Annotated in this window: 48 protein-coding genes and 2 tRNA genes (1 of these 50 only partly in view); 34 read left to right on the plus strand and 16 right to left on the minus strand. The window is 40.2% G+C overall.

The window, feature by feature from the left end; all coding sequences use genetic code 11:
- A protein-coding gene (locus tag ACTJLE_RS00520) for a CCA tRNA nucleotidyltransferase (RefSeq protein ID WP_481266969.1) crosses the window boundary here: on the minus strand, nt 1–20 show its 5' portion. The gene continues 1,453 nt to the left of window position 1, outside the view; the window shows 20 of its 1,473 coding nt (coding positions 1–20); the start codon lies at nt 18–20; its stop codon lies off the left edge, out of view.
- A 42-nt stretch (nt 21–62) separates the two neighbouring features.
- On the opposite strand from ACTJLE_RS00520, the gene ACTJLE_RS00525 reads away from it, so the two are divergent.
- The 6 genes from ACTJLE_RS00525 (at nt 63) to ACTJLE_RS00550 (ending at nt 8,935) form a co-directional block, all read left to right on the plus strand.
- Nucleotides 63–827, plus strand: a complete 765-nt coding sequence (locus tag ACTJLE_RS00525; RefSeq protein ID WP_481267099.1) for an NUDIX hydrolase — start codon at nt 63–65, stop codon at nt 825–827.
- 64 nt (nt 828–891) lie between these two features.
- Nucleotides 892–3,258 (plus strand): DUF6049 family protein, encoded by a 2,367-nt coding sequence (locus tag ACTJLE_RS00530; RefSeq protein ID WP_481266970.1) that lies wholly within the window; start codon nt 892–894, stop codon nt 3,256–3,258.
- Nucleotides 3,255–5,060, plus strand: coding sequence for a murein biosynthesis integral membrane protein MurJ (gene murJ, locus ACTJLE_RS00535; RefSeq protein WP_481266971.1), 1,806 nt, complete (start codon nt 3,255–3,257; stop codon nt 5,058–5,060). The genes ACTJLE_RS00530 and murJ overlap by 4 nt, the downstream gene beginning before the upstream one ends.
- 232 nt (nt 5,061–5,292) lie before the next feature.
- Complete coding sequence (locus tag ACTJLE_RS00540; RefSeq protein ID WP_481266972.1) at nt 5,293–7,527, plus strand: protein kinase family protein; 2,235 nt, start codon at nt 5,293–5,295, stop codon at nt 7,525–7,527.
- Between the two features lie 45 nt (nt 7,528–7,572).
- A complete protein-coding gene (trxB, locus tag ACTJLE_RS00545) occupies nt 7,573–8,514 on the plus strand; it encodes a thioredoxin-disulfide reductase (RefSeq protein ID WP_481266973.1) in 942 nt (313 codons plus the stop codon).
- 124 nt (nt 8,515–8,638) lie between these two features.
- The gene (locus ACTJLE_RS00550; protein WP_481266974.1) at nt 8,639–8,935 is read left to right on the plus strand and encodes a YggT family protein; all 297 of its coding nucleotides are present in this window, start codon (nt 8,639–8,641) and stop codon (nt 8,933–8,935) included.
- 3 nt (nt 8,936–8,938) lie between these two features.
- Here the strand turns inward: ACTJLE_RS00550 and ACTJLE_RS00555 are convergent, their stop codons facing one another.
- The 8 genes from ACTJLE_RS00555 to rpmH form a co-directional block, all read right to left on the minus strand.
- Nucleotides 8,939–10,282: a ParB/RepB/Spo0J family partition protein gene (locus ACTJLE_RS00555; protein ID WP_481266975.1), complete on the minus strand. Its 1,344-nt coding sequence runs from the start codon at nt 10,280–10,282 to the stop codon at nt 8,939–8,941.
- Entirely contained in the window at nt 10,282–11,253 is a 972-nt protein-coding gene (locus ACTJLE_RS00560) for a ParA family protein (RefSeq protein WP_481266976.1), read from the minus strand. The genes ACTJLE_RS00555 and ACTJLE_RS00560 overlap by 1 nt, the downstream gene beginning before the upstream one ends.
- A gap of 637 nt (nt 11,254–11,890) precedes the next feature.
- Complete coding sequence (gene rsmG, locus ACTJLE_RS00565) at nt 11,891–12,598, minus strand: 16S rRNA (guanine(527)-N(7))-methyltransferase RsmG (RefSeq protein ID WP_481266977.1); 708 nt, start codon at nt 12,596–12,598, stop codon at nt 11,891–11,893.
- A gap of 185 nt (nt 12,599–12,783) precedes the next feature.
- Entirely contained in the window at nt 12,784–13,341 is a 558-nt protein-coding gene (locus ACTJLE_RS00570) for a Jag family protein (RefSeq protein ID WP_119487611.1), read from the minus strand.
- A gap of 131 nt (nt 13,342–13,472) precedes the next feature.
- Complete coding sequence (gene yidC, locus ACTJLE_RS00575; protein ID WP_481266978.1) at nt 13,473–14,486, minus strand: membrane protein insertase YidC; 1,014 nt, start codon at nt 14,484–14,486, stop codon at nt 13,473–13,475.
- Nucleotides 14,486–14,806: a membrane protein insertion efficiency factor YidD gene (yidD, locus tag ACTJLE_RS00580; RefSeq protein WP_481267100.1), complete on the minus strand. Its 321-nt coding sequence runs from the start codon at nt 14,804–14,806 to the stop codon at nt 14,486–14,488. The genes yidC and yidD overlap by 1 nt, the downstream gene beginning before the upstream one ends.
- 36 nt (nt 14,807–14,842) lie before the next feature.
- Complete coding sequence (rnpA, locus tag ACTJLE_RS00585) at nt 14,843–15,331, minus strand: ribonuclease P protein component (protein ID WP_481266979.1); 489 nt, start codon at nt 15,329–15,331, stop codon at nt 14,843–14,845.
- 21 nt (nt 15,332–15,352) lie between these two features.
- Nucleotides 15,353–15,487, minus strand: coding sequence for a 50S ribosomal protein L34 (rpmH, locus tag ACTJLE_RS00590; RefSeq protein ID WP_004106067.1), 135 nt, complete (start codon nt 15,485–15,487; stop codon nt 15,353–15,355).
- Nucleotides 15,488–15,875: 388 nt separating this feature from the next.
- Here rpmH and dnaA point away from each other — a divergent pair, with 388 nt between their 5' ends.
- From dnaA to ACTJLE_RS00625, 7 genes are all read left to right on the plus strand, one after another.
- Complete coding sequence (gene dnaA, locus ACTJLE_RS00595; protein WP_481266980.1) at nt 15,876–17,522, plus strand: chromosomal replication initiator protein DnaA; 1,647 nt, start codon at nt 15,876–15,878, stop codon at nt 17,520–17,522.
- Nucleotides 17,523–17,949: 427 nt separating this feature from the next.
- The gene (dnaN, locus tag ACTJLE_RS00600) at nt 17,950–19,074 is read left to right on the plus strand and encodes a DNA polymerase III subunit beta (RefSeq protein WP_481266981.1); all 1,125 of its coding nucleotides are present in this window, start codon (nt 17,950–17,952) and stop codon (nt 19,072–19,074) included.
- A gap of 105 nt (nt 19,075–19,179) precedes the next feature.
- Complete coding sequence (gene recF, locus ACTJLE_RS00605; protein WP_481266982.1) at nt 19,180–20,487, plus strand: DNA replication/repair protein RecF; 1,308 nt, start codon at nt 19,180–19,182, stop codon at nt 20,485–20,487.
- A gap of 2 nt (nt 20,488–20,489) precedes the next feature.
- On the plus strand, nt 20,490–20,951 hold the full coding sequence (locus tag ACTJLE_RS00610; protein ID WP_481266983.1) for a DciA family protein: 462 nt from the start codon (nt 20,490–20,492) through the stop codon (nt 20,949–20,951).
- Between the two features lie 201 nt (nt 20,952–21,152).
- Nucleotides 21,153–23,228, plus strand: coding sequence for a DNA topoisomerase (ATP-hydrolyzing) subunit B (gene gyrB / locus ACTJLE_RS00615; protein WP_481266984.1), 2,076 nt, complete (start codon nt 21,153–21,155; stop codon nt 23,226–23,228).
- Nucleotides 23,229–23,299: 71 nt separating this feature from the next.
- Nucleotides 23,300–25,951 (plus strand): DNA gyrase subunit A, encoded by a 2,652-nt coding sequence (gene gyrA / locus ACTJLE_RS00620; protein WP_481266985.1) that lies wholly within the window; start codon nt 23,300–23,302, stop codon nt 25,949–25,951.
- Nucleotides 25,952–26,283: 332 nt separating this feature from the next.
- On the plus strand, nt 26,284–26,778 hold the full coding sequence (locus ACTJLE_RS00625; RefSeq protein ID WP_481267101.1) for a DUF3566 domain-containing protein: 495 nt from the start codon (nt 26,284–26,286) through the stop codon (nt 26,776–26,778).
- A 90-nt stretch (nt 26,779–26,868) separates the two neighbouring features.
- Here the strand turns inward: ACTJLE_RS00625 and mscL are convergent, their stop codons facing one another.
- Together mscL and ACTJLE_RS00635 are read right to left on the minus strand one after the other, a co-directional pair.
- On the minus strand, nt 26,869–27,279 hold the full coding sequence (mscL, locus tag ACTJLE_RS00630) for a large conductance mechanosensitive channel protein MscL (protein WP_481266986.1): 411 nt from the start codon (nt 27,277–27,279) through the stop codon (nt 26,869–26,871).
- On the minus strand, nt 27,263–28,015 hold the full coding sequence (locus ACTJLE_RS00635; protein WP_481266987.1) for a phosphatase PAP2 family protein: 753 nt from the start codon (nt 28,013–28,015) through the stop codon (nt 27,263–27,265). Before ACTJLE_RS00635 ends, mscL begins: the two co-directional genes overlap by 17 nt.
- Nucleotides 28,016–28,168: 153 nt before the next feature.
- Between ACTJLE_RS00635 and ACTJLE_RS00640 the strand changes: the two genes are divergently transcribed.
- From ACTJLE_RS00640 to ACTJLE_RS00675, 8 genes are all read left to right on the plus strand, one after another.
- A complete protein-coding gene (locus tag ACTJLE_RS00640) occupies nt 28,169–28,870 on the plus strand; it encodes an FhaA domain-containing protein (protein ID WP_119487417.1) in 702 nt (233 codons plus the stop codon).
- Between the two features lie 33 nt (nt 28,871–28,903).
- Nucleotides 28,904–29,437, plus strand: coding sequence for an FHA domain-containing protein FhaB/FipA (locus ACTJLE_RS00645; protein WP_481266988.1), 534 nt, complete (start codon nt 28,904–28,906; stop codon nt 29,435–29,437).
- Nucleotides 29,438–29,576: 139 nt separating this feature from the next.
- The gene (locus tag ACTJLE_RS00650; protein WP_481267102.1) at nt 29,577–31,106 is read left to right on the plus strand and encodes a PP2C family protein-serine/threonine phosphatase; all 1,530 of its coding nucleotides are present in this window, start codon (nt 29,577–29,579) and stop codon (nt 31,104–31,106) included.
- Nucleotides 31,103–32,602 carry an FtsW/RodA/SpoVE family cell cycle protein gene (locus ACTJLE_RS00655; protein ID WP_481266989.1) on the plus strand — a complete coding sequence of 500 codons (1,500 nt, stop codon included), beginning with the start codon at nt 31,103–31,105 and terminating at the stop codon, nt 32,600–32,602. Before ACTJLE_RS00650 ends, ACTJLE_RS00655 begins: the two co-directional genes overlap by 4 nt.
- Entirely contained in the window at nt 32,595–34,061 is a 1,467-nt protein-coding gene (locus ACTJLE_RS00660; protein WP_119487421.1) for a peptidoglycan D,D-transpeptidase FtsI family protein, read from the plus strand. Before ACTJLE_RS00655 ends, ACTJLE_RS00660 begins: the two co-directional genes overlap by 8 nt.
- The gene (locus tag ACTJLE_RS00665; protein ID WP_119487422.1) at nt 34,058–35,020 is read left to right on the plus strand and encodes a serine/threonine-protein kinase; all 963 of its coding nucleotides are present in this window, start codon (nt 34,058–34,060) and stop codon (nt 35,018–35,020) included. Before ACTJLE_RS00660 ends, ACTJLE_RS00665 begins: the two co-directional genes overlap by 4 nt.
- Complete coding sequence (pknB, locus tag ACTJLE_RS00670) at nt 35,017–37,047, plus strand: Stk1 family PASTA domain-containing Ser/Thr kinase (RefSeq protein WP_481266990.1); 2,031 nt, start codon at nt 35,017–35,019, stop codon at nt 37,045–37,047. Before ACTJLE_RS00665 ends, pknB begins: the two co-directional genes overlap by 4 nt.
- 127 nt (nt 37,048–37,174) lie before the next feature.
- Nucleotides 37,175–38,482, plus strand: a complete 1,308-nt coding sequence (locus ACTJLE_RS00675) for a THUMP-like domain-containing protein (RefSeq protein ID WP_481266991.1) — start codon at nt 37,175–37,177, stop codon at nt 38,480–38,482.
- Between the two features lie 153 nt (nt 38,483–38,635).
- Here ACTJLE_RS00675 and crgA read toward each other — a convergent pair whose 3' ends face one another.
- Entirely contained in the window at nt 38,636–39,028 is a 393-nt protein-coding gene (gene crgA / locus ACTJLE_RS00680; RefSeq protein WP_481266992.1) for a cell division protein CrgA, read from the minus strand.
- Nucleotides 39,029–39,105: 77 nt separating this feature from the next.
- On the opposite strand from crgA, the gene ACTJLE_RS00685 reads away from it, so the two are divergent.
- Both ACTJLE_RS00685 and ACTJLE_RS00690 read left to right on the plus strand, forming a co-directional pair.
- Nucleotides 39,106–39,864 carry a DUF881 domain-containing protein gene (locus tag ACTJLE_RS00685; protein WP_481266993.1) on the plus strand — a complete coding sequence of 253 codons (759 nt, stop codon included), beginning with the start codon at nt 39,106–39,108 and terminating at the stop codon, nt 39,862–39,864.
- 41 nt (nt 39,865–39,905) lie between these two features.
- The gene (locus tag ACTJLE_RS00690; RefSeq protein WP_481266994.1) at nt 39,906–41,012 is read left to right on the plus strand and encodes a class E sortase; all 1,107 of its coding nucleotides are present in this window, start codon (nt 39,906–39,908) and stop codon (nt 41,010–41,012) included.
- A 156-nt stretch (nt 41,013–41,168) separates the two neighbouring features.
- Here the strand turns inward: ACTJLE_RS00690 and ACTJLE_RS00695 are convergent, their stop codons facing one another.
- Nucleotides 41,169–41,381 carry a hypothetical protein gene (locus ACTJLE_RS00695; protein ID WP_481266995.1) on the minus strand — a complete coding sequence of 71 codons (213 nt, stop codon included), beginning with the start codon at nt 41,379–41,381 and terminating at the stop codon, nt 41,169–41,171.
- 159 nt (nt 41,382–41,540) lie between these two features.
- Between ACTJLE_RS00695 and ACTJLE_RS00700 the strand changes: the two genes are divergently transcribed.
- A complete protein-coding gene (locus tag ACTJLE_RS00700; protein WP_119487429.1) occupies nt 41,541–42,254 on the plus strand; it encodes a rhomboid family intramembrane serine protease in 714 nt (237 codons plus the stop codon).
- 567 nt (nt 42,255–42,821) lie between these two features.
- On the opposite strand, the gene ACTJLE_RS00705 is transcribed toward ACTJLE_RS00700, so the two are convergent.
- Nucleotides 42,822–45,311: a glycogen/starch/alpha-glucan phosphorylase gene (locus ACTJLE_RS00705; RefSeq protein WP_481266996.1), complete on the minus strand. Its 2,490-nt coding sequence runs from the start codon at nt 45,309–45,311 to the stop codon at nt 42,822–42,824.
- Between the two features lie 242 nt (nt 45,312–45,553).
- On the opposite strand from ACTJLE_RS00705, the gene ACTJLE_RS00710 reads away from it, so the two are divergent.
- Nucleotides 45,554–45,970, plus strand: coding sequence for a sterol carrier family protein (locus ACTJLE_RS00710; RefSeq protein ID WP_481267103.1), 417 nt, complete (start codon nt 45,554–45,556; stop codon nt 45,968–45,970).
- 120 nt (nt 45,971–46,090) lie between these two features.
- Here ACTJLE_RS00710 and ACTJLE_RS00715 read toward each other — a convergent pair whose 3' ends face one another.
- Nucleotides 46,091–46,471 carry a DUF3073 domain-containing protein gene (locus ACTJLE_RS00715; protein WP_119487431.1) on the minus strand — a complete coding sequence of 127 codons (381 nt, stop codon included), beginning with the start codon at nt 46,469–46,471 and terminating at the stop codon, nt 46,091–46,093.
- A 148-nt stretch (nt 46,472–46,619) separates the two neighbouring features.
- On the opposite strand from ACTJLE_RS00715, the gene trpS reads away from it, so the two are divergent.
- Nucleotides 46,620–47,711: a tryptophan--tRNA ligase gene (gene trpS, locus ACTJLE_RS00720; protein ID WP_481266997.1), complete on the plus strand. Its 1,092-nt coding sequence runs from the start codon at nt 46,620–46,622 to the stop codon at nt 47,709–47,711.
- Between the two features lie 116 nt (nt 47,712–47,827).
- On the opposite strand, the gene ACTJLE_RS00725 is transcribed toward trpS, so the two are convergent.
- Entirely contained in the window at nt 47,828–49,573 is a 1,746-nt protein-coding gene (locus ACTJLE_RS00725; protein ID WP_481266998.1) for a threonine/serine exporter family protein, read from the minus strand.
- Between the two features lie 204 nt (nt 49,574–49,777).
- Between ACTJLE_RS00725 and ACTJLE_RS00730 the strand changes: the two genes are divergently transcribed.
- From ACTJLE_RS00730 to ACTJLE_RS00765, 8 genes are all read left to right on the plus strand, one after another.
- Nucleotides 49,778–52,534 carry a phosphoenolpyruvate carboxylase gene (locus ACTJLE_RS00730; RefSeq protein ID WP_119487434.1) on the plus strand — a complete coding sequence of 919 codons (2,757 nt, stop codon included), beginning with the start codon at nt 49,778–49,780 and terminating at the stop codon, nt 52,532–52,534.
- 186 nt (nt 52,535–52,720) lie between these two features.
- Nucleotides 52,721–53,380: a carbonic anhydrase gene (locus tag ACTJLE_RS00735; RefSeq protein WP_481266999.1), complete on the plus strand. Its 660-nt coding sequence runs from the start codon at nt 52,721–52,723 to the stop codon at nt 53,378–53,380.
- On the plus strand, nt 53,374–54,507 hold the full coding sequence (locus tag ACTJLE_RS00740; protein WP_481267000.1) for a permease: 1,134 nt from the start codon (nt 53,374–53,376) through the stop codon (nt 54,505–54,507). Before ACTJLE_RS00735 ends, ACTJLE_RS00740 begins: the two co-directional genes overlap by 7 nt.
- Nucleotides 54,504–55,277: a TIGR03943 family putative permease subunit gene (locus ACTJLE_RS00745; protein ID WP_481267001.1), complete on the plus strand. Its 774-nt coding sequence runs from the start codon at nt 54,504–54,506 to the stop codon at nt 55,275–55,277. The genes ACTJLE_RS00740 and ACTJLE_RS00745 overlap by 4 nt, the downstream gene beginning before the upstream one ends.
- Nucleotides 55,278–55,351: 74 nt before the next feature.
- Nucleotides 55,352–56,647 (plus strand): hemolysin family protein, encoded by a 1,296-nt coding sequence (locus tag ACTJLE_RS00750; protein WP_119487438.1) that lies wholly within the window; start codon nt 55,352–55,354, stop codon nt 56,645–56,647.
- Nucleotides 56,648–56,702: 55 nt separating this feature from the next.
- Nucleotides 56,703–57,182, plus strand: a complete 480-nt coding sequence (locus tag ACTJLE_RS00755) for a Dps family protein (RefSeq protein WP_004126655.1) — start codon at nt 56,703–56,705, stop codon at nt 57,180–57,182.
- 126 nt (nt 57,183–57,308) lie between these two features.
- Nucleotides 57,309–57,382 (plus strand) — tRNA-Ile (locus ACTJLE_RS00760).
- Nucleotides 57,383–57,409: 27 nt separating this feature from the next.
- Nucleotides 57,410–57,482, plus strand: a tRNA-Ala gene (locus tag ACTJLE_RS00765).
- The last annotated feature ends 189 nt before the right edge of the window (nt 57,483–57,671 follow it).

The raw sequence follows: 57,671 nt of genomic DNA on the forward strand, positions 1-57,671 counted from the left end.
ATCAATCTATATTCCAGCATACAGTTACCCCAATGCACAGCGGATTGAGTAATGTGGAGTATATGATTACTCCTGCAGATTTACGACGTATGCTCGCCAAGCCTGCGGATAATCATGCCCAAAATAAGCCTAAGCCTGCTATTACGCCACTTGATTTAGCTAAAAAGCATAACAAAAAAACTTCTTCGGAAGATAGTAATCAACCGCAAATTTTCGTTGATATTCCAATCTTTTCAGAAGAATTGCAAGCTCAAAAAGAAGTTGCAGAAGTTAACGAAATATTGGTAAAAACGCCGAAAATTTCTACTGCTTCTCCAGCACTTATGCCACAGCGTAGAACAGCAGATACGCCCACAACTTTTGCTTCTTTAGACGCTCAAGATTTGCCAATTATTAGAGAATATTCCGCAGGCGGACTCGTTTTTGACTCTCTTGGGCGTGTCGCAATTATTGCTCGTCACTCCAGAAGCGGACATCTTGAATGGTGTTTACCAAAAGGCCATATTGAGAAGGGCGAAACACCTCAAGAAACTGCAGTGCGTGAAATTCACGAAGAAACAGGCATTATGGGTGAAGTAGTAGATTCAATAGCGACAATTGATTATTGGTTTACAGGCACAACACATCGTGTTCACAAGTTAGTGCACCATTTTGCGCTACGTTACGTAAGCGGAGATCTTTCTGTACTTGGTGATCCTGATCATGAAGCAGAAGATGCTATATGGGTGAATTTTAAAGAATTGAATGCAATATTAAGTTATCCAAACGAACGCAAAGTTGCATGGCTATATTCAAGAAAAGCGCATAGGCGGTTCCACAGTGAATAATCTCGCTTATAAGCAACAAACATGCTTGGCACAAGATTTGCCGAATAGCACGCTATATTTCACTATGCTTAAATTAATGAAATTTACTTGGAAAACATGCTACAAATTGGCACGTTTTATGCTTGTATTTATCACTATATTTACGCTAACTGTTGCTGTGAGCTGCACTGAAAGTGCTAAATACGTGGGTTTTACTCGTTTCGCAAGTGCACTCACAGAAAATGAGGATTCGAATAACAATTCTGATTCAAAATCAAAATCTCAAACAACATATGAGGATAAATTCAGCAAGGGCATAGAGCTGAGCATAATTAAAGCAACTCCAATAGTTACTGATCAAAGCGGGTATCATCTTACTGCAACTCTTAAAGCAACAGGTGAACCTTTACCAGAAGGAATGGTTCAAGTTGCTATTAATTCAAACTATACTTTTGCGTCCCGCACAGACTTACAGCATTGGGCTCAAAACGAGTCACTAATACCTACACCGCAAATTTTAGGTTCTGTTAAAACTGATGGCTTAAGTGCAGGAAGCAGCTCAACATTCAATTTTGATATACCAGCAGATAGTCCTGAGCTGAAATCTATATGGCAGTGGGGGCCGAAACCTTTAAAAATTACGTATTTTTCTAATGATTATTCTCGCTATAAATCAATACGCTCTTTCTTAACGAGAACAAACGACGGATTGCACGTAGCTAACTCTCCTGCAATGAATATTACAGCAGTTATGCCAATGCTATCTAATACGCAATATGCTTTAAAACCAAACTTAATTCAACCTGTTCGTCACTCTGCTACGCTGCTTCAATCTACTAAAAAAGATACTCATCATGTTCTTGAACAAGCTGATTTAGTTAGCAAACATGAGAAATTGCAAACTATAGCCGATATTAATACTTTGCAAGCAGCACGACTGCTTTTCCGCCCAAGCGCTTATATGCAACAGTCTGGATTTGATATTAGCGCGTACGCAGATGACCATAATCCTGAAAAGTACCGATTAGCTGGCATACCTAAATCAACTTGGTCTGCTAAAAATTCGCAAATACCGCAAGTTGCGCAATCTTCGCAATTCTCCCAATCTGCTCAAGCTATTCAAGATTCAAAGTCTTCTTCTAAAGAAAATAACGTAAAGCAAGTTGCGTCAGCTCAAAGCAATTCACTTAAAGCATATGCTTGGCAAACGCACGGAAAATGGACTATTGAGGCACTTGAGCAGGCAAAACTTAATGGCTATAACACTGTTATTGCAACCGATGAATTCTATTCAAAAGCATCACAGTTTGCTCTAAGCGATGGAGTATACGATATTGAAACTCCGTCAGGAAAAATTCGAGTATTATCTCCGCAAGCTGTTCTTACAACATTAGCTAACGGAAACCCAACTAGCGATAAAGCAACTTGCGAAAAAACTCAAGCCGGAAGAATAAACCGTCTTATTGCTCAAAGCGCGTTTTATCAAATGGAACAGCCTTACGTAGACCGTCATATTCTTGTTACTTTTTCTAACAAAACGCCTATTGCAACTATTGACGCAACTATGAATGCGCTTGAAAAATCGCCTTGGCTATCGCTTAGCGATTTGTCAACATTAAATCAACTTAAACAAAACGAGTTACCTCGCTGGAAGCTCAACAGCATTATTCGAGAAACGCCTCATAATAGTGGAATCAGCGCAAGTGCCACTAAATTAAGGCATTCTACATTAAAAAATTTATTACGCTCAAGAAAAGATATTTTGCGCTTCACTAATAACATTCTTGACTATAATGCTGCAGCACAATTTAGTAGCAACGAAGGCGACGCTCAAGCTCTTGCCAAGCAGACTGCTAAATCAAAAACTAAAATTAATGCAAAAGCTTGGGGAAATTATTTGTTAAAGATGTACGACAGTATTGCCTTACATGATTTTACAAACGAAATAAGCAAAAAGAATGCAAAAAAACAAACAAATAATTGCAAACAGGCAGATTCGTGCATAGAAACAAATACTTCTCAAAATTTCGCACGAAGCATACTTTCTAAAATCCACATTATTCCGCCGCGCGATATTACTGCAGTAAGCGAAACAGCAAGTATGCCTATTACTATCAGCAATACTCACCCGTACCCTGTGCAAGTGTATTTATCCGCAAATACGAATGCTATGGAAATTGTTACGCGTCGAAAAACTTTAGTAAAAATTCCAGCAAATAGTGAAACGCAAGTTACTTTACCTTTGCGTATTACAACTTCTATTCGCACTAAAGCTACTTTTATGTTGGAAGATACTGAGCATAATGGATTTTCTAAACCGCAGTACACAATTATTACAAGCACTCTGCAAATTAGCGATAAAAGCGGTACGATTATTATAATATTTGCTTTCATGCTTGGGTTGCTTGGTCTTTGGAGGCAATTCCATCGTAAGAAGGATCCAGACGAATGAGTTCAGTAGGACGCAATTCTGTTATTATGGCTAGCGGCACCGCAGCGTCGCGTGTAACAGGCCAAATACGCACTATTCTTCTAGCCGCAGCTCTTGGCACAACTGGTTTAGCAGCTAACGCTTACCAAGCAGGCTCAATGATTCCTCAGCTTATCTATACTCTTGTTTCCGGAGGAATTTTTAATGCTGTGCTTGTGCCGCAAATTGTGCGCACCTTAGAAAAGAAAAATGCGGAAGAACGCTTAAATAAGCTTATTACTTTTGCTATCGTACTGTTGCTTGCCGTTACGATTCTTATGACGTTTGCTACTCCTGTGCTAACAATGCTGTATGCCGGTGGTAGCCCAGAAATGCAGGCTCTTACTTACTCTTTCACACTTTGGTGTATGCCACAGATTTTCTTCTATGGACTTTATACCGTGCTAGGCCAAATTCTTGCAGCTAAAGGTCGCTTTGCAATGTACGCTTGGAGTTCAGTTGCTGCGAACATTATAAGTTGCTTAGGATTTGGAATTTTTATTTTGCTTTTTGGTAAAGCGAATAGAACACCACTTGAATTTTGGAATGGAAATACTTTACTTCTAACTGCAGGATTTTGGACATTCGGCGTAGCTGCACAAGCTTTGGTATTGTTCTGGCCGCTAATGAAAAGCGGCATACATTATCGCCCAACTTGGGGCATAAAAGACATAGGCTTACGCTCTATGGGTCCTATTGCTGCGTGGAGCATGGGAATTGTTGTGGTTTCGCAAATTGGCACAATGATTACTACGCATATCACTACTAGCGTTCCTTTTGTTGCAGAACAACGTTTAGGTTTGGATCAGTTTGAAGTCGCCGGTAATGCTAGCTACCAAAACGCTAACACCATGTTTTTGCTGCCGTATTCTTTAATAGCAGTATCAGTTGCAACAGCTATTTTCCCTAAAATTTCTCGCTCAATTGCCGAACATGATTTATGCACTGCGCGAAACGATTTAAGTGAAGCAATCCGCCACGTAAGCTTAATTATGTGCTTCTTTACTTCCGTTTTTATTATTATTCCAACTCCAATTTCTTTAGCTCTTATTCCTTCTATAAGCTTGCAAGAAGCTAATCTTATGGCAGCTCCATTAATGATGCTTGCTTTTGGCTTACCTCTTATAAGTAGTTATTTGATTATTCAGCGCACATTCTTCGCTTTTGAAGATGGCAAAAGTCCGTTCATTTTTACTTTTGCGCAACTTATTACGGAGCTTATTGCGTTTGTTTCTTGCGTTAATTTGTTGCCTCCTACATATTGGGTAACATCTTTGGGAGCTTCAGTATCTATAAGCTATTTCCTTACTTTCCCTTCACTTGTTCACATGTTGCGGAATCGTTTTAATCACAATTTGGACGATAAAAAGCTCATAATTACGCACATAAAAATTGTTGCTGCTTCTGTAGTGTCGATTATTTTAGGACTTGTAATTCGCGAACCAATTATGCGTGTTCTAAATATAAATGCTTCTAATTTGCATGGCGTTATTCGTTGGGTGCACGCAATACTTATTTGCGTTACTGTAACGATTATTGTTGCGATTATTTATATTGCTATTCTTTTGCTTTTAAAAACAAAAGAACTTATAGATTTAACAGCTCCAATAATTAGTAAGCTTTCTAGGAAAATCCCGGCTCTTGTTCCTCTTTCTAAAATTTTTGAAGACACTTTGCACAGTAAATCGCAAGAAGCTTCCAATAAAATTAATGAACGGAATCGAGTTCCTAGAAGAGTTCAGTCAAGCGCGTACATAAATACTGAAGTAAATATTAAAAAGTAAATACTTAAGTAAATACTTAAGTAAATACTTAAGTAAATACTAAAAACTAGCGATTAAAATTAGTAAATTAAAGCATGCGCTACTACACTTTCATAGCGGTATGTGATTATTTTGGAAATTATCGCAATATAGACAAAATTATTGTGTATAACATGCCGCTTAATCAGTACAATGAATTGTAGTAAAAATATTATCGTTATCTATTGCACGCGCGTAGGAAGATGAGGAATACATGGAACCTCGGTTGGGAGATATTGTACTAAGCAGATACGTTTTAGTATCGCTTTTGCGCAATGAAGCTGGTCTGCAAGTCTGGCAAGCTAACGACCGCATACTTACGCAAGATTGCCAACTATTTATTGTGCGCGACTCTCGATTTTTACCAGAAGTAAATACCGTTGCTTCCACTTTAGCTTTATCACATAGCCGTAAATTTACACAAGTTTTGCAACTACAGCACCATGATGAACTAGCTATTATTGTTACATCTTTGGATCGCGGCACTACTATAAACGACTATTTAGCTAAAAAAGACGCACCTTTAAGCTATGAAGCTATACGAACAATTGTTGCGGAAACTGCGCAAGCATTAAGCAAACTTCTTTCGAACAATATCACTCATCATGCTGTATCTGGAGATACTGTACGAATAAGCGCTTTTGGTATTGAGCTTGCAGACACTCCAGTTAGCTCACTTTTAGAAGACGTAACGCAATTCCACGATGAAAACAAGAAAATACAAAAACAAAGCGTAGAGCACACTGCAACTCGTCAACTTGCATCATTGCTATACAGTCTTGTTACAAGAACTTCTTCGCGCATTCAAGCTCATTTTGACGCTTCTATGCTTCCGGACACCACGCCTTCAGAATTTAGGATGATTTGTACTCGAAGCCTTAATGCTGACGAAAATTCAAATATAGTTCCTATGGCTTCTATTGCAGAATTAATGGCATTATTAGGCTCTTATACGCCGTTATCTCAGTTAACTAGCGACGATATTGAGCTTGACTGTAAGCCTAGCGCAGCTTCTATTAGCAATGTTCGTTTGCTAGATGCAGACAATAATTCAATACTTCCTTTACCAGAGGGTCTTACTCAAAGTGAGGAACAGTTTGACGCGCAACTTATGCAGCAAAATGCGCAAAATGGGAACTCTCTTGATTCTTCTTCAGCTTCTTTTAATTCGCCTTCTGCTAGCAAGAGCACGGCAAAAATAAGCAACGGCTTTAAAAATGCAGGAAGAACGCTTGGCTCGCTTCTAAAGCGCAACAATTCCAGTGCTGAAAATCAAGACAGTAACGAATTTGACGATGACAGCAACACTAATACAGACATTGATTTCCATGATATTGCTGCAGCAGAAATGGCTAGTATTCTTGCTCCTACAGAATTAGATACAGATGATGCTATTTTCCCAACATTATCGTCATCATATAAGCATTTCCCTGATTCTGCTACATCTCGTAATCTTCTTGAACAATCAAATGCGCAAAATCAAGAAACTAAGAATGCTTCAAACGAAACAAGCGTTATTGGAAGATTTGATTTTGAAAACTTATTAACCGAAAATACGCAGCATACTGAGTTGATGTCTCGACCACAAAGTCTATCTTCTGAAGGCGAGTCTACTGGCCGCGTTCCAGTTGTAGATACCCATGGTAGGTTTATTGCTCCTGGAGAAGAGTCCGCTCGCGCTCTTAGAGATGAACTTGAAAATAGTGACGAAGACTCTTCTGCAGATAGATCTCGTTCGTTACCTCCAAGTTTCCAACCTAGGGAAAAATCTGATACTTTAAAGCAACAGAAAAAAGATACTCAAAAGAATAGCAACACTATTGCAGACGCAAAAATTTGGTGGGGACTTTCCACCAAAGTTATTGCTATTGGTGCAGTTTTCTTATTGCTTATTCTTGGATTAGTTTTAGCTTTACATAGTTTGTTTGGTACGCACGAAAGCCCTGATAGTTTTGGCAATAATGGTTCTTGGGATAGCACAAGTCTTGAGAATGTGCCGTTTGGCAGTCAAGGCATTTTGCCTCAAGATAAGCAAGTAACAAATGGCAAAACTAATCTCAAGCATCACACTGGATACAAGCAGGTTCGCCCTGTTCCTAAACCTAAGGTTCCTACGAATACTGTGGCTTACAAGGCTGATCGATACCAATTCCTTAGCTATCCTGCACAGCAGCCTGGATACGGTTACTACATTCATCTAACCGAACCTCAGACAGTGTATCGTTTCGTTATTTCTATACGCTCTTCAGGTGGTCACGCATATCTTCTTGCGAATACTAAGAATGATCCAACAGAAGGTACTAAAGTTGCAGAATTTAGTTTTGACGAAAGCGGAACTACAGATGTTAAGCTTAAGAAGATTGTGAAAGCGCAAGATTTCATGCTGTGGGTTCCAAAAGACAGTATGCCAAATAACAGTCTTTACATTAATTCTGTAAAACTGTACTAATACTTGTACTAATACTTGAACGAATACTTTTAATAAGGAAATACGTTGGAAAATAAAATTAATAAGGTTATTATCATCGGTTCTGGCCCTGCAGGATATACTGCAGCAATATACTTGGGTCGCGCAGGATACGAGCCTCTTGTTATAGCTGGCGCTCTTACTCCAGGCGGACAGTTGATGAATACAACTGAAGTAGAAAATTACCCAGGATTTCCAGAAGGTATTTTAGGACCTGACTTAATGGAATCTATGCAAAAGCAAGCTGAAAAGTTTGGTGCAAAAATTCTACTAAACGACGTAACTTCAGTAGATTTAAAATCGCCTGTAAAACGCGTAACCACTGACGAGGGTATAACTTATGAAGCAGAGGCTGTTATTGTCTCTACGGGCTCTAAAGTACGCAAATTGGGCGTACCTGGAGAGCAGGAGTACTCTGGCCGCGGAGTTTCATATTGCGCCACTTGCGACGGATTCTTCTTTAGAGGAAAACCAATTACCGTAGTTGGCGGAGGAGATTCTGCATTCGAAGAAGCACAATTCCTTTCTCGCTTTGGATCTTCTGTTACTTTAATTCATAGACGCAGCGAATTCCGCGCCTCAAAAATCATGGTTGATCGCGCGAAAGAAAATGAAAAAATTAAGTTCATACTTAACAGTGTTGTAGAAGAAGTCCACGGCAACGATGTAGAAGCTACTTCGCTTACTGTTCGAAATGTTATTACTGGAGAAACTCAAGAAATTGAGTCATCGGGATTGTTCGTAGCAATTGGTCATACCCCAGCAACAAGCTTCCTAAACGGTGATTTAAAGCTTAATGAAGATGGAACTATTGCTGTTGACGGAGCAACTACTCGCACGTCTGCTGAAGGCGTTTTTGCTGCTGGAGATGTTGTTGATAGCATATATCGCCAAGCAATTTCTGCAGCTGGAATGGGGTGTAGAGCGGCTCTTGATGCTCAAGCTTATCTTAATGAGAAAGATAACTAAATATCATATATAAGTAAGCTACAGCTTTTATAGTTATTAAGCTAGCGAAATTTCTTATTAAAATATTTTCGGCTGAGTGTTTCACGTGAAAACTCAAAGTTTATTTGTTACACAGGGTGATTTTATGTATGCTTTCCTAATTGCACTGCTTGTATTGCGTATACTTATTCGTGCTTATTTGTTAATTATGATTGTTCGCATGATTCTTGATTGGACGATGGTTCTGATTCCACGCTTGCGTTTACGTTTGCATTTGCGCGGAATTTTTAATTTCATTGCGCGAATTATTTATTTCTTAACAGAGCCACCATTGCGCTTGTTGCGTAAGTTTGTTCCTCCAATGAATTGCGGACGCATAAGCTTCGACGTAAGCTACATGCTTTTATACTTTGTGCTATACGTTCTTCAAATTTGGCTGTAGCTTTTACTGTTTTTCTTCAACAAGCATATTAACAATGCGTTGCATTTCTTCAGGAGAAGAAAATACGATTTCAATACGACCGTGATTTTCTGTACCTTTAATAGCAACTTTTGTAGCAAACTTCTTTTCAAGCTGTTGCCTTATAGGAGAAGCTGCCCACTGATTATTGCGGCGATTGCGTGTGCGAGTTACGCCTTGCGCAGAATTCTCAGTTTTAAGAGACACGATTTCTTCAGTGCTACGTACTGAAAGTCCTTCTGCAATAATGCGATTCGCTAACTCCTCCATGTCTTCCGGCTTTTCAAGACCAAGCAAAGCTCGAGCATGTCCTGCAGAAAGCACTCCAGCAGCAACATGTTTTTGCACACTAGCAGGCAAATTAAGAAGCCTTAAAGTGTTAGCAATCTGAGGTCTTGATTTTGATACAGATTGAGAAAGCTGAACCTGTGTTAAACCAAAGTCGTCTATCATTTGCGAATAAGCAGCAGCTTCTTCCAAAGGATTAAGTGCTACTCTATGCAGATTTTCTAGCAAGGCATCCCTTAGCATATTTTCATCTGCTGTTGTACGAACTATCGCTGGAACTGTGCTCAATTCAGCGATTTGAGAAGCGCGCCACCTGCGTTCACCCATAATAAGTTCATAATGCGCAATATGCTCATCATTTTTATCTGCACCGTCAATAGGTCGAACAACTATAGGCTGCAATACTCCAACTTCTTTAATTGAAGAAGCAAGCTCTCGCAATTCGTCTTCATCAAAAATAGTACGAGGCTGATGAGCATTTGGCTTAATATCAAGAGGCTTCAAAAATGCTAAATAGCCACCTTTAACTGGCTGTAATTCTTCATTTTCTGAAGTTTTATTAGTATTTTTAGAGTCAAGTTTTGAATTTTCGTCACTATTGTTGCCATTATTTAAGTCATTATTTTTTGACTTTGACGATACGAAAGTAGATGAAGCAGAATCACCAAAGAAGAAATCCATAGGACGCGTAACATCGCCAAGAGAAGGCATTGTAGAACGCTTGCGGCCATGTTTATTATTTTGTATTGATGGAACAGTTTCACGTGAAACGTTCTTTATTTTATTGTTTTCTTTGTCCTCATGAGGAGCAATAGATTTGCTCATACTCGGCACACGTGTTTCATGTGAAACACTTTTTGAATTAAAGCTATCATTTTTTAGCGTTTCACGTGAAACTTTGGATTCAACTTCTTGCTGACTTGTTTCATGTGAAACATCTTCTTGAATATTCGGCATTGTTTCAACAAGAGCATCTTCTCCAGGCAAAGCTGGGAATAACGCACCCAAACCCTTACCTAAGCGAGACTTATTTGCACTCATTATTTATTCTCCTCTTGTTGATTTTGATGCATGCCGTCTTGTTTTGCAGAAATAACTGATAATACTGTTTTTGAACGTTTCGCTATTTCTAAAGCTGCTTCACGATACGATATTGCGCCAGCACCGTGCGGATCATACGTAATAACGCTCTGATTAAAACTTGGAGCTTCCGGTATTTTCACCGTGCGCGGAATAGTGGTTTCAAGAACAATATTTGGGTAATGATTTTTAACTTCTTGAAAAACTTCCCTACCTAGCAAAGTTCGCTTATCAAACATTGTTACCAACATTGTTGAAACAACTAACACAGGATTGTAATGTTGCTGAACTAATCCTATCGTACGTATTAATTGGCCCAATCCTTCCAATGCATAATACTCAGCTTGAATTGGAATAAGCATTTCTTGTGCAGCGCACATTGCATTAATAACAAGTAATCCAAGAGACGGAGGGCAATCAATAAAAACGTAATCGTAATGCTGATCACTATTTTCAAGATATTCCTTTAAAGCATCCTTTAAAAGATTATTGCGATTATCCATTTCGGCAAGTTCTAATTCAGCACCGCTTAAATCAATAGATGCTGGAACAACATCAAGACCTTTAATATCTGGGCATTCACATTTTACTTCGGCAATAGTTTTTCTGCCTTCAATAATGTCATACACAGACGGGTCACCTGAAGCATGTGGAGCATTTAGTGCAGTTGATGCGTTACCTTGAGGATCCATATCGATAAGTAAAACTCGAGCTCCACCAACTGCCATCGCTGCAGCAAGATTAACAGCAGAACTTGTTTTCCCAACTCCACCTTTTTGGTTTGCGACTGCAATAAAACGCGTTTTACTTGGCTTAGGATATTTCACTTTTTCAAGGGCATGAAAACGAGACGTTAAATCTGCTAATTCAATACCTAAAGAAGACTTTGAGTCCCCAAAAATGCGTTGAATCGTTTCTGCAGCTGATTCCACGACGCATCACCCCCACTTAGCGATGAAAATGCCTAAAAAATACAGTGTCGTGTTACAAGTTTCCTTGTTTCTATGGACATAAAAAGTGCAAAATTACTCAATGTTTCACATGAAACATTAACACCTTATTTCATAACTAACTACATATTTTTCTAATCATAGAACACTAACATTCATGCTGCTGCACACACCACAACAGACATAATAAATAACCTCACCTTCTCCCAAAACCTAATTTAACAATTTATATTCGTGTGGTAGAGATTTGAGATTTTTCGCACTGAACGAAGGCGGACGTCAGAGCCGAAGGCTGCTGACAAGCCGAGCGAAGAAGAAAAATCGAAAAATCTCTGCGATTGAATGAGGTTATTAAAGATTAAACACGCAGAGTTTGGGGGATTTCTCTACGAGTACTAAAAGAGGACTGATGGAGCAACATTCTTAAAGAAAGGCGAACACACTAAACGCCTTTAACAGACAAAGCGACTGAAGGACGGGACGTACGAGGAGAGAAATCCCCCAAAACTCGCGCCACATTAAGTAGGAACACCCAAAACTGCGCCACAGTAAGGGGATCCCCCGAAACTCGCGCAACGCAAAACGAGAATTTGCGCAAACACAATTTTAATTAAATAAATTAGGCTTTATCAACTATTACAACTGTAGTCGGTTGCAAGCCAGGAGCAACAGGCGCTTCAAGAACGCGAGGATTTACACCGCCAGCTTTGCGAATCATTTTTGCTGCTTTTTCTATTTCTGCTTGAGCAGATTTTCCTTTTAATGCAACTAAACTTCCGTGCGCACGAAGTAAAGGAATTGTCCAAGAAGCTAATTTAGTCATTGGTGCAACAGCTCTGCAAGTAACGGCGTCAAATGCTTCAACTTCATGTGAAGCAATTTTTGTTATTAGTTCATCAGATCTACCATGAAAAATAGTTACGTTTTGCAATCCCATTATTTCTACGCACTCACGCAGCCATGCCACGCGACGTTCCATTGGTTCAATCAAAGTAACATCATAATCAGGCAAGCATGCAGCCATAACTAAACCAGGGAAGCCGCCGCCGCTACCAACATCGGCAACTCTCTTTTGCTTACTTTTACCAGCTACTTTACGAATAAAAGGCACAACAGCTGCAGAATTTAATATATGTCTTTCCCACAAAATTCCCATATCGCGCGGGCCAACCAGTCCTCGCAATAATCCTTCTTTTTCAAGTTTCACGTGAAACAGCGTGCATTTAGGCAATGCGTCACCTAAAGTACTAGCTAAAAGTGGGGAATCATTCAATTCATCAACTACATGCTCTGGATTTTGATTTAGCTGAGTAGATTGATTTTCCATAATTTTCCACACTTTTTGCTCATTAAAATTTAGTATTTCTATATAAAAAATATAAAAAATAAAAGAAATAAAAGTAACACAACCGAACATTTTTGTTAAATCATGTTACTTTTATATCTTTTATTATTAAATCTAAAATACGTATTTATTGCTCTACCGCACTAAATACGTAGCACATTAAGTTACTACTCTTCTACGTAACCTTCGTCAACTTCGTCTAAATCTTCAGCTTCTTCTGCATCTTCATCCAAACGAGCTGGCAAATAAATAGTTACATAACGATGTGGCTCTTCACCGTGAGAACGTGAACGCAAGCCCTCATCGCGCACTGTGTCGTGCACAACTTTACGCTCAAAAGAGTTCATAGGCTTCAAATTCACAGGCTCGCCAGTTTCGCGAACTTCATCAACAGCATCCAAAGCAATATCGCGCAAATGCTGACGCTTACGCTTTAAGAAACCATCAACGTCAACAATAAGATGCGAACGGTCTCCAGTTTTTTGCTGAATAGCAAGACGGCTTAATTGCTGTAATGCTTCTACAACTTCACCTTCGCGGCCAATTAAATGCTTAATATCCGTGTCATCATCCGCAACAATCTGAATCATTGGTCGATTATTGCGCACGCCCATCTCAATATCGCCTTCATAATCAGCAATATCAAGCAAACCTTCCAAATAATCTGCAGCTATATCAGCTTCCTCGTTGAGCTGATCAACAGTCCTCTTCTCGTCTTGTATCATTACTTACTCCTTATCGTGATTAAATTCACGTTACAAATACTGCAGTCCAGTTTAGCGGATAACAATCCCAAGTTAATATCTTATTATTAGTTATTTTCTTAAGCTGCTACCCGCTAAACTTAACTTTATTATTAACGTTTTGACACCTTACGCTTGCGCTGTGGCTGCTTACGCTGGAATCCTTCATTTTCCCTACGCTCAGCCTCTTCACGGGCTTCCTGAAGCTTTTCTTCCTCAATAGAAGGCAAACCTTCGCGCTTACGGCGTTCAGTTTCTTTCTTATAATCTCGCTGTTCTTTTTCCTCGGCAGCTGGAGAACCAGGCGTTGGGAATGCATATACCTGCCAAATAGAGCGAAGCATGTTCATAATGTTGTTTACAAGCCAATAAACAAGCATTGCAAATGGAAGAGCAAATGCAGAGAAAACATAGATTAACGGGAATCCCCACATCATAAGCTTTTGCATTGTGTACTGGCTGCCTTGCTTAGATTCTGGAGGCAAATTCTTACGAATATTGTTAAACTGCATATACCACATTGCAGCACACATGAGTATCACAACAATAACAATAATAACTTTCCCTAATGCCCCAACCGTCATAAATGTGTCAGCAACACCTACGCCAAACACGTGCGTTTTAATAAATTGTTGCGCTGTAGAAATATCAAAAGCTCCAAGAGCATCATGCTTACCGCGCGCAATAAACGGAATTACAGAAAGCGTATACCAAATACTCATAAATGCTGGGCCCTGAATCATCATTGGCAGGCAGCTTCCAGCAGGATTTGCATTGTTATCCTGATACAGCTTCATCATTTCTCGCTGCATAGCTTCTTTACTTGCAGCGTCGCTTTTGCCTTTATATTTTTGCTGAATTTTCCTAATCTTAGGCGCAATTGCTTGCATATTACGCATGCCTTTAATGCTTTTAATAAAAGCAGGGAATATGCATGCGTGCACAACAAGCACAAGAAAAACGATTGAAAGAACCCAGGAGAATCCAATTTCGTTCATGCCTATAAGAACTAAGAACTTATGGCACAAAGACATTATTTGTGTCATAAGCCACTCGATTGGGGTAAGAATCTTATAGAACCATCCCCAGAATCCGCTATCAAGTAAGAAGTGATCTTGATTAAACATTAGTTTTCCTTGTCTTCTTCAGCCAAGGGAGTTAACCGAGGCTCTTCATGCGCTTTAGACCAAGCACAACGATAAAAAATTGAATATTTTCGTGGCACATCGTCAATACTGCAACTTGTCCAAGGTCTGCAACGAAGCAGTCGCAATATTGCTAAAATACCGCCCTTTATCGTTCCATATCTAGTCACTGCTTCAATAGCATAACGTGAACAAGTTGGATAGTAACGACAGCAAGCGGGTCGATTTGCGGATATTTTGCGCTGATACCATCTAATGGCTTTGATTAGCGTTCTAGTAGTGAAACTTTGCTTATTACGCATCTTAATTACCATTCCTCTGAGTAATATTTACCCATTTTATTGGTTATTCTCATGCGTTTCGCAGTCTTCACAAGAGCTTATTGCTTTATTTATTTGGCAAAAAAGCTTTTGAATCTGCGTATGCAAAGAATCAAATGAAGCTTTTGCTGCAGTAGGTTTTGCACGTAATACAACATCGCAACCTGAAGGCAATAAAGATTCACAATCTTTAGCGATAACTCGCAACCGACGCTTCACTTTATTACGAACCACAGCTTTGCCTACTGTTTTAGATACAGCAAGACCTAGCCTTTTGGCATTCTCAATATTTTGAGCATGCATTAAGGTATCAGAAAATGCCGCGGGAATATCACTTTCAAAACCCGTGGCAGTATCTTCTAAAATTGCGCTTCTATCTTCGTTAGGTTCGCTATTTACGGCTATATCGTCACGCATCATGTAATGCGCGACGATATCCCGCGAACTTACTTTGCGTCGTTTTTTTAGTACCGTAACAAAATCACGGTGACTTTTCAGCCTTTCCATGCTTTACGACGCTACCTTAACTCAGGCAGAAAGCGACTTACGGCCCTTAGCGCGACGACGATTGATTACGGCGCGGCCAGCACGCGTACGCATGCGAACTCGGAAGCCGTGCTTCATGTGACGACGACGATTATTCGGCTGGAATGTCCTCTTCATAACTAATGCTCCTGTATTCAGCCATGCAAAAGCATGGCCCCGTATGGGTCAAGCTCTACTAAAATACTCTTACCCCTCACCAATAGTCAAAACTCCACATTTTTTGAGCTTATTGGCTACATGTCAAGATTATACTAAAAAACATATCCTTCACATTTTTATTACATTTTATAACATTCCAAAACTGTTGAAAAATAGCCAAAAACAAGCTTTTAACTTATCCACAAATTACACACATGTTATTCACATTTAAGCATTTTCAACACGCTAGACTGTGGATAACTTCGCGGGTATAGAGTAAACATATTTTACTGGCATTTATTGAACGTGGTGATTCACGTGAAATTTGATTATTTTCATGTGAACACTTTAAAAGTTTGGGGGTGACATGGCTGATACATTAGGCGACACTGCTTCGCAAGCTGCTTTAATCTGGTCTAATACGCTTACTGTTTTACAGCATAATGCCCTGCTAACTGCGCGCGATAAAGGCTGGTTTGAGGGAGTTAAGCCAGAAGCTATTTTTGGAACGACTATTATTTTGTGCGTGTCAAATACTAAGGCTCAGCAAGCTTTACAAAATGAGCTTAATGCGCCATTACTTACCGCACTAAAAATTTGCACAGGAAAAGACATGCTTCCTGCTTTTAAGATTGTTCCACAATCTGAGAATACGGATCAATCTAATCAAACTGTCTCACCTGAAGTATCTAGCGATGCTACGTATCAAGAGAATCTGGTTCAGAAGTCAGAAAACAATAATAATTTCGCGCCTTCTTCTGATGATTCTTCTTCTAAAGATTTTTCAAAAGACTTATTAAATAATCAAAATAATCAGCAGAATCAGAAGAATGTATCTAATTCTTCTCAACCTGATTTTGATTATGCTACTGGATTAAATACACTTCAAAAAACGGATTTGTCTTCGTCTTCAGTGCAAGCTGCTCGTGAAAAAATGCCTGTTTCTGTACGACGTGATTCAGTAACGCATTTAAATACTTGCGCAACTTTTGATACATTCGTTCCTGGAGATTCAAATCGTTTTGCAAGAACTGTAGCTTTGGCGGTTGCAGAAGGTTCGGGACGTGATTTTAATCCGTTATGTATTTATGGCGGTTCTGGACTTGGTAAAACTCATTTGCTTAACGCAATTGGCAATTATGCGTTAGTGAAAGATTCTTCACTTAAAGTTCGTTATGTTACTAGTGAGGAATTTACAAACGAATTTATTGAAGCTCTTCAAACACCTAATCAAAGTCAAGGCCAGATTGCTGAATTTAATAGGCGATACCGTGAAGTTGATGTTCTTCTTATTGACGATATTCAGTTCTTGGGCGGTAAGGAAGCAACGCTTGAACAGTTCTTCCACACTTTTAATTCTTTATATCAGGCAAATAAGCGAATAGTTATTGCTTCGGATGTTGCTCCAAAGAATCTTAAAGGTTTTGAAGCTCGATTAATTTCTAGGTTTGAATCTGGTCTTACTGTTGATATTAAGCCGCCTGATTTGGAAACACGTATTGCAATTTTAAGAATGATGGCTTCAATGAGCCATTGCAATGTGCCAAGTGATGTGCTTGATTTAATTGCTGAAAGGTTTACTGAAAATATTCGAGAACTTGAAGGTGCATTAACTCGTGTAACAGCAGTTGCATCTTTAAGCAATCAGCCTGTAAGTAAATCATTAGCAGAACAAGCTTTGCAAGATTTCTTTACAACAGATATTGAGGTTCGACCAAGTGACATTATTGGTCAAGTTGCTCAATATTTCCATATGACTTTTGATGAACTTGTTGGCCGCCAGCGCACAAAAAATGTTGCGCTTGCTCGTCAGATTGCCATGTATCTTGCTCGCGAAATGACAAGCATGAGCTTGGTTGATATTGGCGAAGTTTTTGGCGGCAGAGATCACACAACTGTAATGCACGCTTATACGCGCGTAAGTGGGGAAATGCAAGAAAAGCAGGAAATCTATAACTATGTTATGGAATTAACTGTTAGGTTAAAGCAAAATCCTTCTGATCGTAGAAAATAATCTCTTTTCCACAAAGTTACGCAATAATGTTCTTAATTTTCTAAAAAGTTATCCACATACTTAATAACAAATGTGGGTAAAACCTGAGCATAACTCGTGGAAAACGCCGTTTTAAAATGTTATTAAGTCGTGTATAAGAGCAATTGGAATGTTAATATCTCAAAAAATAGCTTCGAGTGTGTATAACTCGCCTACTTATCCACATGTTTATTAATACGTTATCCTCAAGCTAAAAATGTGCATAAGCTTTTTATTTAGCTCTTTTTGAAGAGTTTTCCACATATACACCACCCTTATTATGCCTATTATTTATTTACTTATTTAATAGCAAAATTAATAAGGCACTTCTTAGCCGAGCAATTTTTAATGTTCTTATAATTTCACTTATAAGGTAGAATAAATGCAGACTTTACAGAAAAGAGGAAGCATGAAAGTAGAAGTCAACTCTGCATCATTTGCCGATGCTGTAGCATGGACTACTCGTGTTATAGATACACGCCCTGCAAACCCTATTCTTGCAGGCTTAAAAATTGAAGCATCAGATGGTACTTTACAACTTTCTGCCTTTAACTATCAGATTTCTAGTCTCAATCACATTGAGGCTGGAGTTGATGAAGAAGGTAGTGTACTTGTACTTGGTAAATTAATGGCTGACATAACTAAGTCACTTCCTGCAGAAAATACTTATTTAAGCACCGAGAACAACATACTTACTATTACTTCTGGAAAATCAACTTTTACTCTTCAACTTATGCCTATAGGAGAGTATCCAGATTTACCTACTTTGCCTAGCAAACTTGGCCAAGTTGACGCACCTACTTTTATTCAAGCAGTTAATCAAGCTTCAGTATCTATTTCTAGAGAAGAAAATAGGCCTGTTTTAACAGGAATTAGAATGCAATTTGAAGATGATACTGTTACTATGACTTCAACAGATAGATTCCGCCTATCTCGCTCTACTTTTAAGTGGACTCCGGAAAATAATGACACTCATGCAACAACACTTGTTCGTGGATCATTATTGCGTGATATCGCTCGCTCTTTTGACGATCATCAAAATGTTGTTATTGATTTTAATGATGAAGAGCCAACTTTGTTGGGCTTTGAAAATTCTGGACGTACAAGCACTTCCCAACTTATTGACGGAGAATTTCCTTCTGTAGATAGGCTTTTTATTGAAGAATATCCTATTCATGCTGTTATTAACAGGCAAGCACTTATTAACGCAATTAAGCGCGTATCTTTAGTTGCTGAAAGAAATGCTCCTATTCGTATGATTTTTAATAATCAAGAATTAACTTTGAGTGCTGGTGCTGCTGACGAATCTCAAGCAAAAGAAGTACTTGATATTGATATGGATGGTGAAGATATTACTGTTGCTTTTAACCCACTTTATTTGGTTGAAGGCTTAAGTGCTATTACTGAACCATTCGTTCATATGAAAATGGCAACAGCTGTAAAACCTGTTGAATTTAATGGTCAGCAAGAAGCTGATGGTGACGAATCTATGAATTATCGTTACCTTTTGGTTCCTATGCGCTTTAATAACTAATTTTTTGCGATATTACATTTTTAGCAATATATTTTATTTGCGAAATGTAATATCGCATTTTTTGTTGATAATATTATTTGTGAATAAAGAAAGGATAATTAAGAAATGTATGTTTCAAAAATTGCCCTTGATTTATTCCGTTCCTGGAAACATATTGTTTGTGATTTTAAACCAAGCGTTAATATCATATATGGTAATAATGGTTTTGGTAAAACAAACATTGTTGAAGCTATTGAATTTGCTAGTACAGGAATTAGTCATCGCACTTCTTCTACTATTCCTCTTATTACTCGAGGCAGCACAACATCTACAATAAGACTAAATATTTGCAATAATTCAACTGAATTAGTAGAAAATAATAACCAAACTACTTATGAAATTAATCTTTCTTTAAAGGGAAGTAATAGAGCTCGTATTAATGGCGGGAAATCTTTATATATCAAAGATATTGTTGGATTATTACCTGTTGTTTCGTTTACTCCTCGTGATCAATCGCTTGTTATAGGTGATCCTACAATTCGTCGTACTTTTCTTGACCAAGCTGGAACATTATTAATACCAAACTATGCTAAATATTTGCAAGATTTTAAGCATATTGCTAAACAGCGTGCAGCCTTATTAAAAAATATTCGAGAATTTTCATATGCTAATCAGCCAGTTTCTTTATCGGGATTGGAAATTTGGACTGGAAAATTTATTGAAAGCGGAATTAGAATAACTAAACTTCGCAATAAAACTGTACAAATTCTTAATAAATATTTTTCTAAAATTATTAAATCTCTTACTAGTAGTGAGGAAAATGCGACTTTAAAATATGAACCTTCTTTTGAAGAAGTTTTTATTAATAAAAATTTAGAAGAAGATAATTTAGAAGATATTTTAGAGAATTCTTTAGAAGATAATACAGAAGATACTTTAGAAAATAATATTGAAATAAATAATTTATTAAGCGAACATTTTAAGCGTATTTATCCTGGAGAATTGGCTCGAGGATGCAATTTAATAGGACCGCATCGTGACGATATTAATTTTATGCTAGATAATATGCCAGCTAAAGATTTTGCTTCTAATGGTGAATCTTGGACTATTTCAATAGCTATTAAAATGGCATTATGCAAAGCTTTGGAAGAGATTAATAACGAAAATCCTATTATTATTCTTGATGATGTTTTTGCTCAACTTGATGAAAATAGGCGTAAACAAATATTAAACTTTTCAAAAAAGCAAGGACAAGTTTTTATTACTACATCCTCTCTTAATGACATACCTGAAGATGATGAAATTAATAGCAACAATCTAATAAATATTGAGAAAATTTATGAAGAGCAGAAAAATATTGATAATCTAAATTCTCTTCATAATGATTTTATAAAAGAAATAATTGCTAATCGTAATTGTGAGCAGAAGGATTAATTATGATTCCTGTTTATAAAATGCTCAATATTGATACTAGAAAGTTGCCGGCAATTATTTTTAATCCAATTATTGCTAAAGAAGAGCGTGAAAAAAATCGAGTAAATAGTGCGGAAAAAGCTTGGGAAAATTTTGGTAAACCAGGCAGAGATCCTAATGCATTTTCTGGTGTATTAGAAAATTTTGCTTCAACTAATAGATGGAATAAACAGCTTTCTATAGCAAAATTGCGTTCTTCTTGGGAAAATGTAGTAGGTATTAATATTGCTCAACATTGCGAAATAAGCCAAATCGTAAATGATGTGCTTATTATTAGAGCGCAATCAACAGTTTGGGCAACGCAACTTTCTTATTTATTGCCTCAATTAAAGAAAAAAATTAGTCAAAATCTTTCTGATATTGAAATTAAAGAAATTAAAGTTATTGGTCCTACTACTACTGGATTAGGTGCCTGGAAAAGATAGTTTTTATAATATTTGTCTAATATTTTTAAAATATTTATTAGAAAATAATAAAAAGGCCTCTTATTAACGAGATGCAATATTCTATGTATAGAACGTCATGTATTATGGTTGAGGCGCTAGAATGCCCTTTTATGTGCTTTCTAGCATGTGTTGGCTTTATAAATGCCTTTTAATATGAGGCAAATTGTGAAGGGACCTAAAGTGACAAACACGGAAGATAATTCGATGGATAGTACCGTCGAAGAGCATAAGCTTGATGATGCTCAACTTGATGATTCACTTGCTCCTGAACATTATGATGCGAGTGATCTTCGTGTTCTAGAAGGTTTAGAGGCAGTTCGTATTAGACCTGGTATGTATATTGGTTCTACAGGTCCTCGTGGTTTGCACCACTTGGTTTACGAAATTGTAGATAATTCTGTTGATGAAGCTTTGGCAGGTTATGCTTCTCATATTGAAGTAACTATTTTGCCAGATAATGCTATTCGTGTTGTTGATGATGGTCGTGGTATTCCAGTTGATGAAGTACCAGGCGAAGGCGTTTCTGGTGTTGAAACTGTTATGACTAAGCTTCATGCTGGTGGTAAGTTTGGTGGCGGCGGTTACGCTGTTTCCGGTGGTCTTCACGGCGTAGGTATTTCTGTAGTAAATGCACTTTCAACTCGAGTAGAAATTGAAGTTCGTCGTCAAGGATTCCATTGGACTCAAACTTACGTAGATCAGCATCCTACTGCTCCTTTGGCAAAAGGAAAGCCAATGGAAGAAGGAGAATCTACTGGTACTTCCGTAACATTCTGGCCAGATGGTGCAATTTTTGAAACAACTACTTATGATTTTGAAACATTGCGCTCTCGCTTCCAGCAGATGGCATTTCTTAATAAAGGTTTAAAGATTTCCTTAACTGACTTGCGCAAGCCTGATGAAGCTGGCGACGAAGTTGCTGGATATAATGAATCTTCTGGTGAAAATAAGCATCAAAGTGTTAGCTACCAGTATGAGCATGGTATTAAAGATTACGTTGACTATTTAGTAAAGTCTCGTAAATCTGTGCCTGTTGAACCAGATGTTATTGATTTTGAAGCTGAAGATCTTGAAATTGGTATTTCTGCAGAAATTGCTATGCAATGGACTGTTGCTTATTCTGAAGCAGTTCATACTTTTGCAAATACTATTTCAACTACTGAAGGTGGAACTCACGAAGAAGGATTCCGCGCTGCTTTAACGACATTAATTAATCGTTATGCTCGTGAAAAAAATATCTTAAAAGAAAAAGATACTAATCTTTCTGGCGATGATGTTCGTGAAGGCTTAACTGCAGTTGTTTCTGTAAAGCTAACTACTCCACAATTTGAAGGTCAGACTAAAACGAAGCTTGGAAACTCTGAAGCAAAAACTTTTGTGCAGCGAGTAATGACAGAAAAGCTTGGAGACTGGTTTGATTCTCATCCAAGTGAAGCTAAGAATATTATTCAAAAAGCTATGGAAGCATCCCGCGCACGTTTGGCTGCAAAGAAAGCTCGCGAAAATACAAGACGTAAGTCTATTTTTGAAACTGCTGGAATGCCAGATAAGTTGAAGGATTGCCAGTCAAGTAATCCTGAAGAGTGCGAATTGTTCATTGTTGAGGGTGATTCTGCAGGTGGCTCCGCAATTCAAGGTAGAGATCCTATTACGCAAGCAATTTTGCCTTTGCGCGGTAAGATTTTGAACACTGAGCGCGCTTCTATTGACCGAATGATGAAGTCTGAAACTATTGAATCCTTAATCACTGCAGTTGGCGGCGGTTATGGTGAAGATTTTGATTTAAGCAAGGTTCGATATCACAAAGTTATTATTATGGCTGATGCTGATGTTGATGGTGCTCATATTGCAACCTTGAATTTGACTTTATTCTTCCGATATATGCGTCCTATGATTACAGCAGGATACGTTTATGTTGCTATGCCTCCTTTGTACCGTTTGAAGTGGAGTAAGGGAGCACACGATTTTGTTTATACTGATGCTGAACGAGACCGCGTATTAGCAGAAGGAAAAGCTGCAGGACGTCAACTTCCTAAAGGAGAAGGTATTCAGCGATATAAGGGCTTGGGTGAGATGAGCTATCAGGAATTGTGGGAAACCACTATGGATCCTGAACACAGAATCTTAAAGCAAATTCATATTGAAGATGCTGCTCGTGCTGACGAAACCTTCTCAATGCTTATGGGTGATGAAGTGGAGCCACGTAGACTCTTCATTCAACGAAATGCTCATGATGCAAGGTTTATTGATGCTTAAAAGTTATTGCTATATCTAAAAGATATAAAAAATAAAACGTTAGTAACTTATAAGAATAAAAAGGAATTGCAGTGGTAGACGAAATAAACTCCGCTAACAATGATAGCGAAGAGCAAAATCAGTTACCTGATGGCTCAATGGAACCACAAAGCCCTCAAGAATCAGATAATACTGATTATGGTTTAATGAAGGGCGCTAGAGTAAAGCATATGGATTTGCAGCAAGAAATGCGCGAATCTTATCTTGCTTATGCATTATCCGTTATTATTGAGCGAGCTTTGCCGGATGTTCGTGACGGTTTGAAGCCTGTTCATCGTCGTGTTATTTACGCAATGTATGACGGTGGCTACAGGCCTGATCGCGGATACAACAAGTGCTCTCGTGTTGTTGGTGATGTTATGGGTAAGTATCACCCTCATGGTGATTCTGCTATCTATGACACTTTGGTACGTATGGCTCAATCTTGGTCTATGCGTTATATGCTTGTTGATGGTCAAGGAAACTTTGGTTCTCCTGGTGACGATCCTGCTGCAGCAATGCGTTATACAGAATGTCGTATGGCACCTTTGGCTATGGAAATGGTGCGCGATATTGATAAAGATACCGTAGATTTCCTGCCAAATTATGATGGTAAAACTCAAGAGCCTACAGTTCTTCCAGCAAGATTCCCGAATCTTTTAGTTAATGGTTCTGCAGGTATTGCTGTTGGTATGGCAACCAATATTCCACCTCATAATATGCGTGAAGTGGCTGATGGTGTGCACTGGGCTTTGGATCATCCTGATGCAAGTAAAGAAGAATTGCTTGAGGCTTTAATTCAGCGCATTAAAGGACCTGATTTCCCTACTGGCGCAACCATTTTAGGTCATAAGGGAATTGAGCAAGCGTACCGTACGGGCCGCGGCTTAATTACAATGCGTGCAGTAGTTAATACTGAAGAAATTAAGGGACGCATGTGCTTAGTTGTAACTGAGCTTCCTTATCAAGTCAATCCTGATCGTTTAGCAGCTTCTATTAGGGAGGCTGTGCGCGACGGAAAGATTCAAGGAATTGCTGATATGCGCGACGAAACTTCTGGTCGTACAGGTCAGCGTTTGGTTTTGGTTCTTAAGCGTGATGCTGTTCCAAAAGTTGTTCTAAATAACTTGTATAAGCATTCTCAGCTCCAGCAAACTTTCGGCGCGAATATGCTTGCTTTGGTTGATGGTGTGCCTAGAACTTTGAGTTTGGACGCTTTTATTCGTCACTGGGTAGCTCATCAGCTTGAAGTTATAGATCGTCGTACACGTTACTTAAAGCGTGAAGCAGAAGAGCGCGATCATATTTTGCAAGGTTACTTAAAAGCCTTGGATATGATCGATGAGGTTGTAGCTTTAATTCGCTCGTCTAAAGATGTTGATACTGCGCGTGTAGGCTTAATGAATTTGCTTGATGTTGATGAAGTTCAAGCAGACGCTATTCTTGCAATGCAGCTTCGTAGACTTGCAGCTTTGGAACGTCAAAAGATTCTTGACGAGCATGAAGAATTAATGCGCAAGATTGCAGACTATAACGATATTTTGGCAAGTCCAGAACGTCAGCGCAAAATTGTTGGCGACGAACTTGACGAAATCGTTGCAAAATATGGTGATGATCGCAGAACTAAGATTCTTCCATTCTCTGGTGAAATGAATGTTGAAGATCTTATTGCAGAAGAAAACGTGGTTGTTACCGTAACGCGCGCAGGATATATTAAGCGCACTAAAGCAGACGAATATCGCGCTCAGCATCGCGGTGGTAAAGGTATTAAGGGTGCAAAGCTTCGTGAAGATGATGTAGTAGATCATTTCTTCTTAACATCTACACATAATTGGTTGCTCTTCTTTACTAATCGTGGTCGAGTTTATCGTCTAAAAGCTTACGAACTTCCAGAAGGTTCAAGAGATTCTAAAGGTCAGCACGTTGCTAATTTGCTGCAATTTACTCCTGGTGAAACAATTCAGGCAGTTTTGTCAATTCAAAACTATGATGTAGCAAAATACTTGGTGTTGGCAACTCGCTCTGGAAAAGTTAAGAAAACAGCTTTGCAAGAGTATGATTCTCCTCGCCAAGGTGGTTTAATTGCTGTTCGATTGATGGCTGATGAAGAAACTGGTGAGCCAGTAGATGAGCTTATTGGAGCAGCACTTTGCAATCCAGAAGACGATATTATTCTTGTTTCTAAGCTTGGTATGAGTTTGAAGTTTAGAGCGGATGATGAGCAGCTTCGACCAATGGGACGTCAAACTGCTGGCGTTCAGGGCATGAGATTCCGTGAAGGTGACGAATTGCTCGATATGGATGTTGTTGCCGCAGAAACTAGTAAAGATCTTCTTGTTGTTACTAACGAAGGCTTTGCTAAGAGAACAGCTATTGAAGAGTACCGTTTGCAAGGAAGAAATGGTTATGGCGTAAAAGCTGTACAGCTTGCAGAAGGTCGCGGCTCATTAGTTGGTGCCTTGATTGTTGAGGAAACTGATCAAGTAATGGCAATTATGAAGTCTGGTAAAGTAATTCGTTCTGATGTAAACGAAGTTAAGCGCACAGGTCGAACTACTCAAGGCGTAACATTAGCTAAACCAGATAAAGGCGACGAAATCATCTCTATTGCTCGAAACGAAGAAACAGATGATGAAGAAAATCAAGTAGAAGAAAATCAAGTAACTTCAGAAAATCAAGTAACTTCAGAAAATGAAGAAGCTTAATTAATCTACTTATTTTTAAATAATAAAAATAAAATATTGAATAAAAGCTAGTGAGAGTGCCATAATAAGCGGATATCGTCCGTTTTGATTGGTACTCTCATTAGTATAATTACACTGATTATAAAAAATAATTAAGAGAAGGAACACTTAAGATGAGCGAAAATTTTGAGCCATCGCAAAATCCAATTAACAATATTGGTGAGTCTGCAATGTTTTTGTCTAATAATTCAGAAGCATCTGCAGAAAAAGAAGTTCCTTCTGAGGAAAATAATTACTTCAGTAAGGAAGAAGACAAAGCTGATGAAGGCTTACGTATTTCTTCCTTAGGTAATATTGTTAAGAATTCTTTATCATCCTCATCAGCAGGACGATTTAGCAGCTCTTCTACATCGCGTCGCACAATTGGCGGAATTGCTTCTCCTACTGCAAATAAATCTCATACATCAAAACCAAGTCGTACACCGCGTGCAAGAAGAATGAGTCTTTCTTTAGTAAGAGTTGACGCGTGGTCTGTTGCAAAAGTTACATTCCTATTAAGCGTTGCAGGTGGCATTATTCAAGTTATTGCATCTGGTTTAGTGTGGCTTTTCTTGAATATGATTGGTGTTTTTGATCAAGTAACACAAATTGTTTCTTCAACTGGCCTGGATAGTAACGGTTTTAACCTTGCAGACGTGTTTTCTTTGCCAACTGTATTAAGTGCTACTACTATTTTTTCAATTGTTGAAATAGTTATTATTACAGTACTGTCCGCAATAGTTGCGCTTCTATATAACGTTGTTGGTTCACTTGTTGGTGGTATACACATCACTCTTGGTGACGACTGATAACAACATTTTTAATTAATAAAGTTCCCGCTAATTATTTCTAATTAACGGGAACTTTTTAAATATAAGAATATTTAAGTAGTAAGAATATTATCTTTTTGCTAATTCGTTGCGAATATCTTGCAAAATTTGAATAGTCTTTTCTTCGCGTTCTTTACGCTTTTCTTCCTCAGTTTTTTCTTTCTCAATTTGCAATAAGTTAACTCCGATTTCTCGCAGCTTATTAATTGGCAAAACAATGCAGAAATATACTGCAGTTGCAATAATAAGGAAGTTAAGAAGTGAGCCTATTACAGCTCCGAAAGAAATTGTTGCGCCATTCATTGTAATGGTAAGAACACCATCAAGTTCTGGCTTTCCGCAAATCATTGCAATAAGCGGGTTAATAATATTCTTAACAATTGATGTTACTACTGCTGTTACAGCACTACCCATAACAACACCGACAGCCATATCAATAACGCTGCCTCTTAAAATAAATTTTTTAAATCCTTGAATCATCAGAATTTTCGCTTTCTTTAGAATTTTCATTTATAAAATTTTTAATAGTGTATTCTTCAATTTTTCTATTATCCGCATATAAATTATGACGTTGGAATGCTCGCAAAATTGAAATAGAAAGTAGAGGATACATAATTGCTGCTGCTAGTACGTCAGTAGGGAAATGAGCAGCAACAATAAGACGTGAAACTGCAACTATAACAACTATTAGTGAGCTAAAAAGTAAACCAATTTGAACTAATGATGGTTTAGCAACATAAATAATAAGCATTGCCATAACGCATATTGCAACAGCTGCAGAAGTGTGACCGCTTGGGAAACTTGGGTCAGGAGGTAATTTAATATTAATACCAATGTATGGTCGAGGACGATGTACAGCAAACTTCACTGCAAAAACGTAAATCATAGGTAGAAGTGAAATTAGAAGCTGAGTAAGCGTAATCTTCCAATTTTTGCTTACGAATAAAGATACTATTGCAAGCAAAACTAATATTGCTAAACATCCTTTAGTAGAAAAAACAATAGCTAGTATTTTAGAAAATGTTAGTAAAAAGGAAGGAACACTATTGTGGAGCCAAGCAACAATATTCTCTTCATAAGCGCGTTCGTTGCTAGTAACTAATAGTGCTTTAGCTAAGCAAGGTATAATAATTGCTAGCAAAAATGTAAATATAGTAGCGGAATTACGAGTGATTATTGACAATCCGCCATGATTGTTATTATTTTTTTGCGTCATACTTGTTAAGAGTACACTTACTAAGAAGTAAATGCACGTTATAAATACGTAGTTAAGTCGATAATAAATAAAATATAAATAATAAACAAAGTGTGTTGGTTGAGTACCGTACCTGGTGCGAGTACTATGGTGAACAGATAGAAAGGGTTTACCATGAGCGTTTTTGACCGATTTGAGAAGAGCGTGGAAGGTGCAGTTAACGGTGTCTTCGCAAAATTCGGCTCCAAAGATTTACAGCCAGTTGATTTTTCTAGTGCTTTGGAACGTGAAATTGATGCTGAAGCAATGCCTATTGGACGCGATCATACTGTTGCTCCGAATGAGTATCGTTTTAAGCTGAGCACACCAGATTTTGATCACATTGAGCAATGGGGCAGTGAAGCTTTAGCTAATGAGCTTGCTGATAATCTTACGCAATATGCTAAAAGTCAACATTATGCTTTTGTAGGTCCTGTGGTTGTTATTTTTGAAGAAGATTTGGAATTAACTAAAGGTAATTTCCACTTAACTTCCGAGTCTGTGCAAGGCAATGCTGTTCCTGTTACAACCGATGATCAGCAGCAAAATCATCCTATGCTTGAGATTAATGGAAATCAGTATTTGCTTACAAAAGATCGTACAATTTTGGGCCGCGGATCTGGTTGCGATATTGTGATTGATGATCCTGGTATTTCTCGTCATCATCTTGGGATTGATATTACTCCTGATGGTGTTATTGCTCGAGATTTGGGTTCTACTAATGGCACTTATGTAGAGGGTCATCAAGTTCCAGCGGCAACGTTGGTAGATGGTAACACTATTACTATTGGACGTACGCGTATTCTCTATTGGGCATCGTCTCAAGAGCAGGAGTAGTAAGTATTTCTGGTTGAGGAGACGATAAAGCGCATGATGTTTACTGAATTAACTTTTGCAATACTCAAGTATGGTTTTTTGGCTTTACTTTGGGTTTTTGTATGGTGCGCTATTCGCTCACTTCGTTGCGATATTGAGGTTTTTAGTCCTAAAAAATCGCATTTTTGGAAGAAAAAATCTCGACGAGCGTCTCATGATGTAGCATACTCGCAAGCTAATCAAAAACCTGTATCTAATATTTTGAAAACGCAGGCTGCAAGTAATTCCGAAGTTGAACCAACGTTACTAGTTGTTATTGACGGTCCACTAGCTGGATCATCTTTTCCACTTAACGCTGCTGGAGTTACTCTCGGACGAGCTGCATCAAATACTGTTGTTTTAAATGATGAGTTTGTTTCTTCTCATCATGCTCGCGTGTATTTTAACCAAACTGTTCATGCTTGGGTTCTTGAAGATTTAGGTAGTACTAACGGAACTATGATTGGTCATACTCGAGTTAGTGAGCCTGTTGTGTTAGCACCTCGCACTTCGGTGCGAATAGGCGCAACCATGTTTGAATTGAGGTGACGATATGACACAAATCAATTCAAATGATGAAAAAAATCCACAATCTGCAATTACTAATCAAATTGAAGAAACTAAATCTTCTAACAATACAAACGATGAGCAGACAAAATATGCTGAGTCTGTTGAAAAAATACTATTTATGTATGCTACTGCAGTAAGCGATGTTGGAACTGTAAGAAGCAATAATCAGGATTCTGCGTTTGCTGGAGAACATTTAGCTGCTATTTGTGATGGCATGGGTGGTCACGCTGGAGGAGACACAGCGTCTACTATTGCAATACGTTCTCTTGCTCATATTGAACAAGATTCTCGTCCGCATGATGTAAAAGCAGTATCTTCAATGATGGAAACATCAATTATGGCTGCTCATGATGCAATTGTTGGTAAAGCTAAGCGTGAGCGTCGTCTTGCTGGAATGGGAACTACTGTAACAGCTGTGACTCTTGTGTGTGGATATTGGGTTTTGGCTCATTTAGGTGATTCTAGAGCGTATTTGCTTCGTGACAATCATCTTATGCGCATGACTACTGATCATAGTTATGTTCAGCATCTTATTGATACGGGTCATATTACTCCAGAAGAAGCTCGTAACCATCCTCAACGTAATGTTGTTATGCGAGTATTGGGCGATTTTGATATAGATCCTCGTCCGGATATTGCTTTAAGACAAGCCCATCCTTCTGACCGTTGGCTTTTATGCTCAGACGGTTTGTGTGGTGTTCTTGAGGACACAACTATTCAAGATGTTATGAGCACTATTTCTAATCAGGAAGAGTGTGCTCAAAAATTAGTAGCTATGGCGCTTAGAGCTGGAAGTACGGATAACGTTACTGCTGTTATTGCTGACGCGACTCTTGCTCTTGATGCTGATGCTTTTGATTTGCCGCACCAAACGCCGCTTATTGGTGGTGCTGCAAGTCAAGATCTTGAATCTATTGCAGATATTGTTAATAAAGCAGTTTCTTCAACTCCTGAATTGCGTGAAGATAAAAATTCGCCAGCGCAGCGTGCTGCAGCATTAGCGCAAAATGGTGATGATGACAGTTCGGTTTTAAATAGTGATTCTACAGTTTCTATGACACGAATTGTTCAACCTTCTCATATTCGCGAAGAAGCTGGTTATTTACATACTCCTGATACGAATGAAATACCGATTGTTACTAAGAAAAACGGTAAAATTTCTACGGATCCGCATGATCCGGATGTTGCTAGAGCTGTAAAGAAGGAGCAGGATGAAGCTCATCGTGCTCATTCGCTGCGCTTAAGGTGGACTCGTATAGGTATTGCTTTAGGAATTTTGCTTGGATTATTAGTTGTTTCTGGTGCCGGATATGGTGTGTACGCTTGGACGCAAACGCAATATTATATTGGCCAAAATAATAATCGTGTTGTTATTTATCAAGGTGTTCCAACGAACATTTTTGGTATTGGATTATCTCACGAAATTGAATCTACAAATATTCCTGTAAAAAATCTTGATAAATCTTGGCAAGAACAATTACGAGAAGGTATTAGCTTTGGCAGCTTAGCTGAAGCTCGTGGACACGCTACTTTAATTCGTAAAGAAATGCATGCTCGTGCTAAAGAAAAGCGGCGCGAAAAGCAACAAAAGAAAATAGAAAATAAGACGGAAGATAATAGAGCGAAGCAGGAGGATAAAACCTCATGAGTCTAATTGCTACGCGAATACGTCAAGTTGCTTTACTTCTTTTTGCAACAGTTCTTTCCGGAATGGCATTTTTACAAATGTTTTTCCGAATAGATGGTTATATTTCTGCAAATTATATTGCAATGATGCTTCTTGTTGCTGCATTATTCTTTGTGTTTTGGGGAGTGCTTCTAGCTAAGCAACCATACGCAAGCCAAGCAATTTTGCCATGCATTATGCTGCTTACTTCTATTGGAACAGTACTAATTGCAAGAATCGACAGGCAAAATAACACGAATATTGCAATGAAGCAGATGATATGGGTTTGTGCTGCTCTCGTATTATCTATTATTTTTGTTATCTTCTTGCAGGATTATCGTATACTTAGACGATTCTCGTATGTGAATATGGTTATTGGCTTAGTTCTTTTACTTTCTCCTATGATTCCAGGATTTGGAAAAGAAATTGGCGGAGCTAGAATTTGGGTTGGATTCGGCAGCCACACATTACAGCCAGGAGAATTTGCTAAGCTTTTTCTTTCGTTCTTCTTTGCAGCATACTTATTTAACCACAGAGATCGTCTTGCTGTTGGAGGAAATAAGGTTCTAGGCGTTCATTTGCCTCGTTTAAAAGATACTGGTCCTATTGCGCTTGTTTGGGCTATTTCTATGGGCGTTCTTGTAGTACAGCATGATCTTGGAACGTCTTTAATGTTCTTTGCAATGTTCGTGGCAATGCTGTATGTGGCAACTGGGCGTAAAGGCTGGTTAGTTGTTGGATTTGTTGCATTTACTTTAGGATGCTTGGTTGCAGTAAAGTTATTCGCACATGTGCAATACCGTGTGGATTCATGGTTGCATCCATTTGACAATGCTGTGTATAACAGGTTCCCTGGAGGTTCCGCTCAGATTGTATCTGGACTTTTTGGTTTGGCTGCTGGAGGAACTACTGGAACAGGATTAGGCCAAGGGCATCCTTCTATTACTCCTTTAGCTAATTCTGATTTTATTTACGCTTCAGTTGGTGAAGAACTTGGTCTTACAGGACTTTTATGCGTATTAGTTTTGTATTTGATTATTATTTCTTCTGGCATGATTACTGCCATGAAAATTAAAGATGGTTTTGGAAAACTATTAGCTTCCGGCCTTGTTTTTACTATGGCATTCCAAGTATTTACCGTTGTTGGAGGCATTACTTTAGTAATTCCTCTAACAGGTTTAACCATGCCATACATGGCTGCCGGAGGATCTTCGCTAGTTGCGAATTATTTGCTAGCAGCTTTGCTTATTGTTATTTCAAATGCTGCAAATAAGCCTGAATCTGCGATTATGTCTGACGCATTCCAATATGAAGCTTTAGCAGCATTGCGTGAAAGAGAATTGCAAGAGCGTGAAAATAATAATATTGCAAAAAATAGTGAATCAAATAATAGTGGCGAAAATAGCAGCAGTGAAGAAATAAATTACGCTAATAAAATAGTCGTCGCCTCTGAAATGCGAGGTGATAGCAATGAATAAATGTTTGCGAGAACTTTTTACAGCTGTAATAGTACTTTTTATAATTCTTGGAATTTCAAGCACAATTATTACTTCTATTAATGCTAACGCTTTAAACGCGGATCCTCGCAACAGAAGAGCTTTGTATCATGAATTTGGAGCTCCAAGAGGTGCAATTCTTACTTCTGACGGCACAGTTATAGCAAAATCTGAGCCTTCTAAAGATGCTTTTGTGTATCAACGACAGTATTCTAATGGAGATGTGTACGCTCCGGTTACTGGATACTTCTCTATTAGCCAGCGTGCAGACCGCGGAATTGAAGCTTCGCGCAATAGTTTATTAAGCGGTGAATCTGATGAACTATTCTGGCAAAGGTTCCGCTCATTGTTTACGGGAGCTACAAACCGTGGTGCTTCTATAGAAACATCTATTGATGCTCGTTTGCAAAATCTTGCGTATAATCTGTTGAAAAATAAGGATGCTGCTTTAGTTGCTATTGAGCCTAAAACTGGCAGAATTCGTGCTATGGTAAGCACACCAAGTTATGATCCAAACGTTCTTGCTCTCCACAATATTTCTTCAGTAAATAAATCTTACGAGCACATAACTTCGGATATATCAAATCCGATGCTAAACCGTACTATTTCCGAGCTTTACGCTCCTGGTTCTACGTTTAAAACAGTTGTTGCTGCAGCAGCGCTAGAATCTGGAAAATATCAGCCAAATACTTTAATTCCTGCAGGAAATAGTTATACTCTTCCTGGAACAAACACTTCTTTGACTAATGTTGGTTCTCAAGCAAATGGTGTAGACGGTAAGATTTCGTTCGAAGATGCTTTAGCATATTCTTCTAATACAGCATTTGCTCAGTTAGGTAACTCTTTGGGCGTTGATGCGATTGTAAAACAGGCAAAGAAGTTTGGTTTCTTTGACTCTCTAACTGTTGATGGTTCAGATTCTACTGGATTCCCATTGCGCGCAGTAGCATCTACTTTTTCTTTGAATCCAACCCCCGATAAGCTTGCTTTGGAATCTATTGGTCAAGCAGATTCAAGAGTAACTCCATTACAAAACGCAATGGTTGCAGCAGCTATTGCAAATGGTGGTACATTGATGAAGCCTACGCTTGTTGATTGCGTAAGATCTAGCGATTTGTCAGTATTGTCGCAAACTAAACCATCAGTTATGAATCAAGTTATGAGTAGCGATAGTGCGGCTAAATTAACAGCTATGATGCAAGCTGTAGTAACAAAAGAAAATCCAAACCTTTCTTTGCCAAATATTCACGTTGCGGCAAAGACTGGTACTGCGCAAATCGGTTTGCATAATCAAGCTGCAAATGGTTGGGTTATTGGTTTTGCTCCGGCAGAAGATCCTAAAATAGCTATAGCGGTAGTTGTGCACAATACAACTACGTTTGGCTCTTATGCTGCAGGTCCTATTATGCGTGAAGTGATGAAGGAGGCGCTTACACAATGAAACTCGTTGAAGGACAGTTAGTTCATCATCGTTATCGACTCGATCGCCGCCTTGCACAAGGTGGTATGGGAGAAGTCTGGAAGGGCTTTGATATTCAACTTGGACGAATTGTTGCTATTAAAGCTTTGCGTACAGATACGGCAAACGTGGAAGCAAAGTTGCGCCGTCTTCGTGCAGAAGCGCACAATTCGGCCAATTTAGCGCATCCTAACATTGCAGCATTATTTGATTACTATGAGCATGATGGCATTGGTTTCCTAATTATGGAATACGTGCCAAGCAAATCGTTAGCTGATTTGTATCATAAAGAAAAAGTTATTGAACCAACCAAACTTTTACCTATTCTTATTCAAACAGCTCGTGGTCTTTTTGTAGCTCACTCGCACGGAGTTATTCATCGCGATGTGAAACCTGCAAATATTATGGTTTCAGACACTGGCAATGTAAAAATTACTGATTTTGGAGTGTCTTACTCCAACGATCAGGAGCAGATTACGCAGGATGGAATGGTAGTTGGTACCGCACAATATATTTCTCCGGAACAAGCTCAAGGAGAACAAGCTACTGCCCAATCTGATATTTACTCTTTAGGCGTTGTAGCATATGAAGGCTTGTGCGGACACAGACCGTTTACTGGTGCTACGCCAGTAGATATTGCTGCAGCACATGTTAACGATCCTGTGCCACCGTTGCCGGAAACTGTTGACTTGCAATTAAGACAATTTGTTATGTCTATGCTCGCAAAAGATCCTAAGGATCGTCCAAAAGACGCATTAGTTGTGTCGAAAGTATTATCTCGTATTGAACGTAGGCTGCTTGATCAAGAAACAGCTTTTAACAATACTACTGGAGTGCTTATCACAAATTCGCGGCATATACGATGTATTAAGAGTATGCCGCAAAATCAAGTTAAAATTATAAATATTTTGAACATCAATAATCGCAAGGAGCAGCAATGAGTACCGCAATGCCAACTTCATTAGCGAATGGTCGATATGAATTAGGAGAACTTATTGGCCGCGGCGGCATGGCAGAAGTGCGCGTTGCTGTGGACAAGCGTCTCGGTCGCACTGTTGCTGTGAAAATAATGCGTTCTGATTTAGCAAACGACGAGATTTTCTTGTCGCGATTCAGAAGAGAAGCGCACGCAATCGCGCAAATGAACAATACTAATATTGTAAATATTTACGATTCTGGCGAAGAGTCTGTTATTGCTGAAAATGGCTTAGAAGAGCGTCTGCCATATTTAGTAATGGAATATATTAAAGGCAAAACTTTACGCGATATTCTTAAAATGAACGGCGCTTTAAGCCAGCGTGATGCCGAACAAGTTATGATTGGTGTGCTTAACGCTTTGGAATATTCGCACAGAATGGGAATTATTCACCGCGATATTAAGCCTGGAAACATTATGATTTCTGAGCAGGGCATGGTAAAAGTTATGGACTTTGGAATTGCTCGCGCTCTTGATGATTCCGCAACCACAATGACACAGTCTCAAGGAGTTGTTGGAACTGCACAATACTTGTCTCCTGAACAAGCTCGTGGAGAACAAGTAGACATGCGCTCTGACTTGTACTCTGCAGGATGTGTGTTATATGAGATGCTAACAGGGCGTCCTCCGTTTATTGGAGATTCTGCTGTAGCTATTGCGTATCAGCATGTGTCAGAAGTAGCTACTCCGCTTAGTACGCTTGTTCCAGGCATGCCTGTTATGTGGGATAAAATCTGCGCTAAAGCAATGGCTAAAGATCGTCAAAATCGTTACGCCACAGCTTCAGAATTTAAGAATGACATTCTCGCATTCATGAATGGTGGAGTTCCTGTTGCTGCAGCTTTTAATCCTCTTACTGATTTAGCTAATATGAAAGCTCGCAAGCAAGCAGAGCAGAATGCTGCAACAATGGCTATTAGCGCAACAGATGGTGCTGCAACGCAATCCTTCAATCCTATTACTGGTCAGGTTGGTTCTTCAAACGCAGCAGCATTTGCTCCAAGTACTCGTGCAGTACAGCGCGCAACAATGCAAGCGCAACGTAGAAAGCGCGTGGTAATTGGTTCGATTATTGGAGCTTTAGTTGCACTATTAGTTATTTTTGGAATTCTGTTCATGATGAATCGTAGCCGCATGGCTGGCGATGTGGTAGTTCCATCGTTTATGGAAACAACAACGCAGGATGCTGCTCGTGAAAAATTGCGAGCCTTAGGATTAGTTCCTGATATTCGTGAAGATGATCATTCTTCGCAGCCGGAAGGCACTTTTACTAAACAATCTCCTCGCGGCGGCGAACATGTGGCAGCTGGAAGTAAGGTTACTGTTTGGTTCTCAGTTGGACCTCAATCAACTAGAGTTCCGGATGTAAGTGGTAAAACGCAGGAAGCTGCTCGTAAAATACTAGAACATGCAGGATTTAAAGTTTCTAATGTTCGAGTTGAAGATAGTCCTGAAGTAAAGAAAGATCACGTAACGCGCACTGATCCTGATGCTGATTCATATGCAGACAAGGGAACATTAATTACTTTATACATTGCTTCTGGATTAACGAAGATTCCTGATGGTCTTGTGGGACAGAACAAAGATATTGTGGTTAATCAATTACAAAATCTTGGCTTTACTGCAGATATTGTTAAGGAAGATTCAGATAGCGTACCTGAAAATTCTGTAACAAGGTTGAATCCAGATTCTGGAACGTCTGTTAAACCGCATAGCTCTATTACAGTGTATGTGTCTCAAGGATCGCCAAAGATAGAAGTTCCACACATTGATCTTGGAACTATTACGTTTAAGCAGGCAAAGAAGTTACTTGAATCTAAAGGATTAAGAGTAGTTTCTGATTCCATTGCAAAAGATGACGATATTGTTATAAGTATGTCTGAAGAAGCAGGCAGCAAGGTTGATAAGGGTTCTGCAATTACTTTAATTACGCGCCCTAGCACGTCTCCTTCTGCCACTACTAATACAGATTCTGACAGCTCATTAAAGTAAATATCTAAATTAAATAATAACTACTAAAAATAAGCTGCTTGCGCTGCTAGTAAGTAACGCAAGCAGCATTTTTATTCCACATTTTTATTCCACATTTTTATTCCACGTGTTAAGTAACAATAAAACTATGCTTCAAGAGTTACATAAACCAAATGAAATTAATTGCGCAACAGAGCAAACACTAACTTTTATTAAAGAAAATGCGCAATTAGAACCAACTAAAGCTGCTCTTAAAGCACCTAGAAATGCTGGTATTGATATTCCTTTTGCTGTAAATCAAATTAAAGGATTGCAAATAGCACAGCAGAAACTGCCTAAATGGGCCTCATGCGACGAAATTATATATCCTGCACATATTTCTATGGAGCAATGCTCTTCGCAAGCTACAGCGCAATATAAGGCAGATTTTGCGCAAGAATTACTTAAGAATCTAAATGTAAAATCACCTACATTAGTAGATCTTACTGGTGGCTTTGGCGTTGATTGCATTATTATGTCTAAATATTTTGATTCTGCAATATTAGTTGAGCAGCAAAGTGAACTATCTAGTATTGCTCAGCATAATATAAAAGCATTCGGCATTAATAACATTCAATGCTATAACGACAACTGTCTTGACGCTCTTAATAGCATTCCTTGCGCAACAATCATATATGTTGATCCTGCAAGACGTAATACGCAAGGTGCTCGCACTTATGCTATTGAAGATTGCACTCCAAACGTTTTAGAACTTAAAAATCAGCTGCTTAATAAAGCTCAAATAGTGATGATTAAGCTTTCTCCAATGCTTGATTGGCATAAAGTAGTTGACGATTTTCAAGGAAATGTGTCGTCGGTGCATATTGTTGCGCATCGTAATGAATGCAAAGAATTACTTATTGTTCTCGACAATAAAATACATGCGAATATTCAAATATATTGCGTTAATGACAATCAAAAAACTGTTATACAAAACGCTTACAGTAATCAGAAGCAAATTTCAGCGCAAAATGAGCGAAATGCGCAAAATGAGGTAGATGATTCTACAAAAAATTACGATAATCTCAGCATTAAGAATTGGAAAGATTGGGCGCAATATGTTTATGAACCTAATGCTGCAATTATGAAAGCAGGTTGCTTTGTAGAATTAGAAGATCAATATAAAATGCATCAGCTAAACATTAATAGTCACGTTTATGTTTCGGAAAAATATTGTGCCGATTTTCCTGGAAAAATATGGAAAATTGATAGCGTATGTAGCATGAATAAGCGTGAAATAAAACAAGTCCTAGCAAATATTACTCACGCGAATATTGTTACGCGTAATTTCCCTATTTCTGTTGAATTTTTGCGTAAACGTTTGCGTTTGAAAGATGGTGGTAATACTAGAATTATTGCGACTACCGACAGTAATAGTGAGCACGTGCTGATTTTTGCATCTGAAGTAAATGTGTAAAAATAAGTTGCAATAAAAGTAAGTTGCAATAAAAGTAAAGCGGCTGCAAAAAATAAAAGCGGCTGCAAAAATAAAAGTAGTTAAAAAAATAAAAGTAGTCACACGAATTGTGCAACTACTTTTATAAAACTTAATAAAAATTATTTTAAAAAGTTAACGCCACCACATGGTCATTATGAAACCAACCATTACAATAACCAATGCAATAGCCAAATTCCATGAACCAATGCCTGGAATTGGAAGCATAGGATTCAAGTAATAGATTACAGCCCAGAACAAGCCAATAAGCATAAGTGTGCAGAACAGTGGCACAAACCAGGATGCATTAGCTTTTGTGCCTTTAATGCTTTCTTCAACGCGTCGCCTATTTTCTGCTTGTCTTTGCATCATCTGCTGAATTTGTGGAGAAAGCGTCGCTTTATCTGCGGTAGCATTCAACACAGCCTCAACTTCTTCCATAGGAACGCCGTAAGTATCCTCATTCGACGTGTCGCTCTTCTTTGCAGCGTCGTCAGCTGCAGTCGTGTGCAATTTTTCGTCAGCCATAACTGTAACTCTCCAATCAATCGGCTACACGCTATAATAGTGGTTACACTCGAACGTAGAAAGATTGAGAATAAATTATGGTAAAAAGAACAGGGAAACACGGTGCTCAGCATTCGTTGTTAGGCAGTGTTGCCGTTGCTGTTGCTATCTTTCTTACTGGATATTTGTTTGTTACAAATCTACGCGTAAATCGCACATCTTTCGTTACTTCAAATACGAGCCAAATGGTTGAGAGAAATTCTCAACGAACGAAATCCTTGCGTGAAGAAATTAAAGATTTAGATTCTAGAATTAATTTGCTTAATAAAACGCTCGTAAGTGGTAATAACGAAAGTAAAGATTCTTCGGATACTGGTAGTAGTACGGTTCTTCCTAAACTCGAAGGTCCTGGAATTGTTGTGACTCTTAATGATTCTCCGCTTTGGAAAGGAGCCGTAAACGGTTCTGGAACATCTAGAAATATTAACGACTATGTAATTCATCAGCAGGATGTTGAATCTGTTGTGAATGCTTTATGGCGTGGTGGAGCAGAAGCTATGACAATACAAGATCAGCGCGTGCTGTTTAATTCAGCTGTAATTTGTATTGGGAACGTGCTTATCCTGCAGGGACATCAGTACTCGCCACCATATAAAATATCGGCTATTGGTCCAGTAGATAATATGGTTGATGCTCTTAACACGTCACCAGCCATACGCACTTATAAGGAATATGTAAGCTCTTTTGGATTAGGGTGGCAAGTTGAGAAAAAAAGTAATTTGCGATTCCCAGAGGCATCTGTCCTGCTGCAACCACTAAGGTATGCGACAGTTCCTAAAGTGTTTAATAAACAATAATGCTGCACGATTTTCATGCATGAATAAAGGAGTGGCAAATTATGCGTTCTGCTTATGCGCAGGAAAGAAACTCAAGACGCAAAGGCTCGAGCTTTGGTTGGCAAGTTGTCGGCGTCCTTAGCGAAGTATTAATATCTTTTGCGATTATTTGCGCACTTTATATCGCGTGGCAAATGTGGTGGACTGGAGCTCAGTCTGAGCATAATCAAATCGAAACACGTCAGTCTACTTCTTGGCAGAATCCTAAAACTGGTGATAAAACAAAAATTGCTTTACCACAAAATGGTGAGCCGCCAAAATTAAGTAAGCCAAACGGCGGAGATCTCGTGGCGCGAATGTATGTTCCTCGTTTCGGTAACCAATGGGAGCGTAACGTTGTAGAGGGAACCAGCCTGGAAATTTTAAGCCTTAGAGGTTTAGGGCATTACAATGAAACGCAAATGCCTGGCGAAATTGGTAATTTTGCTGTTGCAGGACACCGATCTGGATACGGTCAGCCTTTAGGAGATGTTGACATACTTAAGCCAGGTGACTCAATAGTTGTGCGAACTAAAGATTATTGGTTTGTTTATAAGTACAAGTCTTATAAGATTGTTACCCCAGATCAAGGCCAAGTAATTGCTCCAAATCCTGAGCATCCTAATGAAAAGCCTACTAAGCGTATGATCACTTTAACAACGTGTGAGCCAAAGTATAGTATGCCAACTCATCGTTGGATTAGTTATGGTGAATTCTCTTATTGGGCAAAAATTAGCGACGGTATTCCTAAAGAGCTTTCCACTATTGACGATCAAGGAAAAATAAAGTTTATTAATAATGAGCAGCAGTCTTTGGTTTCTTATTTGTCTTCATTGACGCCTGTTATGACTGTTGTTATTTTGCTTTACATAATTATATTTGCGGCTGGCGCTATTGCTTGGCAGTGGCCGGAACTTCGCGCAATTCGTGCGGGAGTAAAGAGGAAGCCGGATGCAAGTATTTTTGGTGGAATTCTTCGCATACAACCTGGTATAGCTGTGATTCGTTGGATTCTGTCACTTCTTATTTACTTCTTAATCATACTTATTTTATTCCAGTGGATTTTCCCGTGGGCAGCGGCCAACATTCCGTTCCTTCAGCACATGTCTAACTACGCGACGACTGTGTGATATAAATCCATTTGATATGAATACGTATGACGCGAGTAAGCTGAAATAACAAGTAAGTTTTAGCTTACTCGCTTTTAAAAAACTTAAGATACAAATAAAGGCGACTGCGTATGTGCAATCGCCTTTATTCTTAGTTTCCAACGCAACTACCATGTTTTATTCTTCAACGGCGGCAGGAGCGTCTTTAACTTCTTTCTCTTCCTTATCTAACCCCAGATCAATTGGTGAAGAGCTATTCTCCCAAGGCTCCTCCCAAGGGTCATAATCAGGATTATGCTGCTTATATACGTACAAAGCAGCAATACCTGCGAGCAGTGCTCCGAAGAGCAGTGCAAAGAACTTCCAACCTCCCGAGGATTTGTTCTCCATAATGGCTCCTTTCGTTAAGCTGACCTGCTCATCCAAGTCAACAATCTTTATAGCGTTTTTTGCGCGTAATAACCATCATAGTTGCTTTTTGCTGGAGTTGCATCTTTTTTAGCTAATGATCTTTACTAATTTGTGAAGCAAAGCAGATACTATAAAGATATGAAAAATTTGGATATGAAAAATCTTTGGAAACATATAAAACTGCGTTGTAATACAACTACTGCAATTTTGATATATGCATGCGTTTTCGTGTGGTTTGTAGAAATAGTGTTGAATTTTGTGTTTCCAAACGCATACTCAACTTTTATTGAATACACAGCATTCGTTCCAATAACCGCGCTTAATACGCCGTGGACTTGGTTTACTTCGACCTTCGTTCATGCGCCAAATATTACACATATTTTCTTTAACATGGTGTGCTTGTGGTCTTTAGGCGCTGAGCTTGAGCGATTCTTTGGAAAGTGGAAGTTCCTTGGGCTGTATTTAATTTCTGCGCTTGGAGGAGATGTTGCGGATATTATTTGGTGCAGACTGACTAATAATTGGTTAGTGGCATCATATGGCGCTTCAGGAGCCATTATGGGTCTTATTGGTGCGTTGCTTGTGGCTCAATGGCGTTTAGGCGAGAACATGCGTGGTACTTTAATTTGGATTATTATTACGCTTGCTTTGCCGCTTTTTGTTCCTAATATTGCGTGGCAAGCGCATGTTGGAGGATTGATTATTGGAACAGTGCTTGCAGCACTTCTTGGAACGCAAAATCCAGTATTGAAAAAAGCTTCGTTTAATACGCGATTTTTGACGTATTTTATTTCGCTTTTTATTGTTCTTGTTGCTTGTGCAATATTCTGCTTAAGCGGAGTAATTATTTAAATTACACGCGTGTAGTTTTCCACCAATGTGTACATAAATGTGTATAAGTTGGGCATAAGCTGGGCATAAATTGGTAACAACTAGGCAAGTTATCCACATAGTTACGCACAAACGTTGATAACTTGCCTTTCTTTTACTTGTTAACAAGTGCACAAAAGTTATACACAATTTCGTTTTCTTGTGGATTAATCTAGAAAAACTTATTAAAAATGGCGGAAACTGAGCTATTGTATGCGCATTATAACTAAGGATTATATGAAGTATTGATTCTTATTTAAAAATCATTTTTTGCGCACAATGCGTGCTTAATATACTTTTCTCAGTTGTGTAGCTGAGTTAGTAACGGTGTTGAGGATATGAGTGTTACTCTCTCAGTTAGTTGACTGAGAAAGTAACAGTGTTGAGGCCTTGTCTTATGCCACAGAATATTCATCATCTTAGCTTTAAACACTTTTGGCCTATAATTTAAAAACCGTAAGTTCTTGTAATAGGTATAACTAAGAACTAAAAAAGCGGAAGCTGATTAACAGCCTCCGCTTTTTCTTAAGCGATTAAAACGCTAGTTGATTACTCAGCAACGTGTGCTGGAAGAGCACCAGTGTGCCAAATGCGATCGAGGTAATCTTCGATAGAGCGGTCAGAAGAGAAGTAACCAGAGTTGGCTACGTTCAAAACTGCCATGCGAGCCCACTTCATTGGGTCGCGGTAAGTTTCCTCAATCTGAGCCTGAATATCCATGTAAGAGCTGAAGTCAGCCATTGCCATGAAGTAATCGTGGGTAAGCCAATCGTTGACGAGTGGCTCGTACACGCTCTTGTCACCGTTGGAGAAGGTGCCGTCAGCAACCATATCCACAGCGGTCTTCAAGCGAGGATCAGACTCGTAGTACTTGCGGGATCCGCCGTGATCGTAGCCTTCAGCGTAGAGCTTATCAACTTCGTCAACGGTCATGCCGAAGAGGAAGAAGTTCTCAGCGCCAACGCGCTCACGAATCTCAACGTTTGCACCATCGAGAGTACCAACAGTCAAAGCACCGTTCAAAGCAAACTTCATGTTACCAGTGCCGGAAGCTTCCTTACCAGCCTGAGAAATCTGCTCATCCAAATCGGTGGCAGGAATCAAGTTCATTGCCAACTCGATGTTGTAGTTTGGTGGGAAGAACACAGCGAGCTTGCCCTTGCATGCTGGGTCGTTATTCACCACGCGAGCAACATTGTTAATGAGCTGAATGGTGAGCTTTGCCATAGCATAGCCTGGAGCAGACTTAGCGCCGAAGAACACGGTGCGTGGAAGCATCTTGTCTACGTCGATTGTGCCGTTCTTAATTCCAGCGTATGTGGAGATGACCTGGAGGATCTTCATGGACTGGCGCTTGTACTCGTGCAAACGCTTAACAATGGTGTTAAACATAGTGTCTGGGTTGATTTCAAAGCCATACTTCTGCTTTGCGAAATCAACGAAGGCAAGCTTGTTCTCTTGCTTTACCTTAGCGAACTTCTTTACGAAGGATGGATCGTCAGCCAATGGCTTCAAACCTTCGAGAAGCTCCAAATCACCCTGCCATGCGTCGGTGCCCAAGCCCTCAGTAATAAGAGCAGACATACGTGGGTTGCTCAAACGCACGAAGCGACGAGGAGTTACACCGTTAGTAACGTTCTTGAACTTATCTGGGTAAACGCTGGAGAAGTCCTTCAAAGTGACATCCTTCAACAACTCAGAGTGAAGCTCAGCAACGCCGTTAACGTAAGAGCCGCCGTAGGTAGCCAAGTAAGCCATGCGGACTACAGCACCTTCGCCATTTTCGTCAGCGTCGGTAGCAATGCGCATGCGCTCAACCTGATCCTCAGCAACGCCCTTGCTGCGAAGCTCGTTGCGGAACTGCTCGCTAATGCCCTGAATGATTTCAAGGTGGCGTGGCAAAAGTTCGCCAATAAGCTTGGCTGGCCAAACTTCCAAAGCTTCTGGAAGCAAGGTGTGGCAAGTGTAGTTGAAGGTCTTGGTGGTGATACCCCAAGCGGTGTTCCAATCGTAGTCGTACTCGTCCATAAGAACGCGCATAAGCTCTGGGATACCGATAACTGGGTGAGTATCGTTCAACTGGAAGTTAATCTTGCTTGGGAATGTTGTGAGATCCGGCTTATCCTGACCTGGGTAGAATACGCGGATTGCGTCATGGATAGAAGCAGCTACGAAGAAGTACTGCTGCTCAAGACGCAAAGCCTTACCTTCTGGAGTGGAATCTTCTGGATAAAGAATCTTAGAAATGTTTTCTGCTGCAACCTGTGGCTTTACAGCATCCAAGTACTCGGACTTGTTAAAGGTGAGCAAATCAAACTCATCGTAAGACTTAGCAGTCCACAAACGAAGAGTGTTTACGCGGCCAGAATTGTAACCTGGAACCATGTAATCGACTGGTACTGCGCGAACGGACCAAGCTGGCTTCCACACGCGCTTGCCGTTTTCTTCTACAACTTCACCACCGAAGTTGACGCGCTGGTCACGACCGTAATCAATGTGACCCCATGGCTCTTCATTGCTCAACCAGTAATCAGGAGTTTCAACCTGCTTACCTTCTTCATCAAAACGCTGCTTGAAGATGCCGTAACGATACTGGATGCCGTAGCCGAATGCTGGAACGCCAATAGAGGCGAGTGAGTCGATAAAGCAGGCTGCGAGGCGACCCAAACCGCCGTTACCCAAACCTGGTTCATACTCAGCATCGATTACAGCGCGTGGATCAAAGCCAAGCTTGGTAACAGCTTTGTTGAACTGATCGGTAAGACCAGCGTTAATCAAAGCGTTTTCAAGCTGCTTGCCCATCAAGAACTCGGCGCTTAAATAGCCGACAGCCTTTGTGTTGCCATTAACCATGTCATGCTGTGTCTGCATCCAAGAGTCCATCAAGTGACGACGAACTGCGGTAGCAGCGGCAACATACACATCTGCCGTAGTGGCCTGCTCTGGCGTTACACCCTGGGTGTACTTGAGGTGCTCTTGAAGTTCTTTGGCAAATGCCGTCGCAGTAGTTTTGGCTTTCGGCGCGACGTGTTTAGTCATATTTGACTCCTTGTGCCGTTTGATATATTTACTTAACAGTGTGCAGCCTGAAACTTTGTTTAGGCAATTAAACCATCACCATGATGCAGGTAACTATTTTTTTTTTAGATAACTACAAAAGGTATGTGAATGCACACGATGTTCCTAATAGTACCACAACCCCAATCCCTTTAATTATTGGTATATAACGTATCAGCGCAAATATTTACGCAAAGTAGATTGTTTATAAGATAATGGTTTGCATGGCTGTAATACTTGAGCGCGATATGAAACAAGGGGAAAGCGCATGGGATTTTTGGCGTGAATCCGCGTTGAAAGCATCTAATAGCGGCTTAAACATAATGCTAATTAATAGCGCTTATTTAAACATTAGTCGGTCTAAAGAAGCGCTGGCTGTAAGATATTCGCTACATATTCTTGAGTGTAAAGTGCCGGGAGAAGGCGTAGAAGTAAGGGTTGCGCCGTGGGGAGCTGTAAAGATTTTAGAAGGTCCAGCTTCAGATCCGCATAATCTTACTCCCCCAGATGTTATTGAGCTTGAACCAGAAGTGTGGCTACGTTTAGCAAGCGGTATTACGAAATGGCAGCAAGAATGCGAAGTAGGACATATAAGCGCATGCGGAGAACGCGATAATTTAAGCGATATTTTGCCCTTATAATAAATTTTTTTAAAAAATAGAATACTTACAAATATCCTGGGTCAAAAAATCTAATTCAACCCAGGATATTTAAAAGTAATTATTGATAAACTAAGCTCTATTTACCGATTACCGGAATCCTTATTTATCACTTTTATGCATGAAGCTTGGAACAGGCATAGGTATGTGATGATGCACAGGAGTATGCGCGCCAGAATGCGAAGCTGAATTTTCGCTATTTACAGCTTTTGCAGCAGCTTCAGCAGCCCACTTAGCATATTCGTCTAAATCATCATCGTTAGAAGTATCGGCAGATGCGTCCTCTTCAGAAGCATCATCCTGTTCCTGAAGATACGTATCTTCTTCATAACCTTCGCTCGATGCAAATGGATCGAAGGATCCCTGTCCGGGTTCGCTGGAGTTAAGCTCCTTAGCAAGCTCGTCATAATCCGTATCGGTCGTCAGGTATTTGAGCTTACGGGCAATTTTCTGTTGCTTTGCCTTCTGTCGTCCGCGGCCCATCTGACCCCCTCTTAAAAAATTACCGTAACAATCAGTTCATCACACAAGAGCGTACCACTTAACCGCAACCGTGTGTATTGTCTGTGTAAACTTTTACCATAAAAGCCATATTTTAAGCGTAAAAGTACGTGTAATTAAGGAGCTAAAAATGCCGGAAGAAGCACAAATTACAGCTGCAGGAAACGAGATGAGCGCAAGCTTTCTTGCGGCGCGTAAGCGTTCGGATGCAACTCTTGAAAAGTTGAAAACTAATCCAGCCTCGTTTACGATGCTTACCGGCGATCGCCCAACAGGCCGTTTGCATTTAGGACATTATTTTGGTTCGATTCGTGAGCGTGTCGCAATGCAACAGCGTGGCGTAAAAACCAATATCATTATTGCTGACTACCAAGTTATTACAGATCGCGACACAACCGAGCATATTGAAGATAATGTGTTGAATTTGGTGCTTGATTACATGGCAGCTGGAATTGATCCAGAAAAAACCATGATTTTTACGCACTCTGCTGTGCCTGCTGCAAATCAGCTTATGCTACCATTCCTGTCTCTTGTTACGGAAGCAGAATTGCATAGGAATCCTACTGTAAAGTCGGAAATGGAATCTTCCGGTCACGCTTTAACTGGGCTGCTTCTTACTTACCCAGTGCATCAAGCTTGCGATATTCTGTTTTGCAAAGCAAATGTTGTGCCAATTGGCAAAGATAATTTGCCTCACGTTGAAATTACTCGCACAATTGCTCGTCGTTTTAACGAGAGATACGCAAAAAAGAATCCAGTATTTCCAGAGCCTGCGGCAATTTTGTCTGACGCTCCAGAAATTCCAGGTTTGGACGGTCGTAAGATGAGCAAATCTTACGGAAATTCTATTATGCTTGGAGCAACTGCTGAAGAAACTGCTAAGTTAATCAAGAAAAGCCCAACTGATTCTGAGCGAATGATTACTTTTGATCCAGTTGAGCGCCCGCAAGTTTCAGCACTTTTGACTACAGCAGGATTAGTAACAGGCAGGGATCCTAAAGAGATTGCTGAAGAAATTGGTAACGCTGGTGCCGGCGCGCTGAAAGCTTACGTAATTGAAAACGTAAATAATTTCTTGGCACCTCATCGCGAGCGTCGCGCGGAATTAGCAAAAGATATGGATACTGTTCGAGATATTTTGCACGATGGTAACAAGCGCGCCAACGCTATTGCTGAAGAAACACTTTCTCAAGTGCGAGACGCTATGGGAATGAAGTACTAGAGGTACTAGAAGTACTAATTAAATTTTAATAAGCAAATTAATAAACAATAAAGCCGCTCGCAAGAAAACTTGTAAGCGGCTTTTTGTTGAAAATTGATAGACTGAAATTTAGAAAATCACACGTCGTAACGCCAACTTTTATCTGTAATAACTCGCGCTACAGCAAGACCAATCGGCAAGCAAATAATCACCATAAAAGCGCGGAAAGTCCAATCTAACGCTGGAAGCGTGTGGAATTGGCCAAGATAAAACATTGCGCGATACATATAAAGTCCTGGAACCATAATCACAATTGAAGGAACCGTAAGACCTATTCGCGGATAGCCCAAGTATTGAGGTGCAAGTCCGTGACGAACAATAGAGCGCCAAGCAGAAGCCAGCAAGCCAGCAAGTAAAGCTCCAGTGAAAGCCGCAATTTCTGCAGCAATACCGAAATCTGTCATAGTTAAACGCAAAGTATCGGTAATAGCGCCAATAACGCCGGCAACTAAGCACATGCGCTGTGGAGAATTAAACAGAACGGAGAAGCCCCACACGCCAGCAAAAGCTGTAATAAGTCGAAGAACAGCATTAAGCCAAGGGTTCAATCCGAGCGGAGGGAAACCTTGAGGGTTAAGCTGCACAAGGCTTGCAACTGTCCAGCCTGCAAGAGTTCCCATCAAAATAATCGCAAGCGTATAACACAGACGTTGAATGCCGGAAGGGAAATCTATTTTTGCAATATCCAAGCCGCCTGTAATAAGCGGGAAGCCTGGAATAACAAACAGTACTGAGCCAATATACGCAGTTGTATGATTTAGTGCGCTTGGGTCGAAGTAGCCAATAAGTCGCAGTGAGCCGATGCAAGAAAGTGCGCCGATTGCAACAGCAACGAATGTGACTACAAATTGGTTAAGATGATGCATAAACATGCGGCGACGAATATAATGGCCGATTCCTGCACCAATAAAAGCGCCAATCATGTCGTAAAGTCCGCCGCCAAGCAAGAAAGCAAAGGATGCGCAAGCTATTGCGGAAGCAAGACCTGCAAACCAAGGTTTATAAAGCGGCTTTCGATTTTTAATCAAATCAAGACGGTCATGCACTTCTCGAACAGTAAGAGGATGATTATTTTTAGAATCGTTATTACTGCTGGAATTGTTTACGTGCGAAAAATGTTCAGCATAAGCGTTTTCTGGCTGTAATGCAAAAATTCCGCGCGGCTTTTCTTTTCTTATAGCTTCTTGTAAAGCTTTTTCTTCCGCAACTTTTGCAGCATGCTCTTCGGACTGCTTAGCGGTTTGTACAATATCGCGCTCTGCGTCGCTTTCTTGAAGAGTGTCAACTAATTCCTTAGAAACAGCTGCTTTAGAGTGGTACAAGGAATCGTTGCCAAGCTTTACGTTAAACCAGTCTGCAAAATGCTCCAAAAGCCAAATACGCTCAGTGTTTACGCCGGTGGTTGGAAGATCAACAACCTCAGTAATACGCTCATGCTTATCGGTGCAAGTTGCTTCAATATCGGTGAGATTCACGTCCGCGCGCACGTGAACGCCCATCGGTTCGCCGATTCTGTGCATAAGTTCGCGAACGCGGTAGCTTCCGGTTCCTGCTCCTAATCCGAGCGCGCCAACGCGAATAATAATGCTTGATTTTGCAGCTATGCACGCTTCAGTAACAGGCTTATCCCAATCGCGCTCAACATCGTCCATGTCAAGCGGGATAGCATGAGTATGAAAACGTCCAGAAGGTTTGCCAACTACATGCCCGGTTGAAAGAATTTCAGGTTTGTTGCTACAACTGTCACTATCTGCAGTATTACAGGCGTTATTGCCTGTATTGCTATCTGAATTACTGCTTGCATTATTATCTACTCTACTCACAATTTTTCAGTATACGACCCCCTTTGCCTAGCAGATTTTTACAAACAAAATACGCTTCGAACTACGTCCGGTGGTAGTTTCACAATTAACTTGGTATCTCGCTGGAAACAAGGCTGTGGGCTTGCAACTTTTGACCTACATAACCGCGGAGGAGCCGCGGAAGTCAGATGATCAAGCAACCTTTGTCTGGCGCAAGGAGGTCTGATGACAGAAGAAAATCAGCAGGTTACTCCAGCAGACGCAACTATTGTTACGTCTGGTTTAGGGCGAAAAGGCCCAGAGGAGCGTGACCTTCCAGCATCGCTTAAGCAGGACATGGATTTGTGTTTGCATATTCTTCGCGATGTTCTTGGTGAATTTGATGAAAAATTGCTCGCAGTATTCGACGACGTTCGTTTGAATACTGTTGAAGCTAGTGCCGCGCATTTTGCACAAATGGTAGATGCAAAAGTAACAGCCGACGATGGCTTAAGTAAGGCTGTTAGCAAGCTCAACGGAATGAATTTGCATGATACTCAGCTTTTAGCTCGCGCTTTTGCAACATACTTCCATTTAGCTAATTTGTGCGAAGAGAATTATCGAGTTTCTGTACTTCATCAGCGTGAATGCGATGTTGAAGATTCGATGCCAGTTGACCCAGTAAACGAACTTACTTGCGCGTATCACAAATTATTGACGGAAATGAGTCCAGCGCAAGCTAAAGAATTGCTTGCAAAACTTGAGTTCCATCCTGTATTTACTGCGCACCCAACTGAAGCTCGTCGTAAGGCTGTTGCTGGAAAGATTCGTAGAATTTCGCAATTATTAAGCGAGCATCATCGCTTAGGCGGATCCGACAAGCGTGAAAATTATCGTCGTCTTTATAACGAAATTGACGCTCTGCTTAGAACTTCGCCAATTGCTTTGAAGAAGCCAACTCCAGTTGAAGAAGCTGACACTATTCTCGATATTTTTGACGCTACATTATTTGACACTATTCCAGTTGTGTATCGTCGTTTTGACGATTGGCTGCTTGGTAAGAAGGCAGGTCTTGTGCCTCCTCGCTGCCCTGCATTCTTCCATCCAGGAAGCTGGATTGGTTCGGATCGCGACGGCAACCCGAACGTGACTGCTAAAGTGAGCCGTCAGGTTGCTCGAAAGTTTAGCGATCATGTTCTTGCGGCTTTGGAGAATCGCACGCGCGAAGTTGGCAAGTGCTTAACTATGGAAACTCGCACAACTCCTCCAAGCGTGGAGCTGCTTGAGTTGTGGAATCGTCAGCGCGAAATGAGCGAACAGCTTACAGAAAGCGCTTCAGACGTTTCTAATAGTGAGCCACATCGTGCTGTAATGCTTGTAATGGCTGACCGTTTGCACCGCACTATTAGCCGCGATACGGATTTGATGTATCATTCTTGCGAAGATTTTATTGAAGATTTGCAAATTGTGCAGCGCTCTTTGGCTGAAGGTGGCGATCCTCGAGCAGCTTATGGTCCTTTGCAGGATTTGATTTGGCAGGCGCAAACCTTTGGATTCCACATGGTTGAAATGGAATTCCGTCAGCATTCTCTCGTGCATTCTCGCGCTTTGGAAGATATTCGCGAACACGGATTGCACGGCGAACGCGGACCGCTTCAGCCGATGACTCGTGAAGTGCTCGATACTTTCCGCGCTTTGGGAGCAATCCAAAAGCGCAACGGCATGCGTGCTGCTCGACGCTACATTATTTCCTTCGCAAAATCTGCTCAGCATGTGCGCGACGTATTTGAGCTTAATCGTCTTGCTTTCGCTCACCCACAGGATGCGCCAACAATCGACGTAATTCCACTGTTTGAGCAGTTGGAAGATTTGCAGAATTCTGTAAATGTGCTTGAGGAGATTATTAAAATTCCTGAAGTGCAAGCTCGTCTTAAGGCTACCGGCCGAAAGATGGAAGTTATGCTTGGTTACTCTGATTCTTCCAAGGATGCTGGTCCTACTTCCGCAACGCTTGCTTTGCACTCTGCTCAGGAGCGCATTGCTCAATGGGCTAAGAAGCATGATATTGATTTGACACTATTCCACGGCCGCGGTGGTGCTGTTGGCCGCGGTGGCGGTCCTGCAAACCGTGCAGTGCTTGCTCAGCCAGTTGGTTCCGTCAACTGCCGATTTAAGCTTACTGAGCAGGGCGAGGTTATTTTCGCCCGCTACGGTAACCCTATTTTGGCAATTCGCCACGTTGAATCCGTTGCTTCTGCAACTTTGCTTCAGTCTTCGCCAAGTGTTGAGAAAACTAATACTGATATGACGAAGAAGTATGCGGATATGGCTGCAAAGCTTGATGTTGCAGCTCATGAGCGCTTCCTTGATTTGCTGCAAACGGATGATTTCACTCCATGGTTCTCTACGGTTACACCGCTTAGCGAGATTGGTTTGCTTCCAATAGGTTCTCGCCCAGCTAAGCGCGGTTTGGGCGCGAAGTCTTTGGATGATTTGCGCACAATCCCGTGGGTGTTCTCTTGGGCTCAGGCTCGAATCAACTTGGCAGCATGGTACGGTTTGGGAACAGCTTGCGAAAAGTTTGGCGACTTGGAAACTTTGCGCAGAGCTTACGAAGAGTGGCCGCTGTTTAGTACTTTTATTGACAATATTGAGATGTCTTTGGCTAAAACGGATGAGCGTATTGCTCGCATGTACTTAAGCCTTGGAGATCGCGAAGATTTGAGCGATAAGGTACTTTCGGAAATGCAGCTTACTCGCAAGTGGGTTTTGCAAATTGTTGACGACAAGTGGCCTTTGCAGCATCGTCACGTGCTCGGCCAGGCTATTCGAGTGCGCTCGCCTTACGTTGACGCGCTTTCTGTAATCCAATCCCTTGCATTGCACAAGCTTCGTAACAAGGTAGATAAGGAAGAATTGAGCGAAAGCCAGCAGGCAGAGTTCATCTACCTTATTCTTTGCACTGTTTCCGGCGTTGCTGCAGGCTTGCAAAATACTGGATGATTTTAATAAATTACTAAATCAAGAAGGCTCTCGTATTTGCGAATTGCGATACGGGAGCCTTTTTGATAATAGGCTTATATTCTTAAACAAAATTCTTATTTACTACGAAAGATACAATATATTCTAAGTCAAAAATTTTAAACTTTAATCAACTAAATATTGCCAATGCCAATGTAGGAGGTAATAATGCAAGAAGAGGCAAGCGAAGATTTTGCTAATGAAAATTCGGTTTTAGCTACATCGGTATTAAGCGCAATGCTTGCAGGGAATCGCAAATTTGCAGAAGGCAAGTCAACTAATGCAGGCGTAAATTCACAAGCGCGCATAAAACTTATTGACGGCCAGCATCCTGGAGCTGTTGTGCTTTCGTGCGCGGATTCTAGAGTTGCTCCAGAATTTATATTTGATGCCGGTTTGGGGGATATTTTTTCTGTTCGCACAGCAGGTGAGATGTTGGATGATGCTGTAATTTCTTCGCTAGAATACGCTGTAAGCGATTTGGGAGTAAAAGTGTTGGTTGTGCTTGGGCATGAGCATTGCGGCGCCGTACAGGCTGTTTTGCCGAGCGTGCAAAAGCTGGTTTCTGAATACGGCGAAGATAAAACAAGCGAAATAATTGAGTCGAGCGAGTCAATATTGCTGCGTTCTTTAGGGCCGGCTGCGCTCGCAGGTGTTGAAGAAGACTTGAGCACGGACGATATTGAGCGCATTCACGTGTCTAATATGTTGGCTGAAATTTGCGATAAATCTCAAATAATTCGCGAAGCTGTTTTTAGCGATGTTTTGATGCTAGTTGGAGCAAGATACCGTATGAGCGACGGTTTGGTGGAAGTATTGTCATGCTAAAAACAGAAACCCAAGCGAAACCAGCAAGTCAAGCAAGTCAAGCAAAACCAGCAAATTCTGCTCACTATCTTTTTTTAGTTGCTGGCATACCTTTCGCTGCTCTTATTATTGCTATGGCTCCTGCTTTACAAGCGCGCTGCCCGTGGCTTCTTATTGACACAACTGTTCGTGGCGTTGCTGGCCTACTTTTGCAAGCAATTCCTTTCACTATTATTGGCGTTCTTGTGTCGGCGGCTGTGGAAACTTGGGTAACGTCTGATTTTATTGAAAAACACGCTCCTAAATCCACTGCAAACGGCTTTTTGGCTGCAATACTTGCAGGCGTGTGCGTGCCGGTGTGCGACTGCGTTGTTGTGCCAACATTTTCTAGGCTGGTTGCAAGAAAATTGCCGCTTCCATGCGCAGTAACGTTCCTGTGTGCGGTTCCTGTAGTAAATCCTGTGTCTGTTTTAGCGACTTGGTACGCTTTTGCGGACGTTCCTGCGGTAGTAGTTATGCGCGTAGCTTTAGGTGTTGGCATCGCTTTATTAGTTGGATTTAGTTTTGTAATTTTTCCTACAAAATCGCAAATTTTGCGTAATGAAAATTTATTAAAAAATAATTTTAAATCAAAATGTTCTTGTGAACTAAATTGTGGCTGCAATCATGTAACGCAATCAGCGCAATCAACTAAAGTAGTGCAGCAAAATATCAAAAAATCAAGTATTTGCGCGCAAATAAAGCTGTACATAAAGCATATTCACGAAGATTTTTTGAAACTTTTACCAATTATTGTATGCGGAACTATTGTTGCTTCTATTATTCGCGCTTGGCTTGGTGCGGATCCTGCATCTCGCGTGCAAGCGAATAATATTTGGTTTGCAATTCCTGCAATGATGGCTATTGCTTATTTAAGTTCGCTATGTTCAAGCTCGGATGCTGTTATTGCGCGTAGCTTGGCAGCATCTTTGCCGATGTCTTCAGTGCTGGTATTTTTGCTATTTGGCCCAATGCTGGACTTAAAAAATACGCTTATGCTAGTCGCCGACTGCCGTGGAAAATTCGTTTTGCGCTTAACTTTAACTATTGCTGGCGTATGCTTCCTTGCTTCGCTATTTTCTAACTGGGCTTGGGGATTCATGCTATGAAACGCACGAGGTTTTTCGCAACTAAAAGCGAGCAGCGCAATCACGTTACTTTTGCTGGGCTTGTAGAAGCTTTCTTATTATTGTGCTTAGCTGCAGTGATTGCTGTAGTAACTTTAAGTGGGCAGTACACTCTTTTCACCACTCCTAGAGCTTTCATTTATTTAATAATTGCGTCAGTTTTGCTGGTAGTTTTAGCATTTTGCGCTGCATGCGGCTGGTTTGCGGTTTCTTCACGCGACTCGTGGCGCATATTAATTTCCATAGCGATTCCAGCTCTTCTAATTATTATTCCTTTACAGTCTTCGCAAAGCCTTAGTTCAAGCGGTTTTGACCGTTACGCAGGAGGACGTGCGATTGCGATTCGTTACAATTCGCGACTTGCTGGTTTGAACGAAAAATCTCGCGAAATAAAAGTAAAAAATGACGATTTTGGATTATGGTATGACGAAATTGATCATAATTTGTCAAAATATGAAGGCTACACGATTACGATTACGGGGTTTGTAAGCCGTGACGCTACTTTAGGCGCTAACCAATTCCGCATTTCTCGCCAACTAATGTCGTGCTGCATACTAGACATGTCTCCATTCGGACTAGTTGCTGAATATTCCTCTTCTAAAAATCTCGCCGAACATAAGTGGGTGCAGCTTCGTGCGCGCATTGAGCGCGGAAATGTTGGAGTTCACGGGTACCAGCGTGCTGGAGTAGTCTTGCGAGTAATCTCTTTGAGAACCGCTCAAGCCCCAACCGGGTATTTTTACCGACCGTAAATAATTTTCTACTAAAAATTATTTTCTACTAAAGAATTGTTGATATCGCATAGAAGTAAACTAAGATAACAATTATGGCGATTGGTTTTAATATTCTGCTCATTATAATTTTTCTACTATTCGGGTCTATATTTGCGGCAACCGAGTTGGCTTTAGTGAGCTTAAGAAGTTCGCAAATTGATCGCATGGAACTGCAGGATGCTCGCGGCGCGCGTGTTGCGAAAATTGCGCGCGACCCTAATACTTTTCTATCTGCACTGCAAATTGGCGTAACGCTTTCTGGTTTTCTTTCCGCATCCTTCGGCGAATCTGCGTTAGCGCCTTACGTTGTGCCTGTTGTGCGTTCATGGGGTGTGCCGGCTCATGTTGCAGGCCCTCTTACTACAATCTTCTTAACTCTTATTATTTCGTACTGTTCTATTGTTATTTCCGAACTCGTGCCGAAGCGTATTGCAATGCAACGTGCTGAACAAATTGCGCGATCGGTTGTGCCGGCAGTAGATATTTTCTCGAAAATTTGTAAGCCGCTTATTTGGCTTATTGGTAAGAATACTAACGGTTTTGTGCGTTTGCTTGGATTTGATCCTAATGAAAAAGAAAGCGAAGTTTCTGACGAAGAATTGCGCGTGCTTGTTAATAGCAATAAGCGTTTAAGTCAGGATGAGCGCAATATTTTGGATGACGTGTTTGATGCTTCGGAAACTATTGTTGCTGAAGTGATGCGCCCGCGTGCTGACGTGGAATTTCTGGACGGCTCGTTAAGTCTTGAAGAAGCAGCTGCAAAAATTCGTGAGCTTCCGTATTCCAGATACCCGGTTATTGGCAAGGATTTTGACGACGTTATTGGTTTTGTGCATGTGCGCGATTTGTTGGATGTTAGAGATCCTAACGCAAAAACTGTTGCAGATGTAACTCGCGAAGGAATTAGTCTTCCTGGAACTTCAAAGCTTTTGCCAAGCCTAGAGCTGCTTCGAAAGCGCGGAATCCATTTGGCTATTGTTATTGACGAATACGGCGGAACTGACGGAATTGTAACTCTTGAAGACATGACAGAAGAGTTGGTTGGAGATATTCGTGACGAGTATGATCTGCCAGAAGAATCTGAGCAAAATAATGTGAATAAAACAACTGCTTTTGTAAATGGTGTTGCAAAAATTGATGGTGGTATGACTATTGAAGATTTTGCTGACATTACAGGCATTGAGCTTGAAGATGGCCCTTATGAAACTGTTGCAGGCTATTTCTTAGCGCATACTGGTTCTATGGGAAGCGTTGGAGCTGTTTTGCACGATGCAGACGGCTACGATATGACTGTAACTGCGGTTGATGGTCGACGTATTGCAACTCTTGAAGTGCGTCGTCGCGCGTAATTTAAGCCGTAGCAGTAGAATGTAATAGTAATAAAAAATCTAAGGAAGGATAAATATGGCCTTATTGCATATTTTGCCAGGTCTCGACGAAGCGGCCAGTGAAAAGGCTGTTGCTGTTTTGCAGAATCGTTTAAGCCATGAGCAGGAGGCTGCTTTGGTGCTTAAACATGCTCATTGGAATGTTACTGGTCCAGATTTTATTGCTGTGCACGAAATGCTTGATCCGCAGGTTGCTGAAGTTTTGGCGCAGGCGGATGAAACTGCTGAGCGAATTGCAACTTTGGGTGGTTCTCCACTTGGACGCGCAGACGATGTTGTTGCAGCTCGCACATGGAAGCGTTTTGCTTTAACTGGTCGCAAGTCAACGAAAGAATATTTGCAGGCTCTTATTGAATATTACAACGATATGATTGCAGATGATCGCAAAGCTATTGCAGAGCTTGACAATCTTGACATTGTGAGCTCTAACATTATTCAGGATCACGTGCAGCAGCTGGAGAAGTTCCAGTGGTTTATGCGTAGCCATCTTGATTAATTAACCTCTGTTTGATTTTTTTGATTCGAACCGCAACATGCCATTTTCTTTTTATGGCGTGTTGCGGTTTGACATTTTCTGTGTCTGTGCTAATGTAACTACTTGTATGTTTTAGGCATACAAGTTGGGCCCGTAGCTCAGGTGGTTAGAGCGCATCCCTGATAAGGATGAGGTCGGAGGTTCAAGTCCTCCCGGGCCCACGATAGAATGGTTACATTCTTTCAAATGGGGCTATGGCGCAGCTGGTAGCGCATCTGCTTTGCAAGCAGAGGGTCAGGAGTTCGAGTCTCCTTAGCTCCACAAGCAAGGTTCTGGTTGATTTTTCAACCAGAACTTTTTTGTTTATTAATTTGTTTTTGGGTTTGTTTTAGTTTTTATTGTTTAAGCTTGCGTTTATGAGAATGTTTCTCATCAAGGCTTATTGGTATGATTACTAAATACAAATAAATATAAATAAATACAAATATAAATTAAATATAAATTAAATAT

This window comes from Gardnerella sp. CCPDSM (genome assembly GCF_056754715.1).

Bases quoted from the DNA above. Each gene is read 5' to 3' on its own strand.
- ACTJLE_RS00525 (WP_481267099.1), top strand. From the start codon at position 63: ATGATTACTCCTGCAGATTTACGACGTATGCTCGCCAAGCCTGCGGAT.
- ACTJLE_RS00530 (WP_481266970.1), top strand. From the start codon at position 892: ATGCTTAAATTAATGAAATTTACTTGGAAAACATGCTACAAATTGGCA.
- murJ (WP_481266971.1), top strand. From the start codon at position 3,255: ATGAGTTCAGTAGGACGCAATTCTGTTATTATGGCTAGCGGCACCGCA.
- ACTJLE_RS00540 (WP_481266972.1), top strand. From the start codon at position 5,293: ATGGAACCTCGGTTGGGAGATATTGTACTAAGCAGATACGTTTTAGTA.
- ACTJLE_RS00550 (WP_481266974.1), top strand. From the start codon at position 8,639: ATGTATGCTTTCCTAATTGCACTGCTTGTATTGCGTATACTTATTCGT.
- ACTJLE_RS00555 (WP_481266975.1), bottom strand. From the start codon at position 10,282: ATGAGTGCAAATAAGTCTCGCTTAGGTAAGGGTTTGGGTGCGTTATTC.
- rsmG (WP_481266977.1), bottom strand. From the start codon at position 12,598: ATGGAAAATCAATCTACTCAGCTAAATCAAAATCCAGAGCATGTAGTT.
- ACTJLE_RS00570 (WP_119487611.1), bottom strand. From the start codon at position 13,341: ATGATACAAGACGAGAAGAGGACTGTTGATCAGCTCAACGAGGAAGCT.
- yidC (WP_481266978.1), bottom strand. From the start codon at position 14,486: ATGTTTAATCAAGATCACTTCTTACTTGATAGCGGATTCTGGGGATGG.
- yidD (WP_481267100.1), bottom strand. From the start codon at position 14,806: ATGCGTAATAAGCAAAGTTTCACTACTAGAACGCTAATCAAAGCCATT.
- rnpA (WP_481266979.1), bottom strand. From the start codon at position 15,331: ATGGAAAGGCTGAAAAGTCACCGTGATTTTGTTACGGTACTAAAAAAA.
- rpmH (WP_004106067.1), bottom strand. From the start codon at position 15,487: ATGAAGAGGACATTCCAGCCGAATAATCGTCGTCGTCACATGAAGCAC.
- dnaA (WP_481266980.1), top strand. From the start codon at position 15,876: ATGGCTGATACATTAGGCGACACTGCTTCGCAAGCTGCTTTAATCTGG.
- dnaN (WP_481266981.1), top strand. From the start codon at position 17,950: ATGAAAGTAGAAGTCAACTCTGCATCATTTGCCGATGCTGTAGCATGG.
- recF (WP_481266982.1), top strand. From the start codon at position 19,180: ATGTATGTTTCAAAAATTGCCCTTGATTTATTCCGTTCCTGGAAACAT.
- ACTJLE_RS00610 (WP_481266983.1), top strand. From the start codon at position 20,490: ATGATTCCTGTTTATAAAATGCTCAATATTGATACTAGAAAGTTGCCG.
- mscL (WP_481266986.1), bottom strand. From the start codon at position 27,279: ATGATTCAAGGATTTAAAAAATTTATTTTAAGAGGCAGCGTTATTGAT.
- ACTJLE_RS00635 (WP_481266987.1), bottom strand. From the start codon at position 28,015: ATGACGCAAAAAAATAATAACAATCATGGCGGATTGTCAATAATCACT.
- ACTJLE_RS00640 (WP_119487417.1), top strand. From the start codon at position 28,169: ATGAGCGTTTTTGACCGATTTGAGAAGAGCGTGGAAGGTGCAGTTAAC.
- ACTJLE_RS00645 (WP_481266988.1), top strand. From the start codon at position 28,904: ATGATGTTTACTGAATTAACTTTTGCAATACTCAAGTATGGTTTTTTG.
- ACTJLE_RS00650 (WP_481267102.1), top strand. From the start codon at position 29,577: ATGTATGCTACTGCAGTAAGCGATGTTGGAACTGTAAGAAGCAATAAT.
- ACTJLE_RS00655 (WP_481266989.1), top strand. From the start codon at position 31,103: ATGAGTCTAATTGCTACGCGAATACGTCAAGTTGCTTTACTTCTTTTT.
- ACTJLE_RS00660 (WP_119487421.1), top strand. From the start codon at position 32,595: ATGAATAAATGTTTGCGAGAACTTTTTACAGCTGTAATAGTACTTTTT.
- ACTJLE_RS00665 (WP_119487422.1), top strand. From the start codon at position 34,058: ATGAAACTCGTTGAAGGACAGTTAGTTCATCATCGTTATCGACTCGAT.
- pknB (WP_481266990.1), top strand. From the start codon at position 35,017: ATGAGTACCGCAATGCCAACTTCATTAGCGAATGGTCGATATGAATTA.
- ACTJLE_RS00675 (WP_481266991.1), top strand. From the start codon at position 37,175: ATGCTTCAAGAGTTACATAAACCAAATGAAATTAATTGCGCAACAGAG.
- crgA (WP_481266992.1), bottom strand. From the start codon at position 39,028: ATGGCTGACGAAAAATTGCACACGACTGCAGCTGACGACGCTGCAAAG.
- ACTJLE_RS00685 (WP_481266993.1), top strand. From the start codon at position 39,106: ATGGTAAAAAGAACAGGGAAACACGGTGCTCAGCATTCGTTGTTAGGC.
- ACTJLE_RS00690 (WP_481266994.1), top strand. From the start codon at position 39,906: ATGCGTTCTGCTTATGCGCAGGAAAGAAACTCAAGACGCAAAGGCTCG.
- ACTJLE_RS00695 (WP_481266995.1), bottom strand. From the start codon at position 41,381: ATGGAGAACAAATCCTCGGGAGGTTGGAAGTTCTTTGCACTGCTCTTC.
- ACTJLE_RS00700 (WP_119487429.1), top strand. From the start codon at position 41,541: ATGAAAAATTTGGATATGAAAAATCTTTGGAAACATATAAAACTGCGT.
- ACTJLE_RS00705 (WP_481266996.1), bottom strand. From the start codon at position 45,311: ATGACTAAACACGTCGCGCCGAAAGCCAAAACTACTGCGACGGCATTT.
- ACTJLE_RS00710 (WP_481267103.1), top strand. From the start codon at position 45,554: ATGGCTGTAATACTTGAGCGCGATATGAAACAAGGGGAAAGCGCATGG.
- ACTJLE_RS00715 (WP_119487431.1), bottom strand. From the start codon at position 46,471: ATGGGCCGCGGACGACAGAAGGCAAAGCAACAGAAAATTGCCCGTAAG.
- trpS (WP_481266997.1), top strand. From the start codon at position 46,620: ATGCCGGAAGAAGCACAAATTACAGCTGCAGGAAACGAGATGAGCGCA.
- ACTJLE_RS00730 (WP_119487434.1), top strand. From the start codon at position 49,778: ATGACAGAAGAAAATCAGCAGGTTACTCCAGCAGACGCAACTATTGTT.
- ACTJLE_RS00735 (WP_481266999.1), top strand. From the start codon at position 52,721: ATGCAAGAAGAGGCAAGCGAAGATTTTGCTAATGAAAATTCGGTTTTA.
- ACTJLE_RS00740 (WP_481267000.1), top strand. From the start codon at position 53,374: ATGCTAAAAACAGAAACCCAAGCGAAACCAGCAAGTCAAGCAAGTCAA.
- ACTJLE_RS00745 (WP_481267001.1), top strand. From the start codon at position 54,504: ATGAAACGCACGAGGTTTTTCGCAACTAAAAGCGAGCAGCGCAATCAC.
- ACTJLE_RS00750 (WP_119487438.1), top strand. From the start codon at position 55,352: ATGGCGATTGGTTTTAATATTCTGCTCATTATAATTTTTCTACTATTC.
- ACTJLE_RS00755 (WP_004126655.1), top strand. From the start codon at position 56,703: ATGGCCTTATTGCATATTTTGCCAGGTCTCGACGAAGCGGCCAGTGAA.